The 45,991-nt window shown below is 33.5% G+C and carries 47 protein-coding genes, 1 tRNA gene and 1 other RNA gene; 25 read left to right on the plus strand and 24 right to left on the minus strand.

Annotated features, from left to right (window positions below):
• Both ACIQ6Z_RS00865 and ACIQ6Z_RS00870 read right to left on the minus strand, forming a co-directional pair.
• Positions 1-663: UDP-3-O-(3-hydroxymyristoyl)glucosamine N-acyltransferase (locus tag ACIQ6Z_RS00865; protein WP_396209056.1), on the minus strand; the 663-nt coding region annotated here is incomplete at its 3' end.
• A 123-nt stretch (positions 664-786) separates the two neighbouring features.
• Positions 787-2,022, minus strand: a complete 1,236-nt coding sequence (locus tag ACIQ6Z_RS00870; RefSeq protein WP_396209057.1) for an HD domain-containing protein — start codon at positions 2,020-2,022, stop codon at positions 787-789.
• A 132-nt stretch (positions 2,023-2,154) separates the two neighbouring features.
• Between ACIQ6Z_RS00870 and ACIQ6Z_RS00875 the strand changes: the two genes are divergently transcribed.
• The 5 genes from ACIQ6Z_RS00875 to ACIQ6Z_RS00895 all read left to right on the plus strand — a co-directional run bounded on the left by ACIQ6Z_RS00875 (position 2,155) and on the right by ACIQ6Z_RS00895 (position 6,028).
• Positions 2,155-3,711, plus strand: coding sequence for a PglZ domain-containing protein (locus ACIQ6Z_RS00875; protein WP_396209058.1), 1,557 nt, complete (start codon positions 2,155-2,157; stop codon positions 3,709-3,711).
• A 10-nt stretch (positions 3,712-3,721) separates the two neighbouring features.
• Positions 3,722-4,135 carry a tRNA (adenosine(37)-N6)-threonylcarbamoyltransferase complex ATPase subunit type 1 TsaE gene (tsaE, locus tag ACIQ6Z_RS00880; RefSeq protein ID WP_396209059.1) on the plus strand — a complete coding sequence of 138 codons (414 nt, stop codon included), beginning with the start codon at positions 3,722-3,724 and terminating at the stop codon, positions 4,133-4,135.
• 80 nt (positions 4,136-4,215) lie between these two features.
• Positions 4,216-5,412 (plus strand): alanine dehydrogenase, encoded by a 1,197-nt coding sequence (locus tag ACIQ6Z_RS00885; protein ID WP_396209060.1) that lies wholly within the window; start codon positions 4,216-4,218, stop codon positions 5,410-5,412.
• A 72-nt stretch (positions 5,413-5,484) separates the two neighbouring features.
• Positions 5,485-5,871 carry a DUF4258 domain-containing protein gene (locus tag ACIQ6Z_RS00890; protein WP_396209061.1) on the plus strand — a complete coding sequence of 129 codons (387 nt, stop codon included), beginning with the start codon at positions 5,485-5,487 and terminating at the stop codon, positions 5,869-5,871.
• Between the two features lie 82 nt (positions 5,872-5,953).
• Positions 5,954-6,028 (plus strand) — tRNA-Val (locus ACIQ6Z_RS00895).
• 56 nt (positions 6,029-6,084) lie between these two features.
• Here ACIQ6Z_RS00895 and ACIQ6Z_RS00900 read toward each other — a convergent pair.
• A complete protein-coding gene (locus ACIQ6Z_RS00900; RefSeq protein WP_396209062.1) occupies positions 6,085-7,251 on the minus strand; it encodes a proline dehydrogenase family protein in 1,167 nt (388 codons plus the stop codon).
• A 93-nt stretch (positions 7,252-7,344) separates the two neighbouring features.
• On the opposite strand from ACIQ6Z_RS00900, the gene aroB reads away from it, so the two are divergent.
• The 4 genes from aroB to ACIQ6Z_RS00920 all read left to right on the plus strand — a co-directional run bounded on the left by aroB (position 7,345) and on the right by ACIQ6Z_RS00920 (position 11,553).
• Positions 7,345-8,412, plus strand: coding sequence for a 3-dehydroquinate synthase (gene aroB, locus ACIQ6Z_RS00905; protein WP_396209063.1), 1,068 nt, complete (start codon positions 7,345-7,347; stop codon positions 8,410-8,412).
• Between the two features lie 287 nt (positions 8,413-8,699).
• Positions 8,700-10,109: an arginine decarboxylase gene (locus tag ACIQ6Z_RS00910; RefSeq protein WP_396209064.1), complete on the plus strand. Its 1,410-nt coding sequence runs from the start codon at positions 8,700-8,702 to the stop codon at positions 10,107-10,109.
• Positions 10,110-10,120: 11 nt separating this feature from the next.
• Positions 10,121-11,095, plus strand: coding sequence for a deoxyhypusine synthase family protein (locus ACIQ6Z_RS00915; RefSeq protein WP_396197253.1), 975 nt, complete (start codon positions 10,121-10,123; stop codon positions 11,093-11,095).
• Between the two features lie 89 nt (positions 11,096-11,184).
• Positions 11,185-11,553 (plus strand): DNA primase, encoded by a 369-nt coding sequence (locus tag ACIQ6Z_RS00920; RefSeq protein WP_396209065.1) that lies wholly within the window; start codon positions 11,185-11,187, stop codon positions 11,551-11,553.
• Positions 11,554-11,584: 31 nt separating this feature from the next.
• Here ACIQ6Z_RS00920 and ACIQ6Z_RS00925 read toward each other — a convergent pair whose 3' ends face one another.
• Genes ACIQ6Z_RS00925 through ACIQ6Z_RS00935 form a run of 3 tightly spaced genes read right to left on the minus strand, consistent with a single transcriptional unit; the run spans position 11,585 to position 13,829 of the window.
• On the minus strand, positions 11,585-12,094 hold the full coding sequence (locus ACIQ6Z_RS00925; protein ID WP_396209066.1) for a DinB family protein: 510 nt from the start codon (positions 12,092-12,094) through the stop codon (positions 11,585-11,587).
• A 44-nt stretch (positions 12,095-12,138) separates the two neighbouring features.
• Entirely contained in the window at positions 12,139-12,618 is a 480-nt protein-coding gene (locus tag ACIQ6Z_RS00930; protein WP_262318519.1) for an Lrp/AsnC family transcriptional regulator, read from the minus strand.
• Positions 12,619-12,674: 56 nt separating this feature from the next.
• Positions 12,675-13,829 (minus strand): M14 family zinc carboxypeptidase, encoded by a 1,155-nt coding sequence (locus tag ACIQ6Z_RS00935; protein WP_396209067.1) that lies wholly within the window; start codon positions 13,827-13,829, stop codon positions 12,675-12,677.
• Between the two features lie 248 nt (positions 13,830-14,077).
• On the opposite strand from ACIQ6Z_RS00935, the gene ACIQ6Z_RS00940 reads away from it, so the two are divergent.
• Positions 14,078-14,524 (plus strand): helix-turn-helix domain-containing protein, encoded by a 447-nt coding sequence (locus tag ACIQ6Z_RS00940; protein WP_396209068.1) that lies wholly within the window; start codon positions 14,078-14,080, stop codon positions 14,522-14,524.
• Between the two features lie 7 nt (positions 14,525-14,531).
• Here the strand turns inward: ACIQ6Z_RS00940 and ACIQ6Z_RS00945 are convergent, their stop codons facing one another.
• The gene (locus tag ACIQ6Z_RS00945) at positions 14,532-15,089 is read right to left on the minus strand and encodes a 1-acyl-sn-glycerol-3-phosphate acyltransferase (RefSeq protein WP_396209069.1); all 558 of its coding nucleotides are present in this window, start codon (positions 15,087-15,089) and stop codon (positions 14,532-14,534) included.
• 57 nt (positions 15,090-15,146) lie between these two features.
• On the opposite strand from ACIQ6Z_RS00945, the gene ACIQ6Z_RS00950 reads away from it, so the two are divergent.
• A complete protein-coding gene (locus ACIQ6Z_RS00950; RefSeq protein ID WP_396209070.1) occupies positions 15,147-15,809 on the plus strand; it encodes a spermidine synthase in 663 nt (220 codons plus the stop codon).
• Positions 15,809-16,516: a potassium channel family protein gene (locus ACIQ6Z_RS00955; protein ID WP_396209071.1), complete on the plus strand. Its 708-nt coding sequence runs from the start codon at positions 15,809-15,811 to the stop codon at positions 16,514-16,516. Before ACIQ6Z_RS00950 ends, ACIQ6Z_RS00955 begins: the two co-directional genes overlap by 1 nt.
• Here ACIQ6Z_RS00955 and kdsB read toward each other — a convergent pair.
• Positions 16,513-17,241: a 3-deoxy-manno-octulosonate cytidylyltransferase gene (kdsB, locus tag ACIQ6Z_RS00960; RefSeq protein ID WP_396209072.1), complete on the minus strand. Its 729-nt coding sequence runs from the start codon at positions 17,239-17,241 to the stop codon at positions 16,513-16,515. The genes ACIQ6Z_RS00955 and kdsB overlap by 4 nt on opposite strands.
• Before the next feature lie 28 nt (positions 17,242-17,269).
• The gene (locus ACIQ6Z_RS00965) at positions 17,270-18,694 is read right to left on the minus strand and encodes an ATP-dependent RecD-like DNA helicase (protein ID WP_396209099.1); all 1,425 of its coding nucleotides are present in this window, start codon (positions 18,692-18,694) and stop codon (positions 17,270-17,272) included.
• A gap of 86 nt (positions 18,695-18,780) precedes the next feature.
• Between ACIQ6Z_RS00965 and ACIQ6Z_RS00970 the strand changes: the two genes are divergently transcribed.
• Together ACIQ6Z_RS00970 and rsmD are read left to right on the plus strand one after the other, a co-directional pair.
• Positions 18,781-19,641 (plus strand): DUF3822 family protein, encoded by an 861-nt coding sequence (locus tag ACIQ6Z_RS00970; protein ID WP_396209073.1) that lies wholly within the window; start codon positions 18,781-18,783, stop codon positions 19,639-19,641.
• The gene (gene rsmD / locus ACIQ6Z_RS00975) at positions 19,638-20,204 is read left to right on the plus strand and encodes a 16S rRNA (guanine(966)-N(2))-methyltransferase RsmD (RefSeq protein ID WP_396209074.1); all 567 of its coding nucleotides are present in this window, start codon (positions 19,638-19,640) and stop codon (positions 20,202-20,204) included. The genes ACIQ6Z_RS00970 and rsmD overlap by 4 nt, the downstream gene beginning before the upstream one ends.
• A gap of 7 nt (positions 20,205-20,211) precedes the next feature.
• Here rsmD and rnpB read toward each other — a convergent pair.
• Positions 20,212-20,532: RNase P RNA component class A (rnpB, locus tag ACIQ6Z_RS00980), an RNA gene on the minus strand.
• A gap of 162 nt (positions 20,533-20,694) precedes the next feature.
• Here rnpB and dnaX point away from each other — a divergent pair.
• Entirely contained in the window at positions 20,695-21,768 is a 1,074-nt protein-coding gene (dnaX, locus tag ACIQ6Z_RS00985; protein WP_396209075.1) for a DNA polymerase III subunit gamma/tau, read from the plus strand.
• Positions 21,769-21,998: 230 nt separating this feature from the next.
• Positions 21,999-22,436 (plus strand): DNA polymerase III subunit gamma/tau, encoded by a 438-nt coding sequence (locus ACIQ6Z_RS00990; protein ID WP_396209076.1) that lies wholly within the window; start codon positions 21,999-22,001, stop codon positions 22,434-22,436.
• On the opposite strand, the gene ACIQ6Z_RS00995 is transcribed toward ACIQ6Z_RS00990, so the two are convergent.
• From ACIQ6Z_RS00995 to pdxH, 3 genes are all read right to left on the minus strand, one after another.
• On the minus strand, positions 22,437-23,327 hold the full coding sequence (locus ACIQ6Z_RS00995; RefSeq protein ID WP_396209077.1) for a Ppx/GppA phosphatase family protein: 891 nt from the start codon (positions 23,325-23,327) through the stop codon (positions 22,437-22,439).
• Positions 23,328-23,342: 15 nt separating this feature from the next.
• On the minus strand, positions 23,343-25,439 hold the full coding sequence (gene ppk1 / locus ACIQ6Z_RS01000) for a polyphosphate kinase 1 (RefSeq protein WP_396209078.1): 2,097 nt from the start codon (positions 25,437-25,439) through the stop codon (positions 23,343-23,345).
• Positions 25,440-25,570: 131 nt separating this feature from the next.
• The gene (pdxH, locus tag ACIQ6Z_RS01005; RefSeq protein WP_396209079.1) at positions 25,571-26,215 is read right to left on the minus strand and encodes a pyridoxamine 5'-phosphate oxidase; all 645 of its coding nucleotides are present in this window, start codon (positions 26,213-26,215) and stop codon (positions 25,571-25,573) included.
• Between the two features lie 115 nt (positions 26,216-26,330).
• On the opposite strand from pdxH, the gene ACIQ6Z_RS01010 reads away from it, so the two are divergent.
• The 3 genes from ACIQ6Z_RS01010 to ACIQ6Z_RS01020 are packed head-to-tail and all read left to right on the plus strand — an operon-like array spanning position 26,331 to position 27,790.
• On the plus strand, positions 26,331-26,873 hold the full coding sequence (locus tag ACIQ6Z_RS01010; protein ID WP_396209080.1) for an RNA polymerase sigma factor: 543 nt from the start codon (positions 26,331-26,333) through the stop codon (positions 26,871-26,873).
• A gap of 31 nt (positions 26,874-26,904) precedes the next feature.
• Positions 26,905-27,336, plus strand: coding sequence for a hypothetical protein (locus ACIQ6Z_RS01015; RefSeq protein ID WP_396209081.1), 432 nt, complete (start codon positions 26,905-26,907; stop codon positions 27,334-27,336).
• A 4-nt stretch (positions 27,337-27,340) separates the two neighbouring features.
• Positions 27,341-27,790, plus strand: a complete 450-nt coding sequence (locus ACIQ6Z_RS01020; protein WP_396209082.1) for a sensor of ECF-type sigma factor — start codon at positions 27,341-27,343, stop codon at positions 27,788-27,790.
• A 28-nt stretch (positions 27,791-27,818) separates the two neighbouring features.
• On the opposite strand, the gene ACIQ6Z_RS01025 is transcribed toward ACIQ6Z_RS01020, so the two are convergent.
• Positions 27,819-28,841, minus strand: coding sequence for a WD40/YVTN/BNR-like repeat-containing protein (locus ACIQ6Z_RS01025; RefSeq protein WP_396209083.1), 1,023 nt, complete (start codon positions 28,839-28,841; stop codon positions 27,819-27,821).
• A gap of 138 nt (positions 28,842-28,979) precedes the next feature.
• Here ACIQ6Z_RS01025 and ACIQ6Z_RS01030 point away from each other — a divergent pair, with 138 nt between their 5' ends.
• On the plus strand, positions 28,980-30,197 hold the full coding sequence (locus tag ACIQ6Z_RS01030) for an RsmB/NOP family class I SAM-dependent RNA methyltransferase (protein ID WP_396209084.1): 1,218 nt from the start codon (positions 28,980-28,982) through the stop codon (positions 30,195-30,197).
• 2 nt (positions 30,198-30,199) lie between these two features.
• Positions 30,200-31,315, plus strand: coding sequence for an endonuclease (locus ACIQ6Z_RS01035; RefSeq protein ID WP_396209085.1), 1,116 nt, complete (start codon positions 30,200-30,202; stop codon positions 31,313-31,315).
• A gap of 1 nt (position 31,316) precedes the next feature.
• Here the strand turns inward: ACIQ6Z_RS01035 and ACIQ6Z_RS01040 are convergent, their stop codons facing one another.
• From ACIQ6Z_RS01040 to ACIQ6Z_RS01075, 8 genes are all read right to left on the minus strand, one after another.
• Positions 31,317-32,018: a sulfite exporter TauE/SafE family protein gene (locus ACIQ6Z_RS01040; protein ID WP_396209086.1), complete on the minus strand. Its 702-nt coding sequence runs from the start codon at positions 32,016-32,018 to the stop codon at positions 31,317-31,319.
• Between the two features lie 3 nt (positions 32,019-32,021).
• Positions 32,022-32,468, minus strand: coding sequence for a FixH family protein (locus ACIQ6Z_RS01045; protein WP_396209087.1), 447 nt, complete (start codon positions 32,466-32,468; stop codon positions 32,022-32,024).
• A gap of 11 nt (positions 32,469-32,479) precedes the next feature.
• Entirely contained in the window at positions 32,480-33,904 is a 1,425-nt protein-coding gene (gene ccoG, locus ACIQ6Z_RS01050) for a cytochrome c oxidase accessory protein CcoG (RefSeq protein ID WP_396209088.1), read from the minus strand.
• Between the two features lie 71 nt (positions 33,905-33,975).
• Entirely contained in the window at positions 33,976-34,929 is a 954-nt protein-coding gene (locus ACIQ6Z_RS01055; protein ID WP_396209089.1) for a cbb3-type cytochrome c oxidase N-terminal domain-containing protein, read from the minus strand.
• Positions 34,930-34,998: 69 nt separating this feature from the next.
• Entirely contained in the window at positions 34,999-35,172 is a 174-nt protein-coding gene (locus ACIQ6Z_RS01060; protein WP_396197047.1) for a CcoQ/FixQ family Cbb3-type cytochrome c oxidase assembly chaperone, read from the minus strand.
• Complete coding sequence (ccoN, locus tag ACIQ6Z_RS01065) at positions 35,172-37,355, minus strand: cytochrome-c oxidase, cbb3-type subunit I (protein ID WP_396209090.1); 2,184 nt, start codon at positions 37,353-37,355, stop codon at positions 35,172-35,174. The genes ACIQ6Z_RS01060 and ccoN overlap by 1 nt, the downstream gene beginning before the upstream one ends.
• A 2-nt stretch (positions 37,356-37,357) precedes the next feature.
• Entirely contained in the window at positions 37,358-37,552 is a 195-nt protein-coding gene (gene ccoS / locus ACIQ6Z_RS01070) for a cbb3-type cytochrome oxidase assembly protein CcoS (RefSeq protein ID WP_396209091.1), read from the minus strand.
• Positions 37,553-37,634: 82 nt separating this feature from the next.
• Positions 37,635-40,010 carry a heavy metal translocating P-type ATPase gene (locus ACIQ6Z_RS01075; RefSeq protein ID WP_396209092.1) on the minus strand — a complete coding sequence of 792 codons (2,376 nt, stop codon included), beginning with the start codon at positions 40,008-40,010 and terminating at the stop codon, positions 37,635-37,637.
• Positions 40,011-40,119: 109 nt separating this feature from the next.
• Between ACIQ6Z_RS01075 and ACIQ6Z_RS01080 the strand changes: the two genes are divergently transcribed.
• Positions 40,120-40,797, plus strand: a complete 678-nt coding sequence (locus ACIQ6Z_RS01080; RefSeq protein WP_396209093.1) for a Crp/Fnr family transcriptional regulator — start codon at positions 40,120-40,122, stop codon at positions 40,795-40,797.
• Positions 40,798-40,918: 121 nt separating this feature from the next.
• A complete protein-coding gene (locus ACIQ6Z_RS01085) occupies positions 40,919-41,638 on the plus strand; it encodes a YebC/PmpR family DNA-binding transcriptional regulator (protein WP_396209094.1) in 720 nt (239 codons plus the stop codon).
• A 71-nt stretch (positions 41,639-41,709) separates the two neighbouring features.
• Here the strand turns inward: ACIQ6Z_RS01085 and ACIQ6Z_RS01090 are convergent, their stop codons facing one another.
• Both ACIQ6Z_RS01090 and ACIQ6Z_RS01095 read right to left on the minus strand, forming a co-directional pair.
• Complete coding sequence (locus ACIQ6Z_RS01090) at positions 41,710-42,750, minus strand: PLP-dependent cysteine synthase family protein (protein ID WP_396209095.1); 1,041 nt, start codon at positions 42,748-42,750, stop codon at positions 41,710-41,712.
• Positions 42,751-42,822: 72 nt separating this feature from the next.
• Complete coding sequence (locus ACIQ6Z_RS01095) at positions 42,823-44,883, minus strand: S9 family peptidase (RefSeq protein ID WP_396209096.1); 2,061 nt, start codon at positions 44,881-44,883, stop codon at positions 42,823-42,825.
• A gap of 137 nt (positions 44,884-45,020) precedes the next feature.
• Here ACIQ6Z_RS01095 and ACIQ6Z_RS01100 point away from each other — a divergent pair, with 137 nt between their 5' ends.
• Positions 45,021-45,344 (plus strand): YbaB/EbfC family nucleoid-associated protein, encoded by a 324-nt coding sequence (locus tag ACIQ6Z_RS01100; RefSeq protein WP_396209097.1) that lies wholly within the window; start codon positions 45,021-45,023, stop codon positions 45,342-45,344.
• Positions 45,345-45,351: 7 nt separating this feature from the next.
• On the plus strand, positions 45,352-45,991 hold a 640-nt coding region (locus tag ACIQ6Z_RS01105; RefSeq protein ID WP_396209098.1), incomplete at its 3' end, for an endonuclease/exonuclease/phosphatase family protein.

Consider the following 45,991-nt stretch of genomic DNA (forward strand, 5'->3'; position numbering starts at 1 on the left):
TGTTGCTCTATCTATAGTTGTACACGAACCAATTTCTACATCGTCTTCAATAATGACATTTCCAATTTGAGGTACTTTTTTATAGGTTCCATCTTCTTGTGGAGCGAATCCAAAACCATCTGATCCGATAATGGTTCCCGAATGGATCGTACAATTTGATCCCATAACCGTTTCTGAATAGATTCGAACTCCCGCAAAGAAAACACAATTATCACCAATGCTAACATTATCACCAATAAAGCTATTTGGATAAATTTTTACATTGTTACCTATGGTTACATTTTTTCCGATGTAACAAAAACTTCCCAAATACAAATCGGTACCATATACAACTCCCTCAGAAATAACAGAAGGTTGCTCAATACCCGATTTCATTAACTTAACCTGATTGTAGTATTCTAATAACTTTGAAAAAGATTGATAGGCATCCTCAACTTTTATTAATGTAGTCGTAATTACTTGCTCAGGCACAAAAGTAGCATTAACTATAGTAATAGTAGCTTGGGTAGTATAAATGAAAGGGATGTATTTTGGGTTGGCCAAAAAAGTTAAAGAACCTTCTGTACCTTCTTCAATTTTAGCTAATTTATAAACCTCTGCACTCGGATCTCCAACTACTTCTCCTTCTAATATACCGGCTATTTGCGCTGCTGTAAATTTCATTTATTTTGGATATTTATTTCGTAAATACTTACGAAATGATACATATAAAACGACTCAAAACTATCAAATATACAACTTTGAGATTTTTTATAGGTGCAAAAATATAAAAATTAAATTAAACTGTTAAATTCCAAGCACTACTTTTGGAAAACAAACGTAATATTTTGTTACTTCTTTGGATAAGGCTTTCAAGTACATTTGATCGGAAGCTTCAACAACATCTTCAATACTATTATCCTTTTTCAAAATATAAATTGGTGCGCTTGACTTACTGTAAGCTTGATTTTTAAGTTTTCCTTTAAATACAAAATAATCAGCTTCTTTTTCTGATAGAGAAGCCAAGTTCATGAATTTGTTTTTTAAGGCTTGTATTTCCGATTTATCTTGTTTATCTTCTGTAATTTGAATCTTTAATAAATCCCTGTTCAAAACCATACGACACAAATTTTGTAAAACATAATCATCATGGAATTGCCATGCTTTTATGGCACCCATTATATCATAATCATCCAAATGTGAAAAGTTATTTAATGTAACAGCATCAAAGTCCGACAATGCTATTTTATGCGTCATGAAAAATTGTAACGACACGCTACAAGGCAATTCAATTCCATTTTGAGACAACTCTTTTGCACGTTTTAATATCTTGGTCAATATCAATTCGGCGACCACACTCGTCTTGTGTAGATAGGCTTGCCAATACATTAATCGTCTCGCAACCAAAAATTTTTCAACCGAATAAATTCCTTTTTCTTCAATTACTAAAACATCGTCCTTCACATGCATCATTTGAATTAATCGATCACTATTTATATTACCTTCGGCAACCCCACTATAAAAACTATCTCTTTTTAAATAATCCATGCGATCCATATCCAACTGACTTGAAATCAATTGCAACATAAATTTTCGAGGATAAACTCCTTTGAACACTTGAATTGCTAAATCCAATTTACCATCAAACTCACGGTTCAATTGTTCCATAAATAGTAAAGAAAGTTGTTCATGGTGTACCTCTTCCACAATACTATGTTCCATAGCATGGCTAAAGGGTCCGTGTCCTATATCGTGAAGCAGTATTGCAATATATAAAGCTTCTTCTTCTTCTACAGAAATACTAACACCTTTAAATTGAAGGGTTTGTACTGCTTTTTGCATAATGTGCATACAACCTAGCGCATGATGAAATCTTGTGTGATGAGCCCCTGGATAGACTAAATAGGACATACCCATTTGTGAAATACGTCGCAATCTTTGGAAATAGGGATGCTGAATTAAATCATAAATGAAAGCATTCGGTATGGTAATAAAACCGTAAATGGGATCGTTAAAGATTTTGAGTTTATTCGTTTGGCTCACAACAGTATATTTAGTGTAACAAATGTAAGTAATTTTCCCAACAGAATTGTTTAAAACTATTCCAATAATTTATACTAATTTTAGTATTATCGTCGTTTAATAAATAGTAAATTGCAAACAAATACAAAAAATATGAGCCAAATAAAAATCCTTTGGGTTGATGATGAAATTGATCTGCTTACACCCCATATTCTATTTTTGGAAAAGAAAAACTATGTGGTAACCACCTGTAATAACGGTCAAGATGCCATTGATTTATTTGAGAGTGAAAATTTTGACGTCGTTTTTCTAGATGAAAATATGCCCGGTTTAAGTGGCTTAGAAACATTGGCTGAACTAAAAGAAAAAAAATCTTCAATCCCGGTAATTATGATTACCAAAAGTGAAGAAGAATATATCATGGAGGAAGCTATCGGTTCTAAAATTGCAGATTATTTGATTAAACCCGTAAATCCAAATCAGATTTTGTTGAGTTTGAAAAAAAATTTAGATCATTCGCGATTGATTTCTGAAAAAACCACTTTAGATTATCAAAAAGAATTTCGAAATATAGCCATGGATATGGGAAGTGTTCGCACCTATGAAGATTGGGTTGAACTCTATAAAAAGTTATTGTTTTGGGAGCTTCAACTTGAAAATATTGAAGACCAAAGCATGGTAGAAATATTGGAAAGTCAGAAAGCTGAAGCCAATGCGCAATTTGGTAAATTCATAGAACGCAACTACGAAGATTGGTTTATTGATAAAACGAATAAACCCCAATTATCCCATGAAATTTTTGGGACGTATGTTGCACCCGAAATTCGAAAAAAAGACAAACCTATTCTTTTTGTGGTCATTGACAATTTACGCTATGATCAATGGAAAGCTTTTGAAAGTTTAATCAACAACCATTACAAGTTAGAAAAAGAAGTCAGCTATTTTTCTATTTTACCCACAGCTACGCAATATGCAAGAAATGCAATTTTTTCGGGTTTGACCCCATTTGAAATGGAACAAAAATTGCCTCAATATTGGAAAAATGACATTGATGAAGGAGGAAAAAATCAATTTGAAGCCGAGTTTTTAATAGATCAATTGAAACGTTTGGGATTGAACATAAAGCAGGAATATTATAAAATAACCAATTTTGCAGCCGGAAAAAAGTTAGCCGATAATTTCAAATCCTTAAAAGGAAATGATCTTACCACCATTGTCTATAATTTTGTTGACATGCTATCGCATGCAAAAACCGAAATGGATGTGGTCAAAGAACTTGCTTCAAACGACAAAGCCTATCGATCGTTAACGGTAAGTTGGTTTAAGAATTCGCCTCTACTAGAGATGATTCAGCAAGCACAACAACTTGGTTTCCGATTGATATTAACCACCGATCATGGGACCATCAATTGTAAGAATCCATCCAAAGTAATTGGTGATAAAAACACAAGCTTAAATCTTCGATACAAAACCGGACGAAGCTTAACCTATGAAGATAAAGATGTTTTCGCCGTAAAAGATCCAAAAAAAATCGGACTTCCCACGTTGAACATGAGTAGTTCTTATATTTTTGCAAAAAATGATTTATTTTTGGCCTATGTAAACAATTTTAATCATTACGTGAGTTATTACCGCAATACTTACCAACACGGAGGTATTTCACTGGAAGAAATGGTTATTCCTTTTTTAATTTTTGAGCCTCGAAAATAGTATATTACACATGATAATTCGATTTAGTTTAGAAGAAATAAATGCAGTGGCCAAACAAATTTTGGCAGTCCCATCTTTAAAGAAAGTAATTACCTTTCACGCCCAAATGGGTGCGGGAAAAACCACACTAATAAAAGAAATAGTAAAAGAATTAGGAGTTAAAGACAATTCGAGTAGCCCTACTTTTTCATTGGTAAATGAATATAGAACCCACCGTGGTGAAATTGTATACCATTTTGATTTGTATCGCTTAAACTCGGAAGAAGAAGGATATGACATGGGATTGGACGAATATTTTTATTCCGACGATTGGTGTTTCATTGAATGGCCCGAAAAAACCCCCAATTTAATTCCTATTGATCATGCACATATTTCAATAAAGGTATTAGCCGACGGAAAGAGAGAGTTGGTTTTAAATAATTAGCTAACCTATAAGTAATTTATTGTATAGCAGTTTTTTAATACAAAAATTATTAGTAATTTTCCCGTTTAAAATCTAATGTCATGGCAATCTATAGTCCTTTTTCAACATCGCAATTACTTCCACAAGAAGAAAAATTAGAAGTAGCCCGACACAAAAGTGAATTATTTATTGGTATTCCTAAAGAAACTTCTTATCAAGAACGCCGCATTTGTTTGACTCCAGATGCTGTATCTTCATTGGTTTATCATGGGCACCGTGTCATGATAGAAGCAGGCTCAGGAGAAAACTCAAGTTATTCCGACCAAGAATATAGTAATGCTGGAGCTGAAATTACCCAAGACACAAAAAAAGTATTAGCATGTCCCATGATTTTAAAAGTGGAACCTCCTACGCTATCGGAAATTGAAATCATGCATCCGCAAACCATTGTTATTTCAGCTATTCAATTAAAAACTCAAAAAAAAGATTATTTTGAAGCATTGGCGGCTAAACGCATTACCGCTTTAGCTTTTGAATTTATAAAAGATGAAGACGGTTCCTATCCAGCTGTAAAATCACTCTCCGAAATTGCAGGAACGGCCTCGATCCTAATTGCCTCTGAATTGATGATTGGAGAAAATATTGGTAAAGGACTGTTATTTGGAAACATTACAGGAGTACCTCCCACAAAAGTCGTTATCATTGGCGCAGGAACTGTTGCCGAATTTGCTGCCAGAACCGCTTTAGGCCTTGGCGCTAATGTCGAAGTTTTTGACAATTCTATTACAAAATTACGTCGTCTACAAAATACCTTAAACCAACGCATTTTTACATCTACCATACAAGATAAATCCTTATTAAAAGCTTTGCGTCGATGCGATGTGGCGATTGGTGCGATGAAAGGTAAAAATCGTGCACCCATTGTAGTAACAGAAACCATGGTAGAACACATGAAAAAAGGAGCTATAGTTGTCGATGTAAGTATCGATACAGGGGGTTGTTTTGAAACTTCTGAAATAACAACTCATGAAAAACCAACTTTTATTAAAAATGGTGTAATCCATTATTGTGTACCAAATATACCGTCACGCTATTCTAAAACGGCTTCTATGTCAATTAGTAATATCATTTCACCTTTCTTATTGCAAATCGCTGAAGATGGTGGTATCGAAAGTGCTATTCGATGTAATTTAGGGCTAAAACACGGTATTTATAGCTACCACGGTTTATTGACCAACAAAGCCATAGCAGATTGGTTTGACTTAGAGCACAGAGACATCAATTTAATTGTTTTTTAATTTCGTTAATTCTACAACTTCAAGAGTTATTTTAACTGTAATTTATAGTAAATTTGTACAAAATTATTAGGTATGAAATTTCAGTTTCGTTTAGCGTATTATATTTTTGGATTATTCCTAGGGGCAGTTTTTGTGATGTGGTTTTTAAAAGCAAAAGCAACCGATCGTGGTGTCGAATTTTGTTATTTACCCAATTGCCGAGTATTAAAAGACTTGCGAAGCAAATCCTTAGTAATTGATTCGCTTGCACAGCATTCATTGGATGAAAAATGGGTTACAATCGACGATATAAGAAAAAGTTTGACCTACGGAGATGTTGATTTTGAAAAAAGTAACGAACCTTATAGAAAAGGTAAAATATATATTATCGAAGGTAAAACTTCTAAGAATGAAGACATTACTATTACAATGATCAATTATACAGAACGGGTACTGTTGGAAAAGATTGAAAAAAAATAATTTTTTTTCGCAAATCACTTGTAGAAATAAATTATCGGTGTATATTTGCACTCGCAATACACAAAATGTATAGCATGTATTGGGGCGATTAGCTCAGCTGGTTCAGAGCACCTCGTTTACACCGAGGGGGTCGGGGGTTCGAACCCCTCATCGCCCACAAAAAAAGCACTTCAACTGAAGTGCTTTTTTTATTTACATAAGATCTATTTGATTTTACAGTTTTCTCCGCTTTTTTTCTTTTTCTATAAGGGTAAGCTCTCTACTGGTTTGACCTGCTACCGAAGTATTTTCTTCTGCTCTACGAATCAAATAAGGCATCACATCACGTACCGGACCAAAAGGCAAGTATTTGGCTACATTGTAATTGTGAGCTGCCAAATTAAAACTAATATTATCACTCATTCCTAATAATTGCCCGAAAAAGATACGCTTGTCATCTTTGGCAATTCCATTTTCATTAAGCAATTGCATTAATTTATAAGAGCTTTCCTCATTATGAGTTCCCGCAAAAATTGCCATTTGATTCAAATGTTCAACCATATACAAAACAGCAGCATTGTAATTGATATCGGTAGCATCTTTTGAAACACAAATTGGCGATTGCAATCCTTTAGCTGCAGCACGATCGTTTTCTTTCTCCATATAGGCTCCACGCACCAATTTCATTCCAATATGAAATCCTTCCGTTTTTGCTAGTTCATGCAATTGTTTTAAATAATCCAAACGGTCCCAACGGTACATTTGTAAGGTATTAAAAACAATAGCTTTTTGTTTGTTATAAGTTCGCATCATATCGGTAACAATTGCATCCGCAGCATCTTGCATCCAACTTTCCTCTGCATCTATTAACAAGAAGACATCATTTTCAAATGCGGCTTTGCAGGCTGTATCAAAACGAGTAATTATGCGTTGCCATTCGGCTTCTTCTGCTACAGTTAAATTAGTCTTTTCTCCTACTTTTTCGTATAAATCAATACGTCCAAAACCAGTGGGCTTAAATACTGCAAAAGGAATCGCTTCTCGTTCTTTAGCAAATGTTATGGTTTTCAATGTCATGGCTAGGGCTGCGTCAAACTGGGCCTCTTCTTCTTTTCCTTCAACAGAATAATCCAAAACAGAAGATACTCCTTTTGTAAACATTTTATCGACCACTTTCAAACAGTCTACTTCGTTTACACCTCCACAAAAATGATCAAAAACAGTAGCACGAATTAATCCTTCTACTGGCAAATGGGCCTTTAGTGCAAAATGAGTAACTGCAGTTCCAATTTTAACTAGTGGCTGGCTACCAATCATTTTAAATAAGAAGTAAGCTCTTTTTAACTCCGTGTCACTTTTTAAAGAAAAGGCAACTTGAGTATTGTCAAATATTTTATTCATGATATTTTGATAAAAAGTGACACAAATATACATCGGTTTTTACGAATTATAAATAAAAATTACCTTATTTTGCAATAAAATTCAAGCTTTCATATGCAAACTATTTCTGGAAACAATTACGATATTTTTTTTGGAGCTAAAGGATATGAATCCCTAGCCACTATTCTCCTTCCTTCGCACTATTCAAAGATTTTTATTTTAGTGGATGAAAATACATCTCAATATTGTTTGCCTTATTTTTTGAGCAATTTGGCAACCGATATCGAAATTGAAATTATCGAATTAGAAGCTGGAGAATTGCATAAAAATATTACGACCTGTACAGAAGTTTGGGGCGCATTATCTGAATTAAGAGCTGATCGTAAGAGCATTGTGTTAAATTTAGGCGGTGGCGTAATTTCTGATTTGGGTGGATTTGTAGCTTGTACATTTATGAGGGGAATAGATTTCATAACGATTCCCACTACCCTATTAAGTATGGTTGATGCAGCTATTGGCGGTAAAAACGGAGTAGATCTTGAGCATTTAAAAAATCAAATTGGTCTCATTCGTGAACCCAAAGCAGTTATCATAGATACCCAATTTTTATCGACACTTCCAGCAAATGAAATGCGTTCGGGATTAGCAGAAATGTTAAAACATGGGTTGATTTATGATGCAGAACATTGGAATAAATTTAAAAATCTAAAGACTTTAAATACAGATTATTTGGAGGAATTAATTCATCGTTCCATTCAAATAAAAAACGAAATTGTTTTGCAAGACATCTACGAATCAAATGTTCGAAAAGTTTTAAACTTTGGACATACGCTAGGACACGCAATTGAAAGTTATTTTCTCGCAAAAAATAATGAAACAACACTTCTTCACGGAGAAGCTGTTGCTGCCGGGATGATTTTAGAGAGTTTTCTTTCTAAAGAACAGAAACTTCTTTCCCAAGAAGATTATCAGGAAATAAAATACATCATAAATGAACTATTTGAGCGCATTTCATTTTCAAATGAAACCATTGCAACCATTATTGATTTACTGCATTTTGATAAAAAAAACACCTTCGGTGAGATTCAATTTGTACTGTTGGAAAAAATTGGAACGGCAACTATCAATAGAAATGTAGATAAAACATTGATTTACAAGGCTTTTGAAGATTATAAGTGTTAAATTATTTTTTAAAGTAACTTTTCAATTTTAGCTATTTTATTTTTTAACTTTGCCCTAATGAAAGAAGATAAAAATAATACGTTTCGTAAGCAATTACGCAATAATAGAACTGCAAACCGCTCTGTTATTGCTCGCTTTACTTTTTCTTTTCGTTGCATAGATTTTTTTCAATCCTCAAAAGCGTTCAGTGAAAATCTTTCCATTCGTTTTGCCAATCTTAGAGTTTGAAAATTATTATGAATCAAGCTTTCTTTTAATTCATAATTTTTTAAAACTAATTGTACAAAATGAACACAAAATATTACGACTTAATCAATCAAACTTTTTATTTTCCACAAGAAGAGTTTACTTTAAATAAAGATAATTTACAGTTTCACGGCATCGACTTAATGAAATTGGTTGAACAATATGGTACGCCATTAAAGTTTACCTATTTACCAAAGATTTCTCAAAACATCAATAAGGCTAAAATGTGGTTTAGAAACGCCATGGAAAAGCACGATTATGATGCCAAATACTACTATTGTTACTGTACCAAAAGTTCACACTTTGAGTTCATCTTAAATGAAGCATTGAAGAATAATATTCATATTGAAACTTCTTCTGCTTTTGACATCAACATCGTTGAAAATTTGATGGAGCAAGGTAAAATTAATAAAAGCACATTTATTGTATGTAATGGTTTCAAACGAGATCAATATGTCACCAATATTGCCAGAATAATCAACAACGGACATAAAAATACAATCCCAGTAATCGATAATTTTGAAGAATTGGACTTATTGCAAGAGCAAATCGATGGAAAGTTTAAAATTGGAATTCGTATTGCTGCAGAAGAAGAACCTAAATTTGAGTTTTATACCTCACGTCTAGGAATTGGATATAAAGATATTTTACCCTTCTACAGAAAACAAATTGCTGAAAATAAAAAGGTGGAACTAAAAATGCTACACTTTTTCATCAACGCAGGTATTCGTGATACAGCTTATTATTGGAACGAATTATTAAAGTGTATGAAAGTGTACATTGCTTTGAAAAAAGAATGTCCTTCATTAGATAGTTTAAATATTGGGGGTGGTTTTCCAATTAAAAACTCTTTAGCTTTTGATTACGATTACCAATATATGGTAGACGAAATCTTAAATCAGATTAAAATTGCATGTGATGATGCTGAAGTAGCCGTGCCTCATATTTTTACTGAGTTTGGCTCTTTCACTGTGGGAGAATCAGGCGGTGCTTTATACCAAGTATTGTATCAGAAGAAACAAAACGACAGAGAAAATTGGAACATGATCGATTCTTCATTCATCACTACGTTACCGGATACTTGGGCAATTAACAAACGCTTTGTAATGATGGCTGTAAACCGTTGGAACGACACCTACGAAAGAGTACTATTAGGCGGATTAACTTGTGATGGGGATGATTATTACAATTCTGAACAACACATGAATGCTGTTTATTTACCAAAATACAACAAAGAAAAACCATTATATATTGGTTTCTTTAACACAGGAGCGTATCAAGAAACGATAGGCGGTTTTGGCGGATTGCACCATTGTATTTTACCCCAACCTAAGCACATCTTAATCGATAAAGATAAAAACGGCATTATTGCCACCGAGGTTTTTTCAGAACAACAAAAAGCCGAGGAAGTATTAGAAATATTAGGATACAATAAAAATAAAGAAAAATAAAAAACGAAATAATGAGCAAAGGACCAATTAGTCAGTTTATTGAAAAACATTACCTTCATTTTAATTCTGCTGCATTAGTAGATGCTGCAAAAGGATATGAAGAACATTTATTAGACAATGGAAAAATGATGATTACTCTGGCTGGCGCTATGAGTACGGCCGAGTTAGGAAAATCACTAGCCGAAATGATACGTCAAGATAAAGTACACATTATTTCATGTACAGGTGCTAATTTGGAAGAGGATATCATGAATTTGGTGGCACATAATTCATACAAAAGAGTTCCTAATTATAGAGACTTAAGTCCGCAAGAGGAGTGGGATTTATTAGAAAATCATTACAATCGTGTAACCGATACCTGCATACCAGAAGAAGAAGCTTTTAGAAGATTGCAATCGCATTTGTTTGACATTTGGAACAACGCCGATTCAAAAGGTGAGCGATATTTTCCACACGAATTTATGTATCAAATGATAAATTCGGGCGTATTGAAACAATATTACGAAATTGATCCTGCAGATTCATGGATGGTTGCAGCTGCTGAAAAGAATTTACCAATTGTAGTTCCTGGATGGGAAGACAGTACGATGGGGAATATCTTCTCGTCCTATTGCATCAAAGGCGAATTCAAACCAACGACAATGAAAAGTGGAATCGAATACATGATGTGGTTAGCGGATTGGTATCCAAAAAATTGCGCAGGTAAAGGAATTGGATTTTTTCAAATTGGTGGAGGAATTGCAGGTGATTTCCCCATTTGTGTAGTTCCTATGTTATATCAAGACATGGAAATGCATGACGTGCCATTCTGGAGTTATTTTTGTCAAATTTCCGATTCAACCACAAGTTATGGGTCCTATTCTGGAGCCGTTCCAAACGAAAAAATCACATGGGGTAAATTAGACATTCATACACCAAAATACATTGTAGAGTCTGATGCTACGATAGTTGCACCCTTAATGTTTGCTTATATTTTAGGCTGGTAAAAAAAAATAAAAAAAATATTTCAAATTACTTGAAAATATAAGTTAAGGATATTACATTTGACGAAATTACAAGATTAAAAACTACCCCAATGAAAAGAGTTATTGTTGATTACGCAAAATTAACAAATGAAATCTTAACCCTACTAGTTGAGAAATTTCCAGATGGCTATGATGATTCAGATATCATTCGATTTAAAAATGCCAAAAATGAAACTGTAGAAGCTGTTGAAGTTCGTACTTCAGATACTATTTTTTTAGTTAAAGTAAGTACTAAGCTATCTGATCGAATTGAAAATTTTGATGAAGATGATATCATAACCGAAGAAGTGGTCGTTGATAAAATTGTAGGTCTTAAAGAATTAGATATTGATGATGAAGAAGAAAATGATGACGAGGAAGTTGCTAATGAATCTGAAGACATAGAAGACACAGAAGATGAAGATGAAGATGAAGAATAATAAAGGGAATTCGATTGAATTCCCTTTATTATTATAAATACCGTTCTATTATTATTTGTTTGTGGTGCAATTCATGCCCTAATACACAATAACCTATACCTCTTACGGATACACTTGCATTTGAAGCCGTTCCCAATTTTAATACATCTGATTCGGAAAATGAAGAAAACAAACTTATTGTTGCATCTCGTACATTTGCATATTCATCTAATAAGCTCTCAAATTCTCTTTCATTTGCTTGTGATGCCAACACAAATTCATTCTCATCAAATCCAGGTAAAGCTGTTGCATCGTTTCTTGCAATTCTTAACGCCCTGTAAGCAAAAATTCGTTCAGCATCAATCAAATGCAATAGCAAATCTTTTATCGTCCATTTACCCTCATCATATCTAAATTCTTGTTTAAAAACAGGAATCGAACTAAAGAAATGAATCATTTCCTCTTTTTGATCCTTTAATCCTTTTACTATATTTTGTTCCGAAACCAATTTGATGTAATTCATTTGATACGGAACATATTCATTTGCTTGCAGATTTTTCATCGTTCTATACGTATAAAAAAAGCCTCTATAAGAGGCTTTACATATTAAAGTTCTTTAAAAATAGTATGCATCAATCGCTTTTTGTCGTTGATACTTTCCTCTAAAGAAATCATGGTTTCTGTTCTGTAAACACCCTCAATATCATCAATCATAAAGATTACCTCTTTAGCGTGTTTTGTATCTTTAGCTCTGATCTTACAAAAAATATTAAACTTACCTGTTGTTACATGTGCAACTGTTACATAAGGAATTTGATTGATTCGTTCCAAAACAAATTTAGTTTGAGACGTATTGTGTAAAAACACACCTACATATGCAATAAAGGAATAGCCTAATTTCTCATAGTCTAACGTAAGTGAAGAGCCTTGAATAATACCTGCATCTTCCATCTTCTTAACTCTAACATGTACCGTTCCTGCAGAAATCAATAATTTCTTAGCAATATCTGTAAAGGGAACCCTAGTGTTATCAATTAACATGTCTAAAATTTGATGATCTACTTCATCTAAACGAAACTTGCTCATAGCGCTTATAATAAATGTTAAATTATTGATTTTTTATCAATACCGAAACAAATTTATTAAATTATTTTTAATCCGTTGTTAAATTTAATAGAATTATTGAGATCAAACGTAGCTTCTTCTTCAATTATTGGATAGGGTTTCCCGTTGGATGAAAAAAGCATTGATTCACAATCATATTCAACATGACCAAAATGATTCTCTAAATCAGAGATTTTAGAAATAACGGCTCGAAATTCAACTTTACCTGCTATTACCTCTTCACGGTATTGAGCAGCAAAGTTAATTATTTTTTCAACATTATTATCAATAATTTTGATATTTCTATAGATAATATCGAAAAAACATTTATTATTTTGAGGAATTCTCAAATATTTAGTCAAATCATTGTCAACTACAACGTTTTCGTTTTGCTTAAGAAAAGAAGCGACCAATGCCACAAAAACAAATTTTCTACTTTCATCTCTGTGGTAATCATTTGGATAATGTCCGGCTTCAAATAAAATTGTAGGCGTTTGCTGGGTTGTAAAATAATCACCCGTACAATTAACATTATAAGCGTCATCAAATCGCCCTATTTGATTGGGTAAATAAGAATTCAAAACATCTACCATACTCACAATAACATGGACAGCTTTCAATCGAGTGGAATTATATTGACAAGCAGCATCAAATGCTGGAGCTAAAAAGGAAATAGTTGCAGGACTATTAAATCCTACCGTTCCAAAAATAGTGCGTTGATCATGGAGGTTATAACAATAATCAGGTTTAAACTGTTCGTATGTGCGTTTCAGCAATTGCATTTCAGGTTGGGTTTCAGCAACAGCATCCCTATTTAAATCAATCCCATTTGCATTTTCTCGTGTATAAGCAAATGCGCCATCGGGATTCAACATCGGAATACACAATAAAGTATAGTTTGCTTTTATTTGATTTGCCAATTCGGTATCAGAAGTCAAAAAATTAAAGAAATCAAAAAGCCCTTTAGTAGTTGTTGATTCATTACCATGCATTTGCGACCAAATCAAAATTTTAGTCTTACCACTTCCAATTTTAACTTGATAAATACTTTTTTGCAAAACGGATTTTCCGACCTCTTTGAATTCAAAATGATCTGCAAAGGAATCCATTAAGGGAGCAATGATATCCAAATGAATATACTTTCCTTGTAAATCAGGAACTAAATATTTTGTGGCTAAAGCTAAAAAATCCATATATATTTATTGAAATACAAATGTAAAGAACTTTATTTTTACAAATGTAAACAATGTTTTAATTCACTTTTGTAATTAAATATATAAATTTAAAATTTAATTATTAAATTATTACAAATCAATATATTATGTAGTTTTAAATAAATTTTAAGTTTAAAATTTTTATTGCTAATTAATAACCCACTATTGGTTTATAAATAAATTTTTAATTACATTTGTAAACAATATCACCGACAATATTAGTTACAATGGTAAACATCGACGAATTCATCAAACGCTTGGAAATAGTTCTTGATTATTATAATTTATCTGCCTCAGCTTTTGCAGATAAAATAAACGTTCAGCGTTCTAGCTTATCTCACCTCCTATCAGGCAGAAACAAACCTAGTTTAGATTTTATCATTAAAGTAATTGAAGTGTTTCCAGAAGTGGATTTATATTGGATATTAAATGGTAAAGGGACTTTTCCAAAATCGGATAAAAATAGTACTGCTGAGTTTGTCAATTCTACTAATGAAATAGAAATCCCAAGCAGCCCAGCAATTTCTGAAAACGCATTGGATTTGTTTTCTACAGCACCACTGCCTACAAAAAAAGCACCCACAGCAAAAAATATAAATAATACTGCTCTGCCACAAATAGATCGTATAGTAATCTTTTTTTCGGATGGTACATTTAAAAATTACCAATCCTAAGTCACATTTATCTTCTGGGAATATAGCTTAAATCCGGGTTCTTACCCACTACTCCAATAAAATAAGATTCTAAGAATGTTATATCAGCTTGAATATCCCCTGTTGGATAAAAAGGTTGATGATACAAAACTACTTTCTTTTGGTAGTCAAAAGCAACGGGTACAATGGGCACATTAGCTTTCAAAGCGATGTAATAAAAACCCGTTTTCCACTGTGCAACTTTTTTTCGAGTACCTTCAGGTGCAATGGCCAATCGAAACACTTCGTTCTTTAAAAAAACAGCAGCAATAGCGTCTACTTTATTTTCATTTTTCTCTCTATTCAAAGGTCTTCCTCCAGTCCATCTGAAAAAATAATGGAAAGGAAAAACAAATAATTCTTTTTTGGCCACATAATTAATTTCAGTATTTAAAATGCCACGCGAAAAAATTCCTAAGAAAAAATCCCACCAACTGGTATGAGGAACAGCAATTAACACACACTTCTTTAGCTCAGGTGCAATTGTCCCTTCAACTTTCCAGCCCAACAGCGAGCAAAAAATAAAGCTGTATAGTTTTTGTTTCATAAGTTGTGAATTTATGGCAAAAATAAAATTATATTTACGATTACAAACAAAAATGAGATGATTAAGCGCTTATTTAGCTATTTAATACCTATAAAAGTCTTTGAAACACCATCTAACACAAGTTCCAACCTTGAAGTAACTTGGAATAATGGTAAATTGGTTTTGGATTCAAAACACACCAATTATTCGCATGGTAGTTTAGAAAAAGTGCTTGAAAAAGGCATGCAACACATTGGCTATTCGACTTTAAAAAATGTACAATCTACACTTTTACTAGGTGTTGCTGGTGGAAGCGCCATTAACTTACTACGAAATAAGATTCACAACAACGGTATCATTATTGGTGTTGACATTGATCCAAAGGTTATTGATATTGCAACAACTTACTTCAATCTGGGTAATTACCAAAATTTTGAAATAGTCATCCAAGATGCTCAAATCTTTATCGCTCAAAACAATCATAAATTTGACTTTGTTATTTTAGATATCTTTGAAGATGACGTAATGCCTAGCTTTTTATTTGAGTCAAATTTTATTGAAAACATCAAGCAATCTATGGCAAATAATAGTTGGATTTTGTTTAACTTTATGCTTTTAAATGATGTTGAAAGCAAACTGCATAAATTTACTACTGCTTTCCAAACTAAAGATTATAAAGTAACCACTTTAGTCAACGTTGAAACGTTTAATAAACTTATTGTTGTAAATAAAATAAGCTAATGAATACTATATTGCGTAAATTATTAGTGGGAAAAGTTTCTAGAAACTACAAACCTAAATTAAACCCTATTCAAAAAAGCCTCCTTAACATTAGAGCCATTTGGAACAACGACCATCAAGATGATAATGGAGTTGAAAAAATAGTTCGTCTATTTCTTTCATGTTCACAGTTACTTTTTCCAGGCATTTATATCAAATACCTAGCCTGTAAAAGAGGTTATGAATACCAAGATTTGGCTTTGGATTTTTATGTAGTTGGCAAAGTAGTTTTTCCTTTATTGACACTAATTTATGGATGGCAATCCAGTAGTTATATTGTCTGGCTTTTAGTTTATTTATTATTAGAAACAGTGTTATATATACCAACATTAATTTTTGCTTCCGATTCATTTTCTAAACCTCGTTCCTACAAACGGTCAATGCTCCTTTTGTTTTTTAATTATTTAGAAATTGTAATATCATTTGGCGTATTGTATACCCTTGGTGAAAATATGAACAAATCCTTCGCTCATTGGTTTGATCCCATCTATTTTAGCATGGTAAATTCTAGTTCGATTGGTTTTGGAGATTACTACCCCGTCACCACGTTTGGAAAAGCACTAGTAAGCTTGCAAGCCATGTTCTTTTTGTTTTTTGTAGTCTTGTTTTTAAATTTTTTCTCTACCAAAGTAAAGAGCAAAGGCTATTTTGGAGATACAGAAAATTAAGACCATATTTGTCTGGCTTTTTCTAAATCTTCCGGTGTATCGATTCCAATACTGCTATGGCTGGTTTCTATCATTCTGATGCGCTTTCCATATTCCAAATAACGCAGTTGCTCTAATTTTTCAGAAGCTTCTAACGACAACATAGGTAAACGGTAAAAATCAAGTAATGCTTCTTTTCGAAAGGCATAGATTCCGATATGTTTCATGTATCGAACCCCCACCTGCTCTTCTCTTGGATAAGGAATAACCGAGCGGGAAAAATACAAAGCAAAACCATGTTGGTCAGTTATGACTTTTACATTATTTGGATTGTTGATTTCTGCAACATCTTTAATTTCAAACATTAAAGAACCCAAATCAACTTTTTTAGCTGAATCATTCTTAAATACTTGAATCAATTCTTCTAAGGGTTTTTTATCGATAAAAGGTTCGTCACCCTGAACATTAACAACGAGATCTACTTCCATATCATGAACCGCTTCTGCGATACGATCACTGCCGCTCTCATGATCCTTTACAGAACGTATAGCTTTACCTCCATTCGCAACAATTTCATCTAAAATCAAATCCGAATCGGTCACCACAAACACATCGTCAAATAAATTTGTTTTCACAGCAGCTTCATAGGTTCTTAAAATAACCGTTTTTCCACACAAATCTTGCAGTAATTTAGCAGGAAAACGAGTAGAGGCATAACGAGCCGGAATAACAGCAATGATCTTCATTTTTTGAGAGTTTGATTTTACAAAAGTATTAATTTTTAAAATATTCGTCTTTAAATCCAATCAAATAAAGTTTTTCTTCGGCACGGGTAATAGCAGTATACAACCAACGCACATAATCAACATCAATACCATCGGGCAAATAGGGTTGTTCTACAAAAGCTGTTTTCCATTGACCACCTTGCGATTTATGACAGGTAATAGCGTACGAAAACTTTACTTGTAAGGCATTAAAATATTCGTTTTCTTTGACTTTTTGCAACTTTTTGTATTGTTGTCTTTCGTCTTCATAATCCAGTAATACTTCCTGATACAATTGATTGGATTGTTCATAGGTTAACGAAGGTGATTCACTAGTAATCGTATCCAACATCAAAATGGTATAAAAAGGCGCTTGATTGGGGTAATCCACCATCCTGATTTTTACAGTAGCAAATTTAAAACCATAGAGTTCTTGAATTTTTCTAATTTCCAATACCTCAATGATATCCCCATTAGCAATAAAACCGGCTTCTGTATCTTCTTTCAGCCAAAAATAATTATTCTTCACCACCATCAAATAATCCCCGGTGGAAAGTTCACTTTCCTTGGATAATATCGATGTTCGAATTTGCTGATTGTATTGATTGGCGCGTTTATTAGATCGGACAATAAAAACCGTGTCTTCTAATCCGTAATTATCATAGGCACTATGAATGGCATCCTGAATATCATAACCATCTTGTAGTCGAACAATATCTTTGAATCCGATCAAGTTAAACTGAAAAGTATCTATAAAATGAGAATCTAATAATTCGCGTAATTGCGTGGCATTATACAAAATACCAGACGTTTCCGCTTGACGCATTACTTCATCGAGTTCGATATGTTGTATGTTTTTCTGGTAGTTTAAAGAAAGTGTATGAATATCTAAAGCCGGGCTAACGGTCATGTTAACGGGAGGTAATTGAGCTGTATCACCTACCAAAAGTAGTTTACAATTGTTACCCGCTTCAACATAAAAGAAAAGATCATCAAGTAGCGAACCGTTGGCATATAACTTTGAATCTAGCGATGTATCAGAAATCATGGACGATTCATCTACTATAAAAATGGTGTTTTTAAATTTATTTTGTTGCAACGTAAAACTAACACCACCCCCCTTTGATTTTTTGGGAAAATAAATACGTTTATGAATGGTATAAGCAGGCTTTCCCGAATAGTTGCTGATTACCTTTGCCGCACGACCAGTTGGGGCTAATAAAACGCATTTCATATTTATGGTTTCCAAATGATTAATAACCGTAGAAATAATAGTTGTTTTACCAGTCCCAGCATACCCCTTCAAAACAAAAATTTCATCGTTTGAGGTATTGAACAGAAATACGGCAATTTTTTGAAAAAATAAATTTTGTTTTACAGTAGGCTGAAACAAAGAATTTTGAAGCAGTAACTTATAAAACACCGATGAAGTAATCATTTATAAAAAGAGGCTTTAATTAATTATCAAATATAGTGCTGATTTTATAAAAATAGCGATAGGATTAGAAAAAAATTGTAGCTTTGCCAATAGCAGTAAACGGTATTGTTTATGAATCAAGTTTGAATACTATGGTAATTTCTTCGAGTGACATCACGCAAAAAACGTACAAAAAATTAGTTTTTCAAGTTTCCTTGACTGAATTATCATTTTGTGTCATCGATTTAATTACACACAAAATATTGCACACGCAAGAAGTTCATTTTGAAAAAAACAAAGTAATAGAAGAACAGCTCTGGAGGGCGTTTGTAGATTTTTCAATTTTGGCCAACGCATATGACGAAGTGGTTGTATTACACAACAATAGTTTAAATGCTTTAGTACCAACATCATTATTTGACCCTGCTTTTTTAGCCAGTTATTTACAATACAACATCAAAGTTTTTGAAACGGATTTCTTTGCATACGATACACTTCTACCCTATGAGATTAATAATGTTTATGTCCCTTTCATGAATATTAATAACTTTTTATTGGACCAATTTGAAAGTTTTGATTATAAAAACAGTAACTCTATCTTGCTAAAGAAGTGTTTAGAATTTTCTAAAAACAAAGAAGAAAAACTGGTTTTTGTTCATGTACAAAAAGAACATTTTGAATTGGTAGTTGTAAAAAATCAAGAACTTTTATTATTCAATTCGTTTCAATATACTACTGCTGAAGACTTTATTTATTATTTGCTATTTACTTGCGAACAATTGCAGTTGAATCCAGAAACAGTTACTGTAAAATTATTAGGAAAATGTAGTGAAGAAGATGCCCTTTATAAAATGGCCTTTACATACATTCGAAATTGTTCTTTATTCGAAGTAGCACACTTAACTGCCGGATTGGATGTGTCAGAAACAGCACTTCGAAATCACTTTATTCTATACCATTCATGAGAATTATTTCTGGTAAACACAAAGGTCGGCGATTAGTAGCTCCAAAAAACCTTCCGGTTCGTCCAACGACAGATATGTGTAAAGAATCTTTATTTAATATTTTAAATAACTATTTTAATTTTAACGGGTTAAAAGTATTGGATTTATTTTCAGGGACTGGAAATATTAGTTATGAATTTGGCTCTCGTGGGGCGGGCCCCATAACTAGCGTTGATGGCGATTTTGGTTGTGTGAATTTCATAAAAAAAACCGCATCCGATTTAGACTTAGACATTACAGCCTTAAAAAGTGATGCCTTTAAATTTTTAGAAAAAAGCAAAACCTCTTACGATATTATTTTTGCGGATCCACCTTATGACCTGGGTCAGGAACAATTTGAAAAAATCATCCAACTCATTTTTGAAAATGAATTGTTAGAGGAAGAAGGAATGTTAATTGTGGAACATTCAAAGCATACGAAACTAGATCATATGATGAATTTTTCTTTCGCTAAAAACTATGGCGGTTCGGTATTTTCCTTTTACGAATTGGAAAGTGACGAAGAAGAATCTTTAGAAGACTAAGAAGATTAAAAAAAGCAGACCTATAAGCCGGATTCTGTCTCCGATATTCGGAGCCTTATCATTTATCTAGATCATACATTACTGCATGACTCAAGCTGCCTACCCTTCAGCATCGAACGAGTCGCCCTTATTCTAATTGCTCAGAAACTGCTGATTTACTTGACATTTCACCGCATAGAGTTTACCTGGTTTCACTACAGCATTATCTGTACATACTTTCTGTTGCACTGGTCCTCACCTTTCGATGGACGGGCGTTACCCGCTATGCTACTCTTTGGTGTCCGGACTTTCCTCTCCAAACAAGTGGAGCGATAAGGCGGTCTGCGTTGCAAATTTAGAGTTTAGAATTTAGAATTTAGAGGTTAATCCAAATTATTTTTATTTATCCTAATGCTATTGTGAATAACTTGTACACAACTTCTTTTGTTTTTGGAAATATGAACTTGTTTTTTGGCACTGCCCTACTTATATTTGTAAATCAATCTGTAATATGGAACAATTTATAGTATCAGCCCGAAAATACCGTCCACAAACATTTAAAGATGTTGTGGGGCAACAGGCTATTACCAATACGTTGTTGAATGCAATAGAAACCAATCACTTAGCACAAGCATTATTGTTTACGGGCCCACGTGGGGTAGGCAAAACCACTTGTGCGCGTATATTGGCTCGAAAAATTAATCAAGAAGGTTATGATGATCCGTATGAAGATTTTTCGTTCAATGTATTTGAATTGGATGCTGCTTCAAATAATGGAGTAGATGATATCAGAAGCATTATAGACCAAGTTAGAATACCACCACAAACTGGAAAATATAAAGTTTATATTATTGATGAGGTACACATGCTTTCGCAAGCTGCTTTTAATGCCTTTCTAAAAACATTAGAAGAACCACCAAAACATGCCATTTTCATTTTAGCTACGACTGAAAAACATAAAATTATTCCAACGATATTATCGCGTTGTCAAATTTTTGATTTCAAACGAATTACGGTCAAAGACGCCAAAGATCATTTGGCTGAAATTGCAAAAGAACAAGGTGTTGCTTTTGAAGACGATGCGTTGCACATCATTGCTCAAAAAGCAGATGGCGCTATGCGTGATGCACTATCTATTTTTGACAGAGTGGTTTCATATTGTGGAAACAACCTAACAAGACAAGCTGTTACTGAGAATTTAAACGTCTTGGATTTTGAATATTATATCAACATCACGGATTTAATTTTAGAAAATAAAATTCCTGATCTTTTGATGGCATATAATGATATTCTGGCTAAAGGTTTTGACGGACATCATTTTATAGCTGGTTTGGCTTCTCATTTTAGAAATTTGTTGGTCTGCAAAAACCCAGCTACGCTATCGCTTTTAGAAGCCGGAGAACAAGCACAAGCGTTATATTCCGCACAATCACATAAAGCCATGCATGACTTTTTAATCAAAGGAATTGAGTTGGCCAACGAATGTGATCTAAAATTCAAAGTGAGTCAAAATCAACGATTGTTAGTCGAACTTTGCCTTATGCAATTAGCCTCCATCACCTTTGATGGAGAAAAAAAAAAGTAGCTAAATTTATTATTCCCGCTACCCACTTTAAAAACAACACCTACTCTATTGTTGAGGTTAAACCTGCTGTTGCAATTATTCAGGAATCACAAAACACTGTTTCAGTTGCGCAAACAATTGAATTAACATCTACACCCGAACCCGTTACTGAAAAAATTGATCTGCCAGAAATACCAAAGCCAGTTCTTCTCAACTTAAATCCGCAAGGCACAAAAGTATCAGCACTTTCATTGGCCAGTATAAAGGCCAAAAAGGACTTAGAAGCACAACAGCAACATCATCAAAAACACAAAGAAGAATTACCTTCTGAAGCGTTTAATGAAACCGATATGTTGTTGCAGTGGAATAAATTTGCTCAAAAAATGACTGATTCTGGAAAACGTTTGTTGGCAACGTATATGCAAATGAACGATCCAACATTAAACGGAACGACAATTACGCTAGAATTGCCCAATCAAAGTACCAAAGAAGAATTTACGACTGGTTATCATGAATTGTTGGGTTATTTACGAGGCAAATTACACAATCATGACATTACTATTGAAGTTGTTGTAAATGAAACCGTTGAAAACAAATATGCCTTTACGCCTCAAGAAAAATTTGAACGATTACAACAAATTAATCCCACTTTAGATGTGTTACGTAAAACCTTCGACCTAGATGTCTAACTAGATTTTCCCATAATACATTGCCTTAACAATACCATCCGATAGTCCAATTTTTGGCACATAAATAGAACGAGCTCCACTCCACTTCATAGCGTTTAAATAAATACGCGTAGCAGGAATGATTACGTCGGCTCGGTCTGGATTCAATCCTAAATCGGCAATTCGTTGCTCATAAGTCATGCTGTTCAATTTTTGGTATTGCGCTTGTAAATACATATAAGACAAGGGTTTGTCTTGGTTTTTTTCAGATAATTTGAATAATTTATTGATATTTCCTCCTGAACCAATGAGTGTTAAATTATCATAAGAAGCGGTATTCGATTTGATCCATTCTTCAATTTCTTCCCAAACAACATCAGCAACCATGTTATTTAATAATCGAACGGTACCAATTCTAAACGACTTAGAAACCTTGATTTTTCCTTCAAAAAATAGTGAAAATTCGGTACTACCTCCGCCCACATCTACATATAAAAAGGCCTTATCTGTAGTTATAAATCGTGTTAGATCTGAAGCTGCAATAATAGCAGCTTCTTTTTTTCCATCTATAATGGCTATATTGATATCTGCGCGTTTTTTAACAATTGCAATCACCTCATTGCCATTGGTAGCCTCTCGCAATGCAGAGGTGGCACAAGCTTGGTATTTCTCCACTTTATGCACCTTCATCAATAACTTAAATGCTTGCATAGCTTCAACCATGCGCTCAATGTTTTCATTTGAAATGGTTCCCATCGTAAAAGCATCCTGCCCTAAACGAATGGGCACCCTTACCAATGCACTTTTATTAAATTGGGTTACACAATCTTTTTGCTCTACAATATTGGTCACCAAAAGTCGCATGGCATTAGATCCAATATCGATAGCGGCATATTTTTTTATCGTTATCATTCGTGATTATTCAAATTATCGAACAGTTTCGGCAATTACATCCAACTTCATTTGATAATAATTGTACATTTCTAATTGGGCTCTAAACGGTTTTTCATCGCCGCGTCGTCGGTATTGATTCGCTAAATCACTGGAATGCAATCGGGCTTTTACATTAGCTTTCCAACCAATTTCAAAGGTTTCGATCAATTCTCTTTTAATATCTTCATCATAAATTGGACAGGTCACTTCTACCCGAGCGTCTAAATTTCGTGTCATAAAATCGGCAGAAGAAATAAATACATCTGGATCACCGCCATTAGCAAATATATAAACACGTGCATGTTCCAAATAATTATCTACAATACTTATGGCCTCGATGTTTTCACTCAATCCTTTTATTCCGGGAATTAAACAACAGATGCCTCTAATAATCAATTGTATTTTTACACCAGCATTACTAGCTTCATACAACTTATCCGTCATTTTAAAATCGGAAATGCTGTTCATTTTTAACTTAATGAATGCTTCTTTTCCTAATAAAGCATTGGTAATCTCACGGTCAATTAATTTATTAAACCGACCTCTAGTGTAATGTGGCGATACAATCAAATGCTTGTAGCGGTGTACTTTATAATTTACATCAAAAAAGTCAAAAATCTTAGCAGCATCTTTTAAAATTTCAGTATTACTTGTAAATAAAGTTACATCCGTATAAATTTTGGCGGAATTTTCATTGAAATTTCCGGTGGAAATCAAACCGTATCGTTTTACTTTCCCCTCTTCAATACGCTCAATGACACAAATTTTACTGTGGACTTTCAATCCTTTAACACCAAAGATAAGTTCAATACCTTCGGTTTGCATTTGTTCAGAATAGGAAATATTACTCTCCTCATCAAAACGCGCTTGTAATTCAATTTGAACCGTTACTTTTTTTCCATTTTTAGCTGCATTGATAAGCGAACTCACAATTTGAGAATTCTTTGCCAAACGATATAATGTAATTTTAATGGAGGCTACTTTTGGATCCAATGCTGCTTCACGCAAAAACTTAATGATGTATGAAAAAGATTGATATGGCGCATAGAGTAAATAATCTTTCTTTTTAATTTTTTCCAAAATACTACCCTCTAAAGACAGACCTGAAATGGGTAAAGGTACATTTTCACGATACAACAAGTCATAACGGCCTAAGTTTGGAAAACTCATATAATCTCTACGATTGTGGTATCTCCCTCCAGGTATCACGCTGTCAAAACTTTCAATGTGCATACCCCGCAAGAAAAAAGACAAAGTATCTTTCTCAATTGCTTGATCATATACGAAGCGAACTGGTTCACCTACGCGTCTATCTTTAACGGATGAAGATATCTTCTCGATCAAACTTTTACTTAAATCACTATCAAATTCTAACTGTGCATCACGGGTAATTTTGATCATGTGTGCTGAAATGCTATCGTAATCAAAAATATTAAATATATTATTTAGATTATAACGTATAACATCGTCTAATAGAATAATATACTGTTTTTCTGAATTTGAAGGCAATACGACAAATCGATTGATGGTATTTGGAATTTCAACAACTGCATACCGAATTTCTTCACCAAATTTTTCATTGGTTGGAGAAGACTTCATTACTAATTTCACAGCCAAGTAGCCTGAAGTGTCTTTTAATAATGGAAATTCTTCTAAATCATTTAACATGATCGTAACTAGAGCGGGACTAACTTTTTGAATGAAATAGTCATGAATAAACTTTTCCTGATCTTTAGAAATATCTTTTTCGTTGATGATAAAAATATTCTCCTTTTCTAGTTTTTTCTCAATCTCATTTAAAATACGAAGACTCTCTGCTTGTTGTTCTATAACAATTACCGTTATCTCTTTCAACAATTGATCTGCAGAAACACCTAATATTTTTTCTGTTTCGGTATTTTCTAAACTCATTCGGCGAATTGCAGCATAGCGCACTCTAAAAAATTCATCTAAATTGTTCGAAAAAATTCCTAAAAAACGAAGACGATCTAATAACGGTACGTTTGCATCGTTTGCTTCTTGTAGTACCCGAGCGTTGAAAGTCAACCAACTCTTTTCTCGATCTATATAACTGGAGTATGTATTATTCATGTATTAATCTTGAGTCGTAAAATTATTGTAATTGTATAGAAAGATTACAAATTTATCAACAAATATTAGAATTATTTCAATTTTAAATTTACAAACAATTTGTTTAAAGAAATGTTATTGTTTTATTAGTATTAGGGAGCTAATCGATCAATTTTCCAATCAAAATTCGCTTGCAATTGATATCGAATACGATCGTGTAAACGATTAGGTCGCCCTTGCCAAAACTCAACTTCAACAGGACGTACTAAAAAACCGCCCCAATGTGTTGGTCTCGGGATATCTTTCCCTTCCCATTCTTTTTCTAAAACGCTTAAATTTTGTGCTAAGAAATCACGATTGGGAATAACTTGACTTTGGGGAGAAACGATTGCGCCAAGCTTACTTCCATCGGGGCGCGATGCAAAATAATTGTCTGAAATTTGATCAGGCGTTTGTTCGGCTGTTCCTTTAATTATGATTTGACGTTCAACGGTTGGCCAAAAGAACGAAAGACAAACATTAGGATTTTGCAGTATTGCTTTTCCTTTTTCAGACTGATAATTGGTATAAAAAACAAATCCATCTTCATTGAATTTTTTTAGCAATACAACTCTAGATTTTGGAAAACCATCCGATCCAATTGTCGATACCGTCATGGCATTCACTTCCTCAGCAGCATTCAAATCTTCGGCTTCATAAAACCATTTATGAAACAAATTTATGGGGTCCTCTGGAATTTGAGTTTCCAATAATTCACTTTTTTCATAAGATTTTCTGTAATTGCTTAAATCATTCATCTTTTTTCAATTGAGTAACAAAGTTACAAACTCAAAACCAAAATTTTACGAATCTAAAATATTATTTAAACCTTTTTTGGTATCTTTAGTCTAAAGTAGTAATAAACGAGGTGTTTTGCAGGACGAAAAAGTATTTATTTCAGAATTATTAAATTCTAAAACGCAAAATGAAGCGTTTCGTAAACTCTTGCAATTGTATCAAAAACCATTATATCATCACATTAGAGGAATGGTTTTAAATCATGATGATGCTGATGATGTGTTGCAAAATACTTTTCTTAAAGTCTATTCCAACCTGCATCAATTCAAAGGCGATAGCAAATTATTTTCATGGATGTATCGAATTGCTACAAATGAATCCATAACTTTCATGCAACAACGTGCTAAAAAACAAGGAATTACTAACGAAGAAGTTAAAGAAAAAGCTTTACAAAGACTAGAAAGTGATGTTTATTTTGATGGGGACGAAATGCAATTAAAATTACAACGAGCTGTAGCTACTTTACCCGAAAAACAACAATTGGTCTTTAAGATGAAATATTACGAAGCCCTAAAATATGAAGATATGTCGGAAATATTGACCACTTCTGTTGGTGCATTAAAAGCCAGTTATCATTTAGCTGTAAAAAAAATAGAACACCTAATAGAATTAGATTAAACCATTTCATTCCATTTATGTCTAAAACAGTATGAAACTCTCCGAATTAAAAAATATTGATAAACAAGAAACCGGATTTCGTATTCCAGAAGGGTACTTTGAAGTATTTGAAACCAAAATAATGCAACAAATTACTACCAAAAATGGAAAAACTAAGAATACGGTAATTGCCTTATTTCATCGTAAGCGCATTTGGATGAGCAGTATTGCTGCAGTTTTTGTTGTTACAATTGCAATACCGCTTTATTTTAATGGTACCGCAAATACATCTATGGAATCTTATGCAATTGAGCATTATTTGATGCAGCAACAAAATGTAACTACTACAGAAATCGTTCCACATTTAACCGATGAAGACATTACGGCTTTAGCAACTAGTCTCGGCGTTTCTGCAACAGAATGTGATGACATGGAAGCCTATTTATCTGAATCTGAACACATAGAATATATCTTAAACGATTAATACCATGAAAACTAAATTCCTTTTATCCTTCCTATTATTGTTTGTTAGTTCCATTTCCTTTTCGCAAGGATTTAGAGGAAAGAAAGAAAAAGTAAAAGCACTTAAAGTTGCTTATATTACAGACGAATTAAATTTAACAACCGAAGAAGCACAACGTTTTTGGCCCGTTTACAATGCATTTGATGACAAACAAGCCGAATTGCGTCATGAAAAAATGAAAGCTATATTAGATCGATTTGAACCGGGTAGTGTCGAAAAATTATCAGAAAAAGAGGCTTCTTCCTTATTAGTCCAAATGGAGGTTATTGAAGAAAATCTTTTTGCTTTACGTAAAAAATTCATTAAAGAATTACAAAGTGTACTTTCTGCCAAGAAAATCATTAGACTTAAAAAAGCAGAAGATGACTTCAATCGACAGCTATTACGGCAAATACGAGATAACCGTAGGAGATAAAAAAAGCGCTCAATACTGAGCGCTTTTTTTATTTCAATTCAAAACGTATCAATTTGTTTTTACCGGTGGCATAACCTACTTTTTCAGTTTCAAATCGAAAAGTATATAAATCTTTTTCTTCTGAAAGATGTATCCAATTTTTTCCAAAATCTTCAGAATAATAAACCCCAGTTCCTCCCACCGAAACTATTTTTTTTCCCTTTGAATGAGGTACAAATTGGACACATGAAGCATATCCAAAGGCTGAAGAATCAGCAATACAATTCCAGGTTTTACCACCATCTTTAGTAACTGCTTTATTGGCCCAATTTTGACTTTGTTTGAGGTAATTTCCACCAGCGATTACACCAATTTTTTCGTTATAAAAATCGGCTGTAAAAATTCCTGTCATTTCCTCACCTTGCACAATAGGTGCTGGATAAACCTTCCATGAATTTCCAAAATCTGTAGATACAAAAACACGTGATTGCTTACCTCCTGACACCATGAATATTGATTTTCTTCTTATGATAAGATTTGTATTACTAGTAGCAAATGCTGCTTCTCCTTCCATAACTTTTGGTAAATTTTCACACGAAACTTTTTGCCAAGAAAGTCCACCATCAGAAGTACTAATAAAAGACAAACAATCAGCCGTTGGGTCGCCCATTGCAAATCCATTCAACTCATCAACAAATTGCATGCTGTCGTAAAAAACTTTTTCATGTTCTTCTAAATACACCAATTGTTCTTGTAATGTGGCTTTATCAATTTTAATTAATTTTGCAGGATTTCCAACAGCTAAAATAAAAACAGCAGATTTTGTAGCCGCAATACTTCTAAATTCGGTAGTTGGATGCACTGACGCAATTGTATGAATATATAATGAATCCGTTTTTTTATCATAATACCCGTAGCGGCCTTTATCCATACCCAACCAAACTTTATCAGTGTCAACATAAATAGCTCTACAACTTAAATGAGTTGCTGAAAGAACATTTGTTTCAAAATTTATTTTGTGCTTTTGAGCACAAGCACAAATTGAAAAAAATGCAATAAAAATTTGTTTCATAAAAAATAATTGAACTCAAAGTTAAACAATTCGAAACAATTAAAAGGCCATGACAGAAGCTCAGATATTAATCGAAGGAATAAATCCAATAATTTCGTATATTTGCGACCCGAATTCTCGGGAAGAATTATATATAAAATGAGATTACACAGAAATTTAGTATTCACTACCATCGATTCGCTAATGGCGATTTTTAATGACGGAGAATATGCAGATAAAGTTGTTGCTAGAGCTTTAAAGAAAGACAAACGTTGGGGAAGTCACGATAGAAAATTTGTCGCAGAAACCATCTATGAAATCGTGCGTTGGAAAAGATTGTATGTAGAAATAGCAGAAGTTAGAGAACCTTTTGATCGAGATAATATTTGGCGCATTTTTGCCGTTTGGGCAGTACTTAGAGGGTATAATTTACCCGATTGGAAATACTTTGAAGAAACTCCGGTGCGTCGCATCAAAGGTCGTTTTGATGAATTGACCAAAACTAGAAAGTTTAAAGAATCGATTCCGGATTGGATGGATGAATTGGGCGTTAAGGAATTAGGAGAAGCCATCTGGACCAAAGAATTAGCAGCACAAAATGAGCAAGCTAAGGTAATTTTAAGGGTTAACAAACTTAAGACAACCAAAGAAAAACTAAGAGCTCTTTTAATGGATCTTAATATTGAAACCGAATTTCATGCCGATTATCCAGATGCATTGATTTTGACGGAGCGTGCGAATGTATTTTTGACGGATGCTTTTAAGGATGGATTTTTTGAAGTACAAGATGCATCATCGCAATTGGTTGCTTATTTCTTAGATGTAAAACCCGGAATGCGTGTTGTAGATACCTGTGCTGGTGCGGGAGGAAAAACCTTACACCTTGCTTCATTAATGGAAAACAAAGGCCAATTAATTGCTATGGATTTATATGAAAGTAAATTGAAGCAATTGAAAATTAGAGCCAAAAGAAATGGAGCTTTCAATATTGAACCAAGAGTAATTGAAAGTACTAAAACCATTAAAAAATTACATGAAAAAGCCGATCGTGTTTTGATTGATGCTCCTTGTAGTGGATTAGGTGTTTTAAAAAGAAACCCTGATAGTAAATGGAAATTACAGCCTGAATTCATAGAAAACATTAAAAAAATACAAGCCGAAGTATTAGAAAACTATTCTAAAATTGTAAAGCCTGGGGGTAAATTAGTATATGCGACTTGTTCGGTATTGCCCTCTGAAAATCAAGAACAAATTCAACATTTCTTAAGTACTGATATTGGAAAAGAATTTACATTTATTCAAGATCGAAAAGTCTTAGCGCATGAGAGTGGGTTTGACGGGTTCTACATGGCATTATTGGAACGAAAAAATAAATAAGTATGAAAAAAAACTTTACTATATTTTTATTAGCTTTTATATCTTTAGCCATTGCTCAAGCAGGTGCACCTGCAAGTCCTTATTATTCGGGAGTTAATTGGTCATTAACAGGAATGAACTTAAAATCTGCATTGAGCCTCAAAATTATAAATTCACACACTAATTTTCTAACCTATGCTGAAGATTGGAATGCTACTCAAGCTACCGATTTAAATCCATCAAATTTAGATAATGTACTATTGCTTTATGGATTTAGTAATTCAATTTGTCCTAGCGCTACTTCGAATGACAACGATCATCGTGAACGCAACAGCTTTAGTAATGGTGGTGGAAATGTTTGCGAATGGAATCGGGAACATGTATATGCAAAATCTTTGGGTACCCCCGCATTAGTAGATGGAGCAAATTCTTCTGCTGATAGCGATGCAGGTGAAGACGCACATCATTTGCGAGCATGCGATGTGGATCGAAATGGTAATCGTGGTAATTTAAAATTTGCTGCAGGTACAGGAAATTCTAGAACCGTAACTGGTGGTTGGTATCCTGGAGACGAATGGAAAGGAGATGTCGCTCGCATGATGATGTATATGTATTTGAGATATCCTACCCAATGCTTGCCTGTAAATGTTGGAACCGGTGCTACTGTTAGCAATGACACCAATATGATTCAATTGTTCCTACAGTGGAATGCAGAAGATCCTGTTTCTGCATATGAAGACAATAGAAACACTTATCACGGCAATACGAATAACACCTATGCTCAAGGAAATCGCAATCCTTTTATCGACAATCCCTATTTAGCAACTGTAATTTGGGGAGGACCAGCAGCTCAAAACCGTTGGCCTTCAACAATATTATCTTCAGCACGTTTTACTTCGATTGAAGATGCTGGTATTTATCCAAATCCTGCTACAAATAATGAAATTTTTGTAGCAACGGCAGCCGAATTAAAAGCAATTGTTTTATATGCCATTAACGGACAAATGATTCAAAAAATAGACAATCCTTTGAAAGTTGAAAATGACACTTATAAATTATCCAACTTACCCAAAGGTTTTTATCTCGTACAATTGTCATCAGATGAAGCCACAACCACTCGAAAAGTTCTTGTAAATTAGGTCAATGACAATTAGCATCCGCTTGTACAAACAAACTTAAATTACTAGGAGATACATAGGGAATATCTAATCCCAAGCCTCTTATGATGAACAACATTCCAATTATAATTGCTACAATTGGTATGCCTTTTTGTAAGGCATTTCGAAACGAAAAAGAAAGGAATTGCGACACATAAACTACTACAGTTAGCATGGGTATAGTACCTACTCCAAAGAGCAACATATATGCAACACCAAGAGAAACACTTTGCATAGCAATAGCCCCAAAAATAGCTACATAAACCATTCCACAAGGTAAAAAACCATTCAACAAACCAATAGTAAATAAAGAAGAATAGCTTTTACTTTTGAATTGTTGACCTAGTTTGGATTTTACTTTACTAATTATTTTATAAACCGGTTTTGAAAAATTGTATCGCGCAAATACCTTCTCTGGTACGATAGCAATTACAATCATCAAAACCCCTAGAATTATTGACATTTGTTGTTGCCAACCCGCCAAGTAAAAACTTTTCCCTAATAATCCAAAGACTAATCCTATACTACAATATGCTATTATTTTTCCAAAATGATAGGTAAGAATTTGAAGTACTTTTTTGGCTTCGTTGGTTCGATCTAAAGGCAACATCATAGCAATGGGGCCGCACATGCCGACACAATGAAAGCTACTGATCAATCCAAAAATAAGAGCCGTATACAACATGTTTTAAAAATAGATTGTTTCTTTATTTATATAATCAACACCCGCATATGTCCAATCTACTGTAATGTCCCAAAGACCGCCTGTCAAATTACTTTTAGGTATGAGCAAATAGGAACTGGATAAAGAAATCGGAATTTCAAAATCTAGTTTTTGACTCGACGGTCTATATAAGGACACTTTTCCACTGATTATTGTATAATCAAAATCTTTTGGAAATGCTACTTGAATTCCCTTTTCTACCTCTTTGATGACAACCAAATTCACTAATGCATTGGCATTTTGTTTTTTTTCGATATCACTTTGAACGGTAGCTTCTTTTTTATAGTATTCGGCTGTTACTAGTTCATTATCATATTTTTGATTCGACTGAACTTTATATACGAAAGACAAAATAAATGCCATGAATAATCCAAAAGCAATTACGATTCCTGTTCCCCAATTTATTTTCATAGCTTTTATTTTTAGAACGTTCTTGGCCCCATAAAATTCGTAGTAGCCGTTTCAATCAATTTATTTTTACTGTAGACTTCAATTTCAATTTCCATTTTATCACCTTCTAAAAGGGCTTGATTAATTTCAACAAAAAGGGTTCCTTGAACTAATCCTTGTTTTTTAACAACGACAAAATCTTTCCCAACCACTTTAATTGTACCTTTTATTTTTTTTAATTTAAAGTGAATACCTTCCAAATCTTCGACTGTTTTGTTCACAATTTTATAGGTAAACACATTACTTATATTGTCCCCTTTGTGCTCAAACAGTTGTCCGGGCATTCTTAAAACAGTTGCTTCTACATCATTTCGTAGCAAGAACATGGTAAGCAAGACACCAATTAATAGTACAAGAACTCCAATGTAACCTTTCATTCGAGTGGTCAATGTAAATTTTTCTTGATTCACAATTTCGTTTTCACTGGCATAACGAATCAACCCTTTAGGCAAGTTTACTTTGTCCATAATACTATCGCATTCATCAATACAAGCCGAACAATTCGTGCATTCTAATTGCGTTCCATTTCTAATATCGATGCCTGTAGGACATACCAAAACACATTGATTACAATCGATACAATCACCATAACCTTCAGCTGATCTATCTTCTCCATTTCTCCATTTTTTTCTACCATTTTCACCTTCACCTCTAACATGATCATAGGCCACATTTATCGATTTATTATCTAGCAACACCCCTTGCATTCTTCCGTAAGGACAAGCAATAATACAAACTTGTTCTCTAAACCAAGCAAAAACAAAGTAAAATATACCAGTAAAAATCAGTAAAGGAATTAATGTACTTAAATGCTCTTTAGGTCCATTAACAACTAATAAAAACAACTTGTCACTACCAATCAAATAAGCCAAAAACACATTAGCAATAAAGAAAGAAAAAATAAAGAAAATAAATAATTTAAGTACTCTCTTTCTTATTTTTTCGGCATTCCATTCTTGTTTTGCTAAACGTAATTGAGCCCCACGATCTCCATCAATCCAAAATTCGATTCGTCTAAAAACCATTTCCATGAATATCGTTTGTGGACAAAACCATCCACAAAAAATACGACCAAAAGCTACGGTAAACAAAGTTAGCCCAACTACTCCAACAATCATCATCATTACAAAAAGATGAAAGTCTTGAGGCCAAAAAGGAAAACCAAAAATATTAAACCTTCGTTCTAACACATTAAATAGTAGAAACTGATTCCCATTAATTTTTATAAATGGTGCAGAAATTAGAAAGGCTAACAACAAATAACTTACTAGCTTTCTTTTTTCATAAAAGGGTCCCGATGGTTTTTTGGGATGGATGTAATTTCTTTTTCCATCTTCTGAAATGGTCGCAATAGTATCTCTAAAACTTTCGTCTGAAAAATTAGATGGATTAGACATGATTTAACTTTTTAATTTGCAAAATCTATAGGGTTAAAAAAAGGTCTTGAGTGTTGCCAAGACCTTTTACTTTATTTACTTTTTGGGGCAACATCATTTAATTTAGTAGAATCAACAGCTGTAGCTTCAACTTTTACTACTCCTTCTTCTACCCAAAGTTTAGCTTCGGGCTCAGTTGGTTTTGGTTCTTTTGGGTTTGAACCTTGTAATGATAACACATAACTTGCTACTTTTTGTAGTTCCGTTGGTTTGATGGATTCTTTCCAAGCTACCATTCCTTTACCGGGTCGACCCCCCTCCATTAATGTATTGAAAACATTTTTTATACCGCCACCTAAAATCCAATTTTCATCGGTTAAGTTTGGTCCAATTGCTCCTCCTGCATCAGCTCTATGACAGGCTACACAATTGGTCTCAAATATTTTTTTCCCTTCTGCTAAAGCACCTGCATCGGTTAATAAAGTAACTTTATCTTTATTCATTTGATCTGGAGCCGTTTTTAAATATTCTTCAACCGCTTTATCTTGTTCAACCATTTCGGTTACAAATTCTTCATCTTGCGTATAATCTCCAATGACATGGAAACGAACTAAATATACTATAGCAAAGACAACACAAGCATAAAACAATCCTACCCACCATGGTGGTAATACATTATCTAATTCTTTGATTCCATCATAATCATGATCCAGTAAAACATCTTTTTCTTGTTCAATTCCTTTGGAACGTGTCAATTTTTCAACTAAACCTTGATAAAATTTACTTTCTGTAAATGGAACTGATTGTGCTTCTTCTACTAGTTTTTTCTGCTCTTCTGTCAATAAATGATAGGTTACTTTATCTACTGCATTCAATACTATTTCTATAGCAACTAATAAAAACAGAAATACACCTAAAAATAAAGAAACCATTGGAAACTTTAGAAATGCAGGCTTATCTCCGGAATCAATAAAATATTCCAAAGCTGCAAAAACAATTGCAAACAATAATGGAACTCTTACATAAGCTGGAATTAAATTTTTCATTTGATACTTTTTTAAATTGGTAGTACTCCCCTTTTATTTATTCCTCATCAAAAAGAGGGAGCTAATTATTTACTTTTCGCCTTTAAATGGTAATTCACTCAATTCTTTGATTTTATCTTTACTGTAAGTCATTGCCCATATAAAAAAGGAAACAAATACGATAAAGAAAATGCTTAATGAAATGATGGGATAAATGTCTACGCCATCAATGGTTTCTAGATTATGTTTGATAAATTTTAACATTATTCGGCTTTTTTAACTTTAATATCAGTTCCCATGCGTTGTAAATAAGCAATCAAGGCTACAATTTCTCTGTCTTTCATAGGAACAAAAGTTTCACCTTTTGCTGCCGCTTTTTTCTTACTATCCTCATATGATTTTATAAAATCGGGATCGTTATACAAACTTTTCTCAATTTTTACAGATTGTGCTTCAATACTATTTTTAGCATTTGCAATATCAGCTTCAGTATAAGGAACACCAAGAGTAACCATGACGCTCATTTTTTTCTCAATAGAAGAGTGATCCATAGCTTTATTGTCATACAACCATTTGTAAGCCGGCATTATTGATTTTTCATCCATACGTTGCGGACTCCACATGTGATTAAAGTGCCAGTTGTCATTATATTTTCCACCTATTCTCATTAAATCCGGACCCGTTCTTTTTGAACCCCACAAGAAAGGGTGATCATAAACGTATTCACCTGATTTTGAGTATTCACCATAACGTTTTACTTCTGAACGGAATGGGCGAATCATTTGAGAGTGACAGTTATTACATCCTTCTCTAATATAAATATCTCTACCTTCTAATTCTAATGGAGAATAAGGCTTTACACTTGAAATTGTGGGAATATTAGACTTAACAACAATCATTGGAACAATTTGAACAACACCACCAATAGCTACTGCAATAGTTGTTAAAATGGTAAACTGTACTGGTTTTCTTTCCAACCAAGAATGCCATTTTTCACCTTTCATTTGTCCAGAGCTAATTACAGATAAAGCAGGTGCTTCAGCCAATTCATTCGCTACTGCATCTCCTTTTTTAACCGTTTTAAAAATGTTATAAACCAACACTAATATTCCTACAAAGAATAGTGTTCCACCTACTGCTCTCATCATATACATAGGCATAATTTGAGTTACTGTTTCCAAGAAATTTCCATACATCAATGTACCATCTGGGTTGAATTGTTTCCACATAGAGGCTTGTGTAAATCCAGCAACATACATTGGCAATACATACAATACAATTCCTAAAGTACCAATCCAGAAGTGGAAATTGGCCAATTTGTTAGAATATAAAGTTGTTTTTGTAATTCGTGGAATAATCCAATAAATCATCCCAAAAGTTAAGAAACCATTCCATGCTAAAGCGCCAACGTGAACGTGAGCAACAATCCAATCCGTAAAGTGCGCGATAGCATTAACATTTTTTAAAGACAACATGGGACCTTCAAAAGTGGACATTCCATATCCTGTAATTGCCACTACAAAGAATTTTAATACGGGTTCTTCTCTTACTTTATCCCAAACCCCTCTTAAGGTTAATAAACCATTAATCATTCCTCCCCAAGAAGGTGCAATCAACATTACAGAGAAAACCACGCCAAGGTTTTGTGCCCAATCTGGAAGTGCTGAGTATAGTAAATGGTGCGGTCCTGCCCAAATATAAATAAAGATTAACGACCAAAAGTGAATAATTGATAATCTATAAGAATATACTGGACGATTAGCTGCTTTTGGTACGAAATAATACATTAAACCTAAGAAAGGTGTTGTTAAGAAAAAGGCAACTGCATTATGGCCATACCACCATTGTACTAATGCATCTTGAACACCAGCATATACCGAATATGATTTTAATGCAGAAACAGGAATTTCTAAACTATTAAAAATATGAAGTAATGCAACAGCAATAAAAGTGGCTAAATAAAACCAAATGGCTACATAAATGTGACGCTCTCTTCGTTTGATAATAGTTCCAATCATATTTACTCCAAAAGCTACCCAAACTAAAGCAATTGCAATATCAAAAGGCCACTCTAACTCAGCATATTCTTTTGAAGTAGTATATCCTAGAGGAAGTGTAATTGCAGCACCTAATATGATCAACTGCCATCCCCAAAAATTAACTTTACTTAATATGTCACTATACATTCTTGCCTTTAACAAGCGTTGTAGAGAATAATACACTCCCGCAAACACCGCATTACCCACGAAGGCAAAGATTACGGCATTAGTATGCAAAGGTCTTAATCTTCCATAACTCAACCACGGAATTCCGTCAGTTAAATTTGGAAATAAATATAAGAAAGCTACTAAAAGCCCTACAAGCATTCCTATAACCCCAAAAGCTATAGAAGCATATAGAAAGTTTCTTACAATTTTGTTGTCGTAATAAAATTGTTGCTTCTCCATAATTAGATTGTTTTTGATTTTTCTTTTTGTATGATTTGGTTGGGTTTTTCTTTAATTAGTTCGTCGTCAAATAACATTCGAACTGATGGGGTATAATCATCATCATATTGCCCGCTTTTCACAGCCTTAATAAAAGCTCCTAAAAAGAGAACCGCAACACATATACTGACCGTAATTAATATATAGATGACACTCATACCTTAAAATTATGTTAACAAAGTTACTCTTGCTGTTTTTGATAAAATATGACATTTATCATATCCATTATTTTTAATATAATTATTTGGCTTTAGCGAAAATATTTGTAGCTATTGTTACAAAGCTTACAATGGTAATCGTACTTAGAGGCATAATAATAGCCGCAACTATTGGATCCAGTGCTCCTGTCACGGCAAAACTGAGTCCGACTAAATTATAGAGCAAGGACAACCCAAAACTCATATAAATAGTTTTCATCGCATTTTTTGAATACCGCATCAGAAAATTGATTTTTTCAAATTGTGTAGCATCCATAATTCCGTCACAAGCCGGAGAAAATACATTTACGTTTTCTGAAATCGAAATTCCTACATTACTTTGAGCCAGTGCCCCTGTGTCATTCAATCCATCACCCACCATCATTACGTTTTTACCTTCGGACTGTAATTGTGCGATATATTGTAATTTTTGTTCCGGTTTTTGATTGAAGACTAATGTTGTTCCCGCAGGCACCATCTTTTCTAATATGGATCGTTCTCCATCGTTATCTCCAGACAACACTACCAAATGATACGACTTGGCCAATCGTTCAAATAATACCTCCAATCCCTTTCTATACTGATTATTGAACACATAACTTCCTTTGTAAACGCCATTGATTTCAATATGTACTTTGGTTTTCTTATGGGTATTTTCAGTCATGGTTTTTAAAAATTGAGAAGAACCCAATTTCACATGTTGGCCTTCCACATTTGCTTCAATCCCCTTTCCAATTATTTCTTCAAAATCTGTGGTCACCATTTTATCTTGATGCGGGATAAATTCATATAACCTTCTGCTCAAAGGATGGTTTGATCCGCGCAGCACGTTCTTCAATACTTTTAGTTCAAATTCATTTAGTGATTCTCCTTCATAAGTAATTGCCGTTTTTTTATTGGTCGTAATTGTTCCTGTTTTATCAAAAACAATGGTATCAACTTTTGCTAATTGTTCTACTACCAATGCATTTTTTAAATACATTTTTCTATTTCCTAAAATCCGTAATACATTTCCTAAGGTAAAAGGCGCGGTTAATGCTAAAGCGCAAGGACATGCTACAATTAAAATAGCTGTAAATACATTAAAAGCAGTGGTAACATCAATGAAAATCCAATACAAAAATGAAATAATTGCTAATGCTAATAATGCTGGAGTAAAGTATCTACTAATACGATCGGTAATTGATTTATGCTGTTGTTCAACACGTTTTTGAAAAACATCGTTACTCCATAATTGGGTTAAGTAACTTTGGGAAACCGAAAAAAGAACTTCCATTTCGATTACTTTTCCTATTTGCTTTCCTCCTGCAAAAATTTTATCGCCCGATTTTTTTTCAATCTGAACGGCTTCTCCGGTTACAAAACTATAGTCAATTGCTGCCTTTTCGGAAATTAAAATGCCATCAACCGGAATTAATTCTTGATTCCGAATTAATAAACGATCGCCTTTTTTAATATCATAAACTTGAACAGATTCTTCAATTCCATCTGGCAATAATTTAGTAATTGCGATGGGAAAATACGATTTATAATCGCGTTCAAATGAAAGAAAATCATATGTTTTTTGCTGAAACAACTTTCCTAAAAGCATAAAGAAAATTAATCCGGCCATACTGTCAAAAAAACCTTGGCCATAGCCAAAAATAATATCAACTGTACTTCTAATGAACATAACCACAATTCCTAAGGCAATAGGAATATCAATATTTAATAATTTTGATCTAATGCTTTTCCATGCCGAAACATAATAACCAGAAGCCGAATAAAAAAAGGTGGGCAACGATAATCCAAAAATCAACCAACGAAAAAAGCCTCTGTATTGATTGATCCAAAATTCTTCAACTTCAAAATACTCAGGAAAAGATAAAAGCATGATATTTCCAAAACAGAAAAAAGCAACCCCTATTTTATAAATAAGACTGCGATCGACTTGTTTTTTACCTTCGTCAAAGTTTTCTAAACTTATATAGGGTTCATACCCTATTGCACACAATAAATAAACGATTTCTTTTAAACTAGTTAGCGCTGAACTATACGTTATGTGAACTTTCTTTTCAGGAAAATTAACTTGAGAGGCACCTATTCCTGGTTGAAGCTTTTGTAAATTTTCCAAAATCCAAATACACGAACTACAATGTATATGAGGAATGTAAAGTGAAACAATATGTGTCCCATTCTCTTCGAAGTCCAATAGTTTTGTAACAATTTCTTCATTGTCTAAATAATCATACTTTCCTTGTATATCTTGTGGTGTAGCACCGGGTGCCGATTGAAAATCATAATAACAAGTTAATTCATGCTGATTGAAAATTTCGTATACAGTTCTACAACCATTACAACAAAATTTCTTCTCATCATAAAGGATTTCATCATTTTTATTAATTTCAATACCACAATGGAAACAATTTTTTGTATCCATAATTTGCTCATTTTACCTGGAACAAAGGTCTAGTAGAAATGTGAAACAAAATATGATAATTGTCATACAATTTTGTAATTTTGAAACTGTAATTAACGGCATTTTATGTATGAGTAAATGTGAACAATGTATCGTAAGACAATTTAGTTCCCTTAAAGCACTAAACAAAGAAGAGCTTTTGAAAATGGCCGATTGCAAAACGTCGTACACCATAAAAAAAGGTGAAGCTATTTTTGAAGAGGGCGAAATCACCAATGGTATTTACTGTATAAAAGATGGTGTTTGCAAATTATCTAAACTTAGTGATAACGGTAAAGACCAAATTGTTAAGTTGGTAAAACCCGGCGAATTACTAGGGCAGCGTTCAATGATCAGTGAAGAACCCGCTAATTTAAGTGCGGTGGCTTTAGAAGATATGGAAGTGTGTTTTATTCCAAAGCGTGAAATCATGCAATTTTTTTCTGAGAACAACCAGTTTTCAATGAATGTAATGCGCACCATTTGTGACGATTTAAAAGTTGCTGATGATCACATGGTCGATATGGCACAAAAAACCGTACGCCAACGCTTGGTAGAAACACTTATCTATTTAGAGGAAACATTTGGAAAAAATGATGACGGATCGTTACATATTCAATTGTCTCGAGAAGAATTGGCAGGAATGATAGGAACGGCAACTGAAAGTTGCATTAGACTCTTATCCGATTTAAACAAAAGTGGTTATATAGCATTAACAGGTAAAAAAATTACTATTGTTGATAAAAACAAACTAAAACGATTTGCTTAAAATTATAAAGTCCGCATAAGCGGATTTTTTATTTAATTTATGCACTAAGTTTAATCTAGTAATATAAATTATTTTATTTTTGCAACTTGAAAATTATAATTTTAAACAAAAATAGTTAGTAATGGGAAGAGCGTTTGAATTTAGAAAAGCCCGTAAAATGAAACGTTGGTCAGCAATGGCAAAAACGTTTACCAGAATAGGAAAAGATATTGTAATGGCCGTTAAGGAAGGCGGACCAAATCCTGAAACCAACTCACGTTTAAGAGCTGTAATACAAAATGCAAAGGCAGCAAACATGCCTAAAGATAATGTAGAACGTGCCATTAAAAAAGCATCTGACAAAGACACCGCTAATTTTAAAGAAGTGTTGTTTGAAGGCTATGCACCACACGGAATTGCAATTTTAATTGAAACGGCAACCGACAATAACAATAGAACTGTTGCCAATATTAGAAGTTATTTCAACAAATGCAATGGTACTTTTGGAACACAAGGTTCGGTAGAATTTATGTTTGATCATACGTGTAATTTTAGAATACCCGCTGAAGGACAAGATGTGGAGGAATTAGAATTAGAAATGATTGATTTTGGAGTAGAAGAAATTTTTGCAGATGAAGACGGTATTTTAATGTATGCTCCATTTGAAAGTTTTGGAACCATTCAAAAAGAATTGGAAACACGCGGAATTGAAATTTTATCGTCTGGATTTGAAAGAATACCTCAAATCACTAAAGAATTAACAGCAGAACAAGTGGCTGATGTTGAAAAATTATTAGAGAAAATTGAAGAAGATGACGACGTAATGAATGTATATCATACGATGCAAGAAAGCGCAGAATAATTCGCCATCTAAATCATAAAAAAAATCCTGAGCTTTCACTCAGGATTTTTTATTTATGTATGGGTATTATACTATTTGATAATTTCAATTTTTAAAGCATCTTCTTGATTAATTGAATCGAAAAAACCTTGTTCGTTCATCCAGTCATCGCTAAATACTTTGCTCATGTATCTTGAACCATGATCTGGAAAAATAATCACAACTTTACTATCGGCATCAAACATACCTTCTTCAGAAAATTGTTTTACTGCTTGGAAAGCAGCCCCCGAAGTATACCCTACAAACAAACCTTCTTTTTTTACTATTTCTCTAGCAGTATGTGCACTATCTTCATCCGTTACCTTGATGAATTGATCAATAATATCAAAATCAGTAGCTGTTGGAATTAGGTTCTTCCCTAACCCTTCAATACGATACGGATAAATTTCATCGTTATCAAATTCTTTAGTCTCGTGGTATTTTTTCAAAACTGAACCGAAAGCATCAACACCTAAAATCTTGATAGCTGGATTTTTTTCTTTTAAGAATCGAGCTGTACCTGAAATTGTACCTCCAGTCCCACTGCAAGCAACAAGATGGGTAATTTGTCCACCGGTTTGTTCCCAAATTTCAGGACCGGTTGAATTATAATGTGCATCAACGTTTAATTCGTTAAAATACTGATTGATATAAACGGAACCTTTGGTTTCCTCATGTAATCTTTTGGCAACGTTATAATAAGAACGTTCGTCATCAGCAGAAACGTGCGCTGGACAAACATAAACTTTAGCACCCATTGAGCGCAACATGTCTATTTTATCTTTTGAGGATTTTGAACTTACTGCAAGAATACAATCATAACCTTTAATAATACTTACCATTGCCAAACTAAAGCCGGTATTTCCAGAAGTAGTCTCAATGATGGTATCACCAGGTTTTAAAATACCTTTTTTTTCAGCTTCTTCTATAATGTATAATGCAATACGATCTTTTGTAGAATGTCCTGGATTAAAAGCTTCCACTTTTGCATAATAACTCCCTGGAAAATCGGCAGCTACTTTGCTCAATTTAATTAATGGCGTATTTCCAATTAATTCCAATACATTATTATAAGCTTTTATTTCTTGTTTCATAAAAAATAAATTATCCGAGGTAAGTAATATGAGTCACCTCAAAACCTTGCAAATTTAACAAAAAAAGTTTAACTACTTCTTAATTTTTTCTAAATCTAATAAAAAAGCAAATTCCTTTGCCAGTTCTTTTAAGGCTTCAAACCTACCCGATGCCCCTCCATGTCCTGCATCCATATTGGTATCTAAAAATAATTGGGTATCATTCGTTTTCAAAACACGTAATTTTGCTACCCACTTAGCTGGTTCCCAATATTGCACTTGAGAATCGTGTAAACCGGTAGACACATACATGTTTGGATAAGACTGCGCTTTCACTTGATCGTAAGGTGAATACGACAACATGTAGTCATAATATTTTTTGTCATTAGGATTACCCCACTCATCATATTCCCCTGTAGTCAATGGAATAGTATCATCTAACATCGTAGTAACAACATCTACAAAAGGAACCTGAGCAATCACACCATGGTATAATTCGGGAGCCATATTAACAATTGCACCCATTAATAGTCCACCTGCAGAACCACCCTCTGCATACAAATGCGCTGCAGAAGTATATTTTTCAGCAATTACAAATTTAGAGCAATCTACATAATCAGTAAATGTGTTTTTCTTTTTTAATAATTTTCCGTTTTCATACCATTCACGCCCCAAATCTTCTCCGCCTCTAATATGTGCTATAGCATAAATAAATCCACGGTCTAAAAGACTCAATCGTGTTGACGAAAAATAAGGGTCCATCGTAGCGCCATAGGATCCGTAGGCATATAAAAGCAAAGGGTTTTTACCATCTTTTTGAATTCCTTTTTTATACACCATGGAAATAGGCACTTTAGTTCCATCGGTGGCTGTTACCCAAACGCGTTCTTCAATGTAATTATTTTTATCAAATGCCCCTCCTAATACTTCCTGCTCTTTCAATACTTTTTTCTCTTGCGTACGCATGTTGAAATCAATAATTGAAGAAGGAGTTGCCATAGATTGGTATCCATAACGCAAAATTTCGGTGTCAAAATCTACGTTTGTGGTCGTGTAAGCCGTATAGGTTTCAATTGCAAAAGGCAAATAATACGAACCTTTACCGTTCCAAGGTCTAATTTGAATTTTATTCAATCCATTCGAACGTTCTTCAACGACCAAATAGTCTTTAAATATTTCAATTCCTTCCAACAATACATCTCTACGATGTCCAATTAAATCTATCCAATTTTCTGAAGAAGTACGTGTTTCAGACGTTTTCATCAATTTAAAATTGGTCGCCTTATCTTTGTTGGTAACAATATAAAAACTATCTCCATAATGCGAAATCGAATACTCTAATCCACGAGTTCTTTTTTGAAAAACTCTAAATTCACCATTTGGATTGTTGGCTTCTAAAATTTGATATTCAGAAGTTAAAGTACTCGAAGAACCAATCACCAAATATTTTTTCGATTTTTCTTTATACACAAACGTACTGAAGGTATCGTCTTTTTCATGAAAAACCACTACATCTGAAGTGGCATCAGTTCCTATTGTATGCTTGTAAATTTTATCGGAACGTAATGTTTGCTGGTCGTTACGTGTATAAAACAACGTTTTATTGTCGCTTGCCCAAGTAGATCCACCTGTAGTGTTTTCTAATCGTAAAGGTAGAATTTCACCAGTTATTAGGTTTTTAATTTGGATTGTATATTGTCTTCGTGAAACCAAATCTACCCCAAAAGCTACCCAATTATTGTCTTCACTAACACTAATGCCTGACAAATTGAAATAGGATTGTCCTTTCGCCATTTCGTTGCAATCGAACATAATTTCTTCTTTCGCATCTAAACTCCCTTTTTTTCGCGCATAAATAGGATAATCTTTCCCCGTTTCATAACGCGTTATGTAATAATAACCGTTATAAAAATAAGGAACGGAACTATCATCTTCTTTAATGCGTGATTTCATTTCCAAAAACAAATTGTCTTGTAACGGTTTCGTATGTGCAGTAGATTTTTGGTAATATTCGTTTTCTTTATTCAAATACTCAATAACATCAGGGTTTTCCCTAGTGTTTAACCAATAATAATTATCAATTCTTTTATCGCCATGCTTTTCAATAATTTTAGGAATTATTTTTGCAATTGGAGGTTGTATTTTATCAGACATTGTATTTGTTTTTATTTGACTATAAACAGGAGCAAAAATAACACAACCCAAAAGGAAATAGGAGATTTTTTTCATGAATTTTTCATTAATTATTAACTGCTAATTTACTATTTTTGTTCGAATAAAAAAATAAAAATATGTTTGGAGACCTTATGGGAATGATGGGCAAATTAAAAGAAGCGCAACAAAAAATAGCAGAAACTAAGAAACGTTTAGACTATGTTTTAATTGATGAAATAAATAGCGATGGATCTCTTGAAGTAACCATTACAGCAAATAGAACAATTAAAAAAATAACTTTAAGTGATAGTTTACTTAATAATAAAGAAATGCTTGAAGATTATTTAGTTATAACTTTAAATAAAGCAATAGAAAAAGCATCAAACGTTAACGAGACTGAATTAGCAGCAGTGGCTAAAGAAGGCATGCCAAATATTCCAGGAATGGATTTATTCAAATAAATTACTCATGCGAATTTTAACTCAAACCCTACCGTTTTTTCTAATCTTATGCTTGAGTTCATTGGCATTTGCCCAAGTGTCGGTTTGTAGTTGGAACATCATGAATCTTGGGAAATCAAAATCAGATAGTGAATTAACTGTCATGGCCAATTCGATTAATACTTATGATGTTGTTGCCATACAAGAAGTGGTTGCAGGTACAGGGGGAGCAAAAGCGGTTAGTCGACTAGTTGCATTATTAAATACAAAGGGGTCAAAATGGGATTATACCATTAGCAATCCTACAACAACCAAAAACCCTTCGAGTAGCGAGCGATATGCATTCTTATGGAAAATAGCACGTGTAAAAAAAGTAGGAAATGGTTGGCTTGACCAAAACTATGCCGATGAAATAGATCGCGAACCCTATATGAGTACTTTTGAATATCAAGGAAAATCCTTTACATTGGTTTCTTTTCACGCAGTCCCCAAAAAGAAAAACCCAGCAAGCGAATTAAAATACTTTAAATTCTTTCCAAAATTATATCCCAAACTTAACTTGATTTTTTTGGGTGATTTCAATTGTCCTCAAAGCCACACTGTTTTCAACCCGATTAAAAACAACGGCTTCGCTCCTATTTTAGTCAATCAAAAAACCAGCTTACGCC

This window comes from Flavobacterium sp. (assembly GCF_044376915.1).
Lineage (GTDB): Bacteria > Bacteroidota > Bacteroidia > Flavobacteriales > Flavobacteriaceae > Flavobacterium.

Bases quoted from the DNA above. Each gene is read 5' to 3' on its own strand.
- ccoS (WP_396209091.1), bottom strand. From the start codon at position 37,552: ATGAGTGTCATCTATATATTAATTACGGTCAGTATATGTGTTGCGGTT.
- dnaX (WP_396209075.1), top strand. From the start codon at position 20,695: ATGGAACAATTTATAGTATCAGCCCGAAAATACCGTCCACAAACATTT.
- kdsB (WP_396209072.1), bottom strand. From the start codon at position 17,241: ATGAAGATCATTGCTGTTATTCCGGCTCGTTATGCCTCTACTCGTTTT.
- ACIQ6Z_RS01055 (WP_396209089.1), bottom strand. From the start codon at position 34,929: ATGAAAAATTTAATTCCAGCTTATGTAAGAGTTCCATTATTGTTTGCA.
- ACIQ6Z_RS00925 (WP_396209066.1), bottom strand. From the start codon at position 12,094: ATGAAAAATCTGCAAGCAAATGAATATGTTCCGTATCAAATGAATTAC.
- ACIQ6Z_RS00945 (WP_396209069.1), bottom strand. From the start codon at position 15,089: ATGAAACAAAAACTATACAGCTTTATTTTTTGCTCGCTGTTGGGCTGG.
- ACIQ6Z_RS00910 (WP_396209064.1), top strand. From the start codon at position 8,700: ATGAACACAAAATATTACGACTTAATCAATCAAACTTTTTATTTTCCA.
- ACIQ6Z_RS00885 (WP_396209060.1), top strand. From the start codon at position 4,216: ATGGCAATCTATAGTCCTTTTTCAACATCGCAATTACTTCCACAAGAA.
- ACIQ6Z_RS01080 (WP_396209093.1), top strand. From the start codon at position 40,120: ATGAGTAAATGTGAACAATGTATCGTAAGACAATTTAGTTCCCTTAAA.
- ACIQ6Z_RS00920 (WP_396209065.1), top strand. From the start codon at position 11,185: ATGAAAAGAGTTATTGTTGATTACGCAAAATTAACAAATGAAATCTTA.
- ACIQ6Z_RS01085 (WP_396209094.1), top strand. From the start codon at position 40,919: ATGGGAAGAGCGTTTGAATTTAGAAAAGCCCGTAAAATGAAACGTTGG.
- ACIQ6Z_RS01095 (WP_396209096.1), bottom strand. From the start codon at position 44,883: ATGTCTGATAAAATACAACCTCCAATTGCAAAAATAATTCCTAAAATT.
- aroB (WP_396209063.1), top strand. From the start codon at position 7,345: ATGCAAACTATTTCTGGAAACAATTACGATATTTTTTTTGGAGCTAAA.
- ACIQ6Z_RS00930 (WP_262318519.1), bottom strand. From the start codon at position 12,618: ATGAGCAAGTTTCGTTTAGATGAAGTAGATCATCAAATTTTAGACATG.
- rsmD (WP_396209074.1), top strand. From the start codon at position 19,638: ATGAGAATTATTTCTGGTAAACACAAAGGTCGGCGATTAGTAGCTCCA.
- ACIQ6Z_RS01040 (WP_396209086.1), bottom strand. From the start codon at position 32,018: ATGTTGTATACGGCTCTTATTTTTGGATTGATCAGTAGCTTTCATTGT.
- ppk1 (WP_396209078.1), bottom strand. From the start codon at position 25,439: ATGAATAATACATACTCCAGTTATATAGATCGAGAAAAGAGTTGGTTG.
- ccoN (WP_396209090.1), bottom strand. From the start codon at position 37,355: ATGGAGAAGCAACAATTTTATTACGACAACAAAATTGTAAGAAACTTT.
- ACIQ6Z_RS01090 (WP_396209095.1), bottom strand. From the start codon at position 42,750: ATGAAACAAGAAATAAAAGCTTATAATAATGTATTGGAATTAATTGGA.
- pdxH (WP_396209079.1), bottom strand. From the start codon at position 26,215: ATGAATGATTTAAGCAATTACAGAAAATCTTATGAAAAAAGTGAATTA.
- ACIQ6Z_RS00935 (WP_396209067.1), bottom strand. From the start codon at position 13,829: ATGGATTTTTTAGCTTTAGCCACAAAATATTTAGTTCCTGATTTACAA.
- ACIQ6Z_RS01075 (WP_396209092.1), bottom strand. From the start codon at position 40,010: ATGGATACAAAAAATTGTTTCCATTGTGGTATTGAAATTAATAAAAAT.
- ACIQ6Z_RS00915 (WP_396197253.1), top strand. From the start codon at position 10,121: ATGAGCAAAGGACCAATTAGTCAGTTTATTGAAAAACATTACCTTCAT.
- ACIQ6Z_RS01060 (WP_396197047.1), bottom strand. From the start codon at position 35,172: ATGTTAAAATTTATCAAACATAATCTAGAAACCATTGATGGCGTAGAC.
- ACIQ6Z_RS01035 (WP_396209085.1), top strand. From the start codon at position 30,200: ATGAAAAAAAACTTTACTATATTTTTATTAGCTTTTATATCTTTAGCC.
- ACIQ6Z_RS00900 (WP_396209062.1), bottom strand. From the start codon at position 7,251: ATGAATAAAATATTTGACAATACTCAAGTTGCCTTTTCTTTAAAAAGT.
- ACIQ6Z_RS01025 (WP_396209083.1), bottom strand. From the start codon at position 28,841: ATGAAACAAATTTTTATTGCATTTTTTTCAATTTGTGCTTGTGCTCAA.
- ACIQ6Z_RS01100 (WP_396209097.1), top strand. From the start codon at position 45,021: ATGTTTGGAGACCTTATGGGAATGATGGGCAAATTAAAAGAAGCGCAA.
- tsaE (WP_396209059.1), top strand. From the start codon at position 3,722: ATGATAATTCGATTTAGTTTAGAAGAAATAAATGCAGTGGCCAAACAA.
- ACIQ6Z_RS01020 (WP_396209082.1), top strand. From the start codon at position 27,341: ATGAAAACTAAATTCCTTTTATCCTTCCTATTATTGTTTGTTAGTTCC.
- ACIQ6Z_RS00875 (WP_396209058.1), top strand. From the start codon at position 2,155: ATGAGCCAAATAAAAATCCTTTGGGTTGATGATGAAATTGATCTGCTT.
- ACIQ6Z_RS00890 (WP_396209061.1), top strand. From the start codon at position 5,485: ATGAAATTTCAGTTTCGTTTAGCGTATTATATTTTTGGATTATTCCTA.
- ACIQ6Z_RS01015 (WP_396209081.1), top strand. From the start codon at position 26,905: ATGAAACTCTCCGAATTAAAAAATATTGATAAACAAGAAACCGGATTT.
- ccoG (WP_396209088.1), bottom strand. From the start codon at position 33,904: ATGTCTAATCCATCTAATTTTTCAGACGAAAGTTTTAGAGATACTATT.
- ACIQ6Z_RS01045 (WP_396209087.1), bottom strand. From the start codon at position 32,468: ATGAAAATAAATTGGGGAACAGGAATCGTAATTGCTTTTGGATTATTC.
- ACIQ6Z_RS00950 (WP_396209070.1), top strand. From the start codon at position 15,147: ATGATTAAGCGCTTATTTAGCTATTTAATACCTATAAAAGTCTTTGAA.
- ACIQ6Z_RS00995 (WP_396209077.1), bottom strand. From the start codon at position 23,327: ATGATAACGATAAAAAAATATGCCGCTATCGATATTGGATCTAATGCC.
- ACIQ6Z_RS00955 (WP_396209071.1), top strand. From the start codon at position 15,809: ATGAATACTATATTGCGTAAATTATTAGTGGGAAAAGTTTCTAGAAAC.
- ACIQ6Z_RS00940 (WP_396209068.1), top strand. From the start codon at position 14,078: ATGGTAAACATCGACGAATTCATCAAACGCTTGGAAATAGTTCTTGAT.
- ACIQ6Z_RS01030 (WP_396209084.1), top strand. From the start codon at position 28,980: ATGAGATTACACAGAAATTTAGTATTCACTACCATCGATTCGCTAATG.